Origin of the sequence: Pedosphaera parvula Ellin514 (genome assembly GCF_000172555.1) — a bacterium.
GTDB lineage: Bacteria > Verrucomicrobiota > Verrucomicrobiia > Limisphaerales > Pedosphaeraceae > Pedosphaera.
In genome coordinates this window covers 1-41,883 of the sequence record NZ_ABOX02000056.1, presented here as the reverse complement: position 1 = coordinate 41,883, position 41,883 = coordinate 1, and the positions used below count along the sequence as shown (strand labels likewise).

28 protein-coding genes are annotated in these 41,883 nt (G+C 54.2%); 8 read left to right on the top strand and 20 right to left on the bottom strand.

Going from position 1 to position 41,883, the window contains the following annotated elements; translation table 11 throughout:
• Positions 1-291 precede the first annotated feature (291 nt).
• Positions 292-552: a hypothetical protein gene (locus tag CFLAV_RS35260; RefSeq protein WP_150107630.1), complete on the bottom strand. Its 261-nt coding sequence runs from the start codon at positions 550-552 to the stop codon at positions 292-294.
• A 478-nt stretch (positions 553-1,030) separates the two neighbouring features.
• Between CFLAV_RS35260 and CFLAV_RS27365 the strand changes: the two genes are divergently transcribed.
• Positions 1,031-1,426, top strand: coding sequence for a hypothetical protein (locus tag CFLAV_RS27365; RefSeq protein ID WP_007418152.1), 396 nt, complete (start codon positions 1,031-1,033; stop codon positions 1,424-1,426).
• Positions 1,427-1,909: 483 nt separating this feature from the next.
• Here CFLAV_RS27365 and CFLAV_RS27360 read toward each other — a convergent pair whose 3' ends face one another.
• Positions 1,910-2,602 carry a hypothetical protein gene (locus CFLAV_RS27360; protein ID WP_007418150.1) on the bottom strand — a complete coding sequence of 231 codons (693 nt, stop codon included), beginning with the start codon at positions 2,600-2,602 and terminating at the stop codon, positions 1,910-1,912.
• Between the two features lie 392 nt (positions 2,603-2,994).
• Between CFLAV_RS27360 and CFLAV_RS27355 the strand changes: the two genes are divergently transcribed.
• Positions 2,995-4,287 (top strand): IS110 family RNA-guided transposase, encoded by a 1,293-nt coding sequence (locus CFLAV_RS27355; protein WP_007413831.1) that lies wholly within the window; start codon positions 2,995-2,997, stop codon positions 4,285-4,287.
• 403 nt (positions 4,288-4,690) lie between these two features.
• On the opposite strand, the gene CFLAV_RS27350 is transcribed toward CFLAV_RS27355, so the two are convergent.
• The 3 genes from CFLAV_RS27350 to CFLAV_RS27340 form a co-directional block, all read right to left on the bottom strand.
• Positions 4,691-5,158, bottom strand: a complete 468-nt coding sequence (locus CFLAV_RS27350; protein WP_040550426.1) for an SEL1-like repeat protein — start codon at positions 5,156-5,158, stop codon at positions 4,691-4,693.
• Positions 5,159-5,222: 64 nt separating this feature from the next.
• Complete coding sequence (locus CFLAV_RS27345) at positions 5,223-5,756, bottom strand: hypothetical protein (RefSeq protein WP_007418148.1); 534 nt, start codon at positions 5,754-5,756, stop codon at positions 5,223-5,225.
• Between the two features lie 176 nt (positions 5,757-5,932).
• The gene (locus CFLAV_RS27340; protein WP_007418147.1) at positions 5,933-7,123 is read right to left on the bottom strand and encodes a Fic family protein; all 1,191 of its coding nucleotides are present in this window, start codon (positions 7,121-7,123) and stop codon (positions 5,933-5,935) included.
• 1,646 nt (positions 7,124-8,769) lie between these two features.
• Here CFLAV_RS27340 and CFLAV_RS33285 point away from each other — a divergent pair.
• On the top strand, positions 8,770-10,377 hold the full coding sequence (locus CFLAV_RS33285) for a sensor histidine kinase (RefSeq protein WP_007418144.1): 1,608 nt from the start codon (positions 8,770-8,772) through the stop codon (positions 10,375-10,377).
• A 180-nt stretch (positions 10,378-10,557) separates the two neighbouring features.
• Here CFLAV_RS33285 and CFLAV_RS27330 read toward each other — a convergent pair whose 3' ends face one another.
• Together CFLAV_RS27330 and CFLAV_RS27325 are read right to left on the bottom strand one after the other, a co-directional pair.
• Positions 10,558-11,046: a response regulator gene (locus CFLAV_RS27330; protein ID WP_007418142.1), complete on the bottom strand. Its 489-nt coding sequence runs from the start codon at positions 11,044-11,046 to the stop codon at positions 10,558-10,560.
• A 969-nt stretch (positions 11,047-12,015) separates the two neighbouring features.
• On the bottom strand, positions 12,016-13,443 hold the full coding sequence (locus CFLAV_RS27325; RefSeq protein ID WP_040550424.1) for a sigma-70 family RNA polymerase sigma factor: 1,428 nt from the start codon (positions 13,441-13,443) through the stop codon (positions 12,016-12,018).
• Positions 13,444-13,505: 62 nt separating this feature from the next.
• Between CFLAV_RS27325 and CFLAV_RS27320 the strand changes: the two genes are divergently transcribed.
• Positions 13,506-13,700 (top strand): hypothetical protein, encoded by a 195-nt coding sequence (locus CFLAV_RS27320; protein WP_040550422.1) that lies wholly within the window; start codon positions 13,506-13,508, stop codon positions 13,698-13,700.
• Here the strand turns inward: CFLAV_RS27320 and CFLAV_RS33280 are convergent.
• Both CFLAV_RS33280 and CFLAV_RS27310 read right to left on the bottom strand, forming a co-directional pair.
• Positions 13,697-15,730: an FG-GAP repeat domain-containing protein gene (locus CFLAV_RS33280; RefSeq protein WP_007418139.1), complete on the bottom strand. Its 2,034-nt coding sequence runs from the start codon at positions 15,728-15,730 to the stop codon at positions 13,697-13,699. The genes CFLAV_RS27320 and CFLAV_RS33280 overlap by 4 nt on opposite strands.
• A gap of 111 nt (positions 15,731-15,841) precedes the next feature.
• On the bottom strand, positions 15,842-16,567 hold the full coding sequence (locus CFLAV_RS27310) for a GDSL-type esterase/lipase family protein (RefSeq protein ID WP_050785970.1): 726 nt from the start codon (positions 16,565-16,567) through the stop codon (positions 15,842-15,844).
• 225 nt (positions 16,568-16,792) lie between these two features.
• Here CFLAV_RS27310 and CFLAV_RS27305 point away from each other — a divergent pair, with 225 nt between their 5' ends.
• Complete coding sequence (locus CFLAV_RS27305) at positions 16,793-17,809, top strand: glycoside hydrolase family 43 protein (protein ID WP_007418137.1); 1,017 nt, start codon at positions 16,793-16,795, stop codon at positions 17,807-17,809.
• Positions 17,810-17,820: 11 nt separating this feature from the next.
• Here CFLAV_RS27305 and CFLAV_RS35255 read toward each other — a convergent pair whose 3' ends face one another.
• The 3 genes from CFLAV_RS35255 to CFLAV_RS27295 form a co-directional block, all read right to left on the bottom strand.
• Positions 17,821-18,063, bottom strand: coding sequence for a hypothetical protein (locus CFLAV_RS35255; protein WP_007418136.1), 243 nt, complete (start codon positions 18,061-18,063; stop codon positions 17,821-17,823).
• A gap of 128 nt (positions 18,064-18,191) precedes the next feature.
• Positions 18,192-23,510 (bottom strand): LamG-like jellyroll fold domain-containing protein, encoded by a 5,319-nt coding sequence (locus CFLAV_RS27300; RefSeq protein ID WP_007418134.1) that lies wholly within the window; start codon positions 23,508-23,510, stop codon positions 18,192-18,194.
• Between the two features lie 115 nt (positions 23,511-23,625).
• A complete protein-coding gene (locus tag CFLAV_RS27295) occupies positions 23,626-27,723 on the bottom strand; it encodes a LamG-like jellyroll fold domain-containing protein (protein ID WP_007418133.1) in 4,098 nt (1,365 codons plus the stop codon).
• Positions 27,724-28,512: 789 nt separating this feature from the next.
• On the opposite strand from CFLAV_RS27295, the gene CFLAV_RS27290 reads away from it, so the two are divergent.
• The 3 genes from CFLAV_RS27290 (at position 28,513) to CFLAV_RS33275 (ending at position 32,453) form a co-directional block, all read left to right on the top strand.
• Positions 28,513-29,628, top strand: coding sequence for a serine hydrolase domain-containing protein (locus tag CFLAV_RS27290; RefSeq protein WP_007418132.1), 1,116 nt, complete (start codon positions 28,513-28,515; stop codon positions 29,626-29,628).
• 176 nt (positions 29,629-29,804) lie between these two features.
• Positions 29,805-29,978 (top strand): hypothetical protein, encoded by a 174-nt coding sequence (locus CFLAV_RS35805; RefSeq protein WP_007418130.1) that lies wholly within the window; start codon positions 29,805-29,807, stop codon positions 29,976-29,978.
• Positions 29,979-30,113: 135 nt separating this feature from the next.
• Positions 30,114-32,453 (top strand): Ig-like domain-containing protein, encoded by a 2,340-nt coding sequence (locus CFLAV_RS33275; protein WP_007418129.1) that lies wholly within the window; start codon positions 30,114-30,116, stop codon positions 32,451-32,453.
• Between the two features lie 27 nt (positions 32,454-32,480).
• Here the strand turns inward: CFLAV_RS33275 and CFLAV_RS27280 are convergent, their stop codons facing one another.
• From CFLAV_RS27280 to CFLAV_RS27245, 8 genes are all read right to left on the bottom strand, one after another.
• Complete coding sequence (locus CFLAV_RS27280) at positions 32,481-33,494, bottom strand: lamin tail domain-containing protein (RefSeq protein WP_007418128.1); 1,014 nt, start codon at positions 33,492-33,494, stop codon at positions 32,481-32,483.
• Between the two features lie 433 nt (positions 33,495-33,927).
• Complete coding sequence (locus tag CFLAV_RS27275) at positions 33,928-35,337, bottom strand: multicopper oxidase family protein (RefSeq protein WP_007418126.1); 1,410 nt, start codon at positions 35,335-35,337, stop codon at positions 33,928-33,930.
• A gap of 9 nt (positions 35,338-35,346) precedes the next feature.
• Complete coding sequence (locus CFLAV_RS27270; RefSeq protein WP_007418125.1) at positions 35,347-36,774, bottom strand: TolC family protein; 1,428 nt, start codon at positions 36,772-36,774, stop codon at positions 35,347-35,349.
• On the bottom strand, positions 36,771-37,007 hold the full coding sequence (locus CFLAV_RS27265; protein WP_007418124.1) for a hypothetical protein: 237 nt from the start codon (positions 37,005-37,007) through the stop codon (positions 36,771-36,773). The genes CFLAV_RS27270 and CFLAV_RS27265 overlap by 4 nt, the downstream gene beginning before the upstream one ends.
• Before the next feature lie 146 nt (positions 37,008-37,153).
• A complete protein-coding gene (locus CFLAV_RS27260; protein ID WP_007418123.1) occupies positions 37,154-37,573 on the bottom strand; it encodes a hypothetical protein in 420 nt (139 codons plus the stop codon).
• A 56-nt stretch (positions 37,574-37,629) separates the two neighbouring features.
• Entirely contained in the window at positions 37,630-40,104 is a 2,475-nt protein-coding gene (locus CFLAV_RS27255; RefSeq protein ID WP_007418122.1) for a heavy metal translocating P-type ATPase, read from the bottom strand.
• Positions 40,101-40,292, bottom strand: coding sequence for a metal-sensitive transcriptional regulator (locus CFLAV_RS34415; RefSeq protein WP_007418121.1), 192 nt, complete (start codon positions 40,290-40,292; stop codon positions 40,101-40,103). Before CFLAV_RS34415 ends, CFLAV_RS27255 begins: the two co-directional genes overlap by 4 nt.
• 255 nt (positions 40,293-40,547) lie before the next feature.
• Positions 40,548-41,759, bottom strand: a complete 1,212-nt coding sequence (locus tag CFLAV_RS27245; RefSeq protein WP_007418119.1) for a glutathione-independent formaldehyde dehydrogenase — start codon at positions 41,757-41,759, stop codon at positions 40,548-40,550.
• Positions 41,760-41,883: the final 124 nt, after the last annotated feature.

Sequence of the window (41,883 nt, the reverse complement as noted above, 5' to 3'; positions counted from 1 at the left end):
CCCATCCACTACCCGACAAACCCCTCACCTGGCTCCAAGTCGCCCAACAACTCAAAACCCTCTACACCCAACTCCTCACACGTTCCAATCGGTAAGGATGCGTTGCCGCGCGTCCCTAATAATGCCCGCGATCCAATCCAACCCTCACCCGTTCCCGCGCACGCGACCCACGACCTCACCCCACAACCGCCAGGCACGTTCCAATCGGTAAGGATGCGCTGCCGCGCGTTCCCTAAAAATGCCAGCGATCCAATCCAACCCTCACCCGTTCCCGCGGATGCGGCCCACGATCTAACCCTCCGCGCCAGCACCGCTGGTAAGGCTGATGCCCGTCCGGAATGACCAATCCCTTGCGCGCCGCACAAACATCGCCTGCGACTTCACCGCCCCCACACGCAACACTCCACAAAATCCCCATTCGCAAAATACCAGTGCCAACGGCACGACCGTCAATAGCCAGGGCGCGTCAGCCCCTGGACCATGCCCCAAAACAAAAATCAGCCCCACCGCGGGCGACAGTCCAAAAGAATTTCCCTGCAACCACCCGCCCATACACCACACGCAACAAATCCCCCATTCGAAATTTCCGAGCCCTGGGTACCACATCCCCATTTCACCCACACTTTGCCGAATGGTGGCCGTGCGCAAGCACCCGGCGCGAGCCCCACGAGCATCTTCATCCCACTCACCCGCCCCCATTCACCGAATCATTTATTTTCCTCCCCACAACCATCCACTTTGCCGCATCCCTCCGCTTTGGCGCTAACTCTTAAGGGCTGAAAGCCCGCCTCGTTAAAGCCTGGGGTGAAGCGGGTCCAGCAGGACCGCTGAGCCCCAGGTAACCTTTCATTTTCAACTCAACTGACTGCCGCAGGCGCGAGCCACGCGAGCATCTTAACCTTCCTGCCTAACCACAATTCTGCTTACCAAATCAAACCGTCCCCCAACCATTCGCACCAACAAAACATATTGCCCCGCCAAACATTTGTTGCTTATGTGACCTGCAATCCGATTGAAAACCAACCCACGAATGAAAAACTTGGCAATTGTTGCGCTATTCGCCGCATTCGTGGCCGGATGCGCAGGTCCAAACCCCGCCGACATTAAACCCATCCAGGCTGTCTATGCCGACCGCCTGGCCGGACTAAAAATCGGCATGACCACATCCGAGTTCAGACAGAAATTCCCCGAAGCCTATCCAACCGGACAAAGCGGAGGCACCACGGCTTACGAACTCACCCTCAAACAGATTCTGCGGGATCGAAGACGTCCCGTCGATGCCCACCTCGGACTCTACCAACCAAAAGACATTATCAGCGACCAAAGCCTGTGGTTTTATTTCTATTCCGACCAACTCGTACAATGGGGAAGACCTCAAGACTGGCCGCAGAAGCCTGATGTAATTATAGAAAGCAGAACCCGCTAATATCCATTTCCCTTTCTCCGCCTCATTCCCCGAGGCTCTATAGAAAGTGCTGAAAGCACGACCTAAACCAGCCCAGGGCAAACGCGCAACGCGCGTGCCGCCCTGGGTACCACGTCCCGATTTCACCCACACTTTGCCGGAATGATGGCCGTGCGCAAGCACCCGGCGCGAGCCCCACGAGCATCTTCATTACGCTCGCCCGCCCCAATTCTCCGAACCATTTATTTTCCCTCCCCTCAACCATCCACTTTGCCGCATCCCTCCGCTTTGGCCCTTACTCTTAAGGGCTGAAAGCCTGCCATGTTAAAGCCTGGGGTGAAGCGTGGTTCCAGTCCGGAAGGACCGCTGAGCCCCAGGTAATCCATCAACTAATAATCAACTGACTGCCGCAGGCGCGAGCCCAAGCGAGCATCGCCCCCAAACTCCACAACCAAACGCCCCACCAACAACTGCCCGTGCTCACCGCCTCTTCACCAGCACAAATCAACCTTGCGTATACGGCACCCGATTCCACCCCAGACACACAATATGATTTATCAACCTCCGTGCGCTCATCAAATCTGAACCCGGCTGCTCAAACGATATCAACATCCTTTCTATATCCTCCAACGAAACAACCTCCCGCTCCATCCATCGTTTAAAGCAGATGACAAACGCCCTCATCTCACCAGTTGCCATTGCACTCTGCTCCGTCACTGACATGGCAATGCGCGAAACCGCTTCCACAAACTCCCTGTCACGAAAACTGGAAGCCGCATAAACAGCCGCATCCCGAAAATCCTCCGACAACGTATTCAGGATTTGCAACAAGAGCTGCTTGTCAGACTCACCCTTCGAACCTGCGAGCAGGATCACTCTCAAAGCATGAGGCGGTCCATTACACGTCCAATCAACCTCTTTAAAAAGAGAAAGATATCGCTCCGGAGGATTCTCCAAAGGATTTTCCGAATAAGCCGCAAGAGCATCCTCAGTATCGAAAGTTTTGTGCCCCCAGCAAAAGATAAGATCCAACGCACACTGAGCCAAACCATCGATTTTCGCCCTCGCCAGGGTGTACAACAAATTAAGCTCCGGGTTTTGTTGCTTTAACCCCCGGACTTCACCGCCACCATCCATCTCCAGCGTGATGTCACCAAGCTTCCATTTGGACGGTTTCGAAATCTCTTGATCAGCCATAACGTGCACCCCAACCTTCGTTCATCCCCATTTTCCCTTGAGCCCAGTATAGCCAACTGCGGTCCCGTATCAAGACGCCAAGCCCCCTCCTTCCCGGAGCGCTGGTTTCCAAACCGTATAGGTGCTCCGGAGTTATTCACGGGCGAAGGCCGGGCCTTCTGTGCTGCCCGGACTTTGAGCCCGTGAATAACTCCGCCCGCGGGCCCAGAGATTTGCTACCCTCTAGTCCGGCCGCCGTACGAATGATCCAAACCGTTTGCGAAACGAACTTAAGCCGACTTTTCGACGGCGACCGGACTAGAGAGCAGCAGCCATGCATCCTCAGATGCCGGCGTCACCACGCCTCGCACTATACGACCTGCAGCCTGCCGCTTCATTAACAAAGTAAAACGATGAAAAACCAATCCTCTGACGCCACCCTCACCGGGTTTGCCGCCCTGATCGGACTGGACTGGGGCCACGGCGCTCATGCCATCGCCCTGGAGATCAGCGGCGCAAACACCGAAACCTCCACGCTGGAGCATTCCGCTGAAAATCTCCATCAGTGGCTTGATCAACTGGAAAAGCGCTGCGGCGGCAGGCCGGTTGCCGTCGCGATCGAGGCCAGCAAAGGCGCCGCCGTTTACGCCTTGCTGGAACGGCCCTGGATCACGGTCTACCCGATCCACCCGGCCACCAGCACGCGCACCAGAGCCGCCTTCCGGCCCTCCGGCGCCAAGGACGACACGCCGGATGCCTTGGTGCTTTTGAGTCTCCTGCAACATCACCGCGACCGCCTGCGTCCGCTGCAACTGGATGATGAAGCCACCCGCACGCTGGCCCGCCTGGTTGAGGCCCGCCGCAAGGCGGTGGACCGGCGCACGCTCCTGTCCAACCAGCTCCAAAGCACACTGCGCGATTATTTTCCCCAAGCCCTCGAGCTGGTTGGCGACAACCTGGCTGCGCCGCTGGCTTTGGACTTTCTGGAAAGGTGGCCCCGTCTGACGGACGTGCAGGCCGCCAGGAACGCCACCCTCAAAAGCTTCTATCAGCGCCACAATGTGCGCCGGCCCGAACTGATTGAAAGCCGGGTGCAACGCATCCGTTCGGCCCGTCTGCTCACGCGCGACGCCGCCGTGACCGAAGTGGCCGTGCGCACGGTGCGGCTGCTCGTGGCCGAGTTGCGCGTGCTCCAGGAACACATTGCCGCCTTTGAAACGGCCATTGCCCAGGCCTTTGCCGCGCATCCGGAGAAAAACCTTTTTCGGGAACTGCCCGGGGCCGGCGCGGTGCTGGCCCCGCGGCTGTTGGTCGCCTTTGGCACGCTGCGCGACCGGTTTGCCGATGCGGGCGCCATGCAGCGTTACTTTGGCGTCGCGCCGGTGACCGAAAAAAGCGGCGGACGGGTCTGGGTGCATTGGCGCTGGAACGCGCCGGTCTTTGTGCGCCAAACCCTGGTCGAATGGGCCGGACAAACGGTGGTCTATTGCCCGTGGGCCAAGGCCTATTACGAGCAACAGCGCGGCAAACGGGTCGGCCACTGGGCGATCCTGCGCGCCTTGGCGTTCAAGTGGCTGCGCATCCTGTGGCGCTGCTGGCAGAAATCCGAAGCCTACGAGGAAGAAAAATATCTGCGTCAACTCGAACAACGCCGCTCACCCATTGCCGCCCTGGCCCGCCAGTTCGCCAAACAAATGGCCTCTTGAATTAAAAATTATGTTGCGCGGTTGTCCTCAGATGTTGGCTTAACCCGCACCATCCACAACAAACCGCCATTTCCCCTCGCCGTTTTTCCTTCCATTGGACGTTCAATGTTCAGTGTTGAATGTTCGATGTTTTTAATTTTCGCCATCCTCCATCATCGATCCTCCATCCTCGCAGTGGCTTTCCATCCTCCATCCTCACCCCCGAGGCTCTATAGAAAGTGCTGAAAGCACGACATAAAACAGCCCAGGGCAAACGCGCAAAGCGCGTGCCGCCCTGGGTCCCCGTCTCCCAACACACCCACACTTTGCCGAAGGCGCGAGCCAAGCGAGCATCGCAAGGATCAAAGAAGCTGCCACTCGTCGATTCGCCATTCCTTCACAACCACCACCCCACCATATTTAATCAAACCACAAACCTTGTCCCCGTATCCGTAAGAATCTTCAAATAATACGCCGCCTTCTCCTGGTCATAAACCTCGCTATTTTTATTGGAATAATACGAATACAGATCATTAGCAGCCGGTATATAACCCGCTTCAAAAGCTCGGTGAGACCAAACCATGTGCTGCGCACTATCACGGGCAACCGGAGGCGTCCCGCCCTGGTAATAAATCCCCACCAGATGCATCGCCTCCCCATTACCCAACTCTGCTTCTTTGCAGAGAGCGGGAAACGACAATTTAAAAAAATGAAGCGCCTTCTCAAAATCCGGTTTCAATGGCGCTCCGAGCTCATGTTTAAAAAACGAATTATCCAGGCCATAAGCGTTGGCCAAAAGAAACCCCGCCCGCCCATTGCCATTCGCAAGCTCCCGCTCAAGCGATTGCATTAAGAGCTCCAACTGCTCCACAGAATCCGCCTCAGTTAACATTTTAGATGTTATATCCATACGACGACGACACTGACCGAGACCCGACGAGAGAATACCACCACCTCTACAAAACTGGCAGCCGTGTCGGATCAATAAATTCTGCGCTCGAGGGCCCATCCAACTTCCAATCAAACCCTTTCGCAATCACCTGAAGCCACATATCATGTCCCTCCACGACATAATGCCTGCACCCGAACCGTGCGGCATTTTTCTCTTTCGACCAGACCGAATTGTGAACCTCATAAACGCGAGGATCGGGACACAGACCAGAAGAACACCATTTCCTTCTAAAGCGAATGAGATAGTCCTTCCCCCCATCAAATTCCACTTGAGGACACTCCTCGAAAAGTTCCGGAGGGATTGTTTCCCTGTCAGCAAACGCTGGCTCGGTGCTTACCCATTGCCCGCCTTTGAAAGTGATCAAGACCCTCTTGTTTTCGAGCCCGGCAGATTCAGGATTCTTCTCTGGCAGTACAGCCACCTCGGCAGACACAACGGCATCCCCATTTTCCACCACCTTAATTCGTAAATCAGATACGGATGGAGAAATCATCCACGGCAACTCAGCGGCAATTAATGTTCCTTTGAATGCACTCATGCGCTTGAAAATAAAGAATGCAGACAACCAGCGCCATCCTTGTTTGCTATGTGCCTTTTCGATAAATAGACACACTCTCCCCAATGAAAAATCCTCGGAGCGTCTCGGCACGGCTCTCCTATCATGAATCAGCGACGAATAGGATCGAACTGTTCAAAGCCAAAAAACACAAATAGCTATTCTAATTCCTGAGCCAATTTTGGAAAATAACTTTCAAGCACCTTGGCGGGAAAAGCCAGTCTAACCGGCCCTTTAGGCGTATCGGATTCAAGCAGATGAGCATCCAATGCTAGCTGTAAGATTTTCCGAGCAGCAGTTTCCTTTTTGCATGTTATGGTAGGCACACTTCCTCTTTGAATTTCACCTTCACGCAAAACCGCAGCAAGCAATTGGAAACCAGAAGATTCGTCCTTTTTAAAAACTCGCTCTATTCGGGAAATATAAAATAATATTCCTTTTTCAAGCTCGTTAAGGCTAAGAGCCTTCTCCATAAATTGAATCTGATCTAAAACTGTTTTTAAAAAGAATTCACAAAATTCTGCCAAGTATTTTTCAGAAAGATTTCCCCTGCCATCTAAATCGTTAACCCTTGGGAAATCGGCATTATTTAAACAAGCAAAATAATCTTTTTTATTTCGAGCTAAACCACGAGATAGTGTCCAAAGACCATAACCACCAACTTTCTCTTGAAGCATCACAGCATGTGAAAATAAACGGGCAACACGTCCGTTACCATCTCCGAATGGATGAATCCAGAGTAATCGATGATGAGCGGCAGCAGCGGCAATCAACCTATTAGTCGGGAGTATTTTTTGACTACTATACCTTTGTTCAAACATTGTCAAAAATTTAGGTAAGTCATTAAAGTCGAGAGGCACATGTCGACCAACGTCCACATTGAAATTCCTTATTTCACCAGGCACTATTTCATAAGGTTTTCCGCTTTTTGTGTAACTAATCCTTAAGGCCTTTGGCAATCGCTCGTAAAACTCTCTGTGGATCCAGCAAAGAAACTCGCGTGAATAAACATTTGGATTTTCTTCGCGAATCCTCCTTTCCATTAGCCTTTCAACTTTAACATGAGAAACGGAGAGCAGTTGGTTATTTTTTTCTTCGGCATTTAGTGAAAATTTATCATTTAATGCCTTTTCAATCTCTCGCGGAAACGTTTTATGCCCCTCGATCAGATTTGAATAATAGCTGTTCATTATCCTCACAACCTCTACCACGCTTTGACGGGTTTTCTCGGCTGGCAACTGTGCATTTAATGATCCTGCATGAATGAAAATTTCCTTACTCAAGTCCGAAAGAACATATTTCCCTTCGGAAGGTAAAAGGGGCTCCATTAACGCGGGATTTAAACTCATAGGGTAAATACGGTATAAGACGCACCGATCTTTACGAGGATTTTTTTCTTACTTAACCCATTAATGAACAATATGTTAAATAATATAATTAAAATAAAATGAGCACTATTATGAGGATGTTTTTTAGCTCATTCTTAGGGTTCCCAGTCGCGCGATTTGCTATGCAAATCGCGCGACTGGGAACCCATTACTTCTGAAGCCGTAGGACGGCTTCAGAAGTAATGGTAATTTCACTTGGTGTAAAGAAAAAAATACACGCAGACCCTTTTAATAAAGTAACATCAGTGAGGCAAAGCCGCTTGGATTTGATTACTTGCCTAGCTAAAATTATTTCTTCCAGCATATTGAGTGTCACAATTGAAATTAATAGAAACATAACATGCTTCCATAGACCACAAAGACAAAATAGATATAAAACGCACCGATCTTTACGAGGATTTTTTTATTAATTAACCCATTAATGGACAACATGTTAAATAATATAATTAAAATAAAATGAGCACTATTATGAGGATGTTTTTTAGCTCATTCTCAGAGTTCCCAGTCGCGCGATTTGCTATGCAAATCGCGCGACTGGGAACCCATTACTTCTGAAGCCGTAGAACGGCTTCAGAAGTAATGGCGATTTCATTTGGTGTAAAGAAAAAAATACAACTAACTATTTTTGAATTTAGCACTCACGAGACAAATTAGCCATTCAGTTTCTAGGAGAAAAAGGGCGGCCCTGGTTATTTTTACACAAGCACAAAGTTTAGATGGTCGCAGTAAAGTAAGTTGCTCACACAAATCCAAGTGCCAAAAAGAGTGGCTCTGCCCAATGAGGCTCAGCAATCAGAAGTTGACTTGCCTCCGAAAACTGAACAGCCCGCGGACCGGAGACTCAGGCATACGTTCACGCCAATATTTTCATTGTGGTCGTTTGAGCCAAACAGTCCATGGCAGAACAATTTCGCGCATCGATTGACCCATTCCACCTTCCTTGCTACTGACAAACCCACCCCCTCCCGCTAAACTCACCCCATGAAACGCCTTTAGTTCGCGCAACCCCAAAAGCTTTTACTCACCCTGTTCGCCACCATCAGCCTCTCCGCCCTCTGCCCCCTCCACGCCGCCGATCAAACCGCCTCACGCAACACGCCACAAATCCCCCACCCGAAATTTCCGAGCCTTGGGTACCACATCCCCATTTCACCATACTTTGCCGCCTCCCGACTCCGCAACCCGCACCATCGCTCCCAATTTTAATTTCTCGTTGGCGCACTCCCGCACTCCTTCACTCACACAACCACATTATTCGTGGTTAACGTGCACTATCCCGACCATCCACGCTGTAGAAACTGGAATTCACCGGGCAAAGCCCATTTTAATGCGTATTTAAAGGGATATTGGTTGGTATGCAGCTGGTTCATACTGGCTCATCGCACGTCAAATCCTCAGAAAAAGCACAGCTTTCACCATTCCAAACCGGCTAATTTGGACAGCAGTGCATATAGTTATCGCTGCGCATATTACAAGGATATTGACGCTCTGAAGTACAGTGCTAGCGTTGCCGTGGAGTAGAAACAGGCGCGCAAAAAGCAATTTTTTATCAGTTCTTTAACCCGATAGAACAAAACAAATCTCGATGTTATGTTGGGCAAACTGGCATGATCACTCGACACCAACCAAAAGGGACGAACCGCCGATTAAAAGGCGGCAAGCAAATGTCCGGGCAAATCGAAAAGGCGTTGCCTGCGGACAGATCCAATGCGACCCCATCTGGAGAACTTTTCCGTGCCGTGCTCGAATCGATGGATCGGGGTTTCTGTATCATTGAGCTGTTATTTGATGAGCATGGCAGGCCCAATGATTTCCGTTATCTGGAAGCCAATTCGGCTTTTGAAACACAAACCGGATTGAAAGCGGCGGTAGGAAAAAGGGTTCGTGAACTGGTGCCGCAGCTTGAGCAACATTGGTTCGATCTTTATGGCAGAGTTGCCGAGACTGGCGCACCGATCCGGTACGTAAATGAGGTGTCGCAACTCAATCATCGTTGGTTTGAGGTGAATGCGTTTCGCCTGGGTCGGCCCGAAGAACGAAAAGTTGGCGTCATTGTCACTGACATTACTGTGCGAAGAAAATCGGAGGCGGCATTACGCGAAAGTGAACACCGCCTCCACCTGGTTTTCGACAATGCGCCGCTTTTGATTGGCTATATGGATGCCAACTGGGTTTACCGGTTTGGCAACGGTGCTTACGCGGAATGGTTCGGTCGCGATCCCACCAACGTGCCAGTCAGGGAACTTTTGGGCGAAGCACTCTTTCGTCATCGCGAATCTTTCCTGCGCAGAGCATTGGAAGGCGAATGGTTGCAATTTGATGGATCGTTCTATCGAAGTGGATTCGGCCTGCGCGATGCGGAAATAACATTTATTCCCGACAAGACGAAAAATGGAGAGACGCGCGGAGTGTTCGTCTTTGCCTCAGACGTTACGGAACTCAAACGCGCGGAACAAACCATGCGCCAGATGCGCGATGAGCTTGCGAACATCAATACGGAACTGGAACAACGCGTCGAGGAACGCACCACCAAACTCCGTGACACGATTGGTGAGCTGGAACATTTCTCCTACAGCATTACCCATGACATGCGCGCGCCGCTTCGGGCGATGCGAAGTTTTGCACAATTTCTGTGGGAAGAATACAATGACCGCCTTGATGTTGTGGGCCGCGATTACCTCCATCGCATCGGGGAGTCAGCCGCCCGGATGGACAATCTAATTACTGACGCACTCAACTACAGCAAAGTGGTTCGGGGGGAATTCCCGTTGGAACCAGTTGACCCGGATGCATTACTGCGTGGCATCATTGATTCCTATCCCCAATTTCACATACCGCAGGCCGAAATATATATCAAAGGAACGCTCCCGCTGGTCATCGGAAACAAAGCAGCCCTGACTCAAGTCTTCTCCAACCTGCTCAGCAATGGCGTAAAGTTTGTTGACCCCGACAAAATACCCCGAGTGCGTGTCTGGGCGGAACCGCGCGGCGAATGGGTGCGGCTGTGGTTTAAAGACAGCGGCATTGGCATTAATCCAGACCAGCAACAACGTATCTTTGTGATGTTTGAAGGATTGAGCCAAAAGTATGAAGGCACTGGCATCGGATTGGCAATCGTGCAAAAACTGGTCGAGCGCATTAAAGGCAGAGTGGGGTTTGAATCCGAATCCGGCAAAGGTAGCCGCTTCTGGGTCGAACTTCGAAAGGCGACATAATATAGACGGCAGCAATTGCATTCAGAGGGATGAATCTTCGTTTTCAATTATGTAAAGCACCGTGCTGCTGGCAAGCCGAGGGCATTGAGAACCCTAATCTCGAAATTGGTGGGAAGAAGAGATGGTTGACTTTGACTTTCATAATACTCTCCTTTGAAGAATAAAACTTCGGTGGACATGCTATGACCGCGCAACGTCTGTAGCGGCATCTGTGTCCTTCAATAATTCACCGGCACACCCCGTCTTTTCACACCAGGACCAGTATTCGTAGGTCGCACGAACCATCTGTACCAAGTCATTGAAGGAATTGGGTTTGACCATGTAAGAATTTGCCCCCAACTGGTAGGCTTGCTTCACATCAATATCCATTTCGGAACTGGTCAGCACGACCACGGGAAAAACGAAACATACAGGATGCGCCCGCAACCACCGCAATAATTCGAAGCCATTCATCGAGGGCATCGACAGGTCGGTGAATAGGACACTTGGAAAGGGATGCTCATTGCGATCAGCAAATTTGCCGGAGCCTTGCAGATATTCAATCGCTTCTCTGCCTGATTGAACCACCTGCACCGGATTGTTTATCCCGGCCTTTAGCAGCGCCCGTTTGAACAACATAACGTCGTCTGGATTGTCTTCGGCGATTAGAATTGTGAGATTGCGATCCATAATCTTTCTGTCGGGGGAGGTAGACCCAGTCCAATGTAAGCCATTCGCCCAACCCTGCAAGAGAAGGGGTATATTATGCGCCTCTGATGGTCAATTCAGGCTCAAGCTGGCACGTTCGGCAATTCGTAATGCAAGCCCAGCATCGGCCAGACGGGACAAACTCTCAATCAGTTCAGCGTTATTAGTACTGTCCAAAATAGAATCTTGAACTCATCGGGTAAGCGCAGTTTTACTGCGTATTTAAAGGGATAATTGATTGACCTACTTCTGGTTCATGGGCCAGCCAACCTGTTTTTGAAAGCGGCTCAGCGCACTTCAAATCCTGAGCAAAAGCACAGCTTTCACCATTCCAAACAGGCTAACTTGGACGGTATGAACCGGAGTGATGGGTAACAAACAATCCGGAGTGATAGGTTACACTTTCGAGCACTATGGCTTGGAAAACTGTAACCCCGATGGAAGAGATTATTCGCTTTGTGATGTTGGCGCGGAGCGCGCGCTTTACGGTGACGGAACTGTGCGAGCAGTTCGGCATCAGCACGTGCCGCGAAATTAAACACTGGCGCAGTTTCTCGATTACAATCAGGAACCAAATCAAACCTTCGTTCCCTCCTGTTCAAACATTGTGCTCTACCCGCCCTCAGTGCTGACCAACCCACCCCCCTCCCGCTAAACTCACCCATAAAACGCCATTCGTTCGCGCCACCCTGAAAGCGTTTGTTCACCCTGCTCACCGCCCTCACCCTATCCGCCCTCTGCCCCCTCCACGCCGCCGATCAAACCACCTCACGCAACACACCACAAATCCCCCATTCGAAATTTCCGAGCCCTAGGTACCACATCCCCATTTCACCACACTTTGCCGAAGGCGCGAGCGCACGCGAGCATCTCCATCAACTCCGCCACCCGACCAACGAGGGCGTCCGATTGCAACCAAAGCGTCAGGGCCGGGGTCGCTGCACCGCATGGTTATTGATTCTTAGATGGGCCGGCCAACTTCCATTCGTTTTCAACCTTTTGGAGCGTCATCTTCTCCGCCTTCCCCATCTTATCCTTGTTATTCTGTTCGTTTGTCGTGGACATTTCCATTCTCAGCTCGACCTCTGAATCAGAACTAGCCTGCAGCTCAACAATCTTGTAGCCAACAATGTTTTTAAATCCTTTTGCCACGTCGGCTGCAAATTCACTGTCCGATGTTTGCCCGAATATCTTTTCCCACTCCTTTCGAGCCTCAGGAACCAAACTGCCTAGCATGGCCTGTTTGTCCCCCTTGCTCATCGCCCACACCCAGGATTGTAGCGCCGCTTCCGGTGTTGCGTAACCAGCGAACGCCCAGGATTCCTTGGGGAAATTTGTTTGTCCCGCAGGCTGAGCTTGAATCACCTGCTTGTTTTGCGGGTTTGATGAGACGGCGCGAAGCCGCAGGGTTTCCTCCTTGAAGTTGGCGAGTTCGGATGCTTGCTTGCGGAGCATCCCCACCTCGCTCCGTAGTCGAAGTAATTCGCCTTTTTCCTTTCGCAAGCGTCCGAGTTCGTCGTTGTTAGCCGTGGATGCGGACAAAGCTGCGTCACGCTCCTTGCTCAGTAACCGATTTGTATCTGCCAGGTTTTGGTTCTCACTTCGCAGACGATTTGCTCCCTGCTGTTCCACGAGGTGTGTGACTGTGCTCGCGGCGAGGGCGGTGGCAAGAATCATGGCGGCCGATTTAAGGTTGATCCACTGCATAGTTGTATGGGTTGCGATGGTTATTGTTGCGGCTGCGACAGAGGTGGGAATCGTGGTGGCCAAACCTGCAGGCGCGGCTTGAACGGCATTTGCCGAAATCAAAACTACCAGGCCACTCGCACCAATCGTCACATTTCGTTTCGAGAAAAGTTCGCGCAGCCTCTCTACCGCACGATTCACCCGCTTTTGCGCCGCTTCGTCGCTAACGCCGAGGGCTTGGGCCATCTCACGAGCGGATTTGCGTTCAAAGTAGCGAAGTAGCAGCGCGTCCCGATCCGGTTCGCTCAATTCGCCGAGCGCTTTATCGAGATGTGGAGCGACATTTTCCCAGACGGCATCGGGTTCGTGGGCGAGCAATTCATTCATGGCGACGGCCTCCTGTTCGCGGGCCCGACGGCGCTCAATGGTGCGGACGGTTTGAGCGGCGATGTTCTGTGCTGTGCGATGCAGCCAGCTGGAAACCACGGCGCGATTGGTGAGTTGGCGTGCGTTTTTGGCAACCGCGACAAACACACCCTGAGTCACGTCTTCGGCGAGATGCGGGTCATGCACCATTCGTCGTGCGGCGGAATAGACGAAATCCACGTGGCGGCGCACTAATTCGGTAAAGGCCGCTTCGGAACGGTTTTCCGCATAGGCATGCAGTAGTTGTGAGTCTGTCTGATCGTTCACTGTCTCTATGTTAGCCGCCACCGCTCAAATCGGACAGAAAAAGGAGAAAACCATCAGATTAGGTGTCAGTAACTGTGGCCAACCAACGACTAACGAAGTTCCTCGTCCCCAAGGCCATGGCTTTTTCAGTCCCTGGTTTCATCAGACTTATCGCCTCCTTTCATCCGGCTCTTTTCCCCATTCCGGAAATTAATTTTGGCATTCGGTATATCCCGGCCATCCTCGCTGTGAATTTTGTGGATCCCTTGCGCCTTTAGAAAGGCAGCTCCTGCACGGTGACGCGGAAATAATCAGTGCCGTCCGTCGTCGTGCCGGCGCGGGGAACCAGCTTGATGGTGTGTGCGCCCGCGAGCGCGCCGGCCCTGACCGTGATCGGTACGAAAGCGAGATGTGTCACCGCCGGGTTCGCGAAAATAAAGCACGAATCAATCGGGTTGCCGTCCAATACGATGTCCATGCCGATGAGCGCACCCGCTGACGGCGAATAGCCGGAACCGGAGACGAAAATCATCAAGGTGCCGCCGCCACTGGTGAAATTTCCAGTGAGGGGCAGCGCGCCCTGGCCACTGATGACACTCGTCAGCCGCCACATCGGAGAGTTGATGCCGCCATTGATGCTCAAAGCGGGCACCGGCGCAGGCAGGGCCAGCAGAACGGATAACGTGGTCGAGCCGGAGTAATTTGCCGTGACCAGGTCGACTTTCCCATCACCATTCAGATCAGCCGCCGAGACGGATTGAAGGTGGGCCAGCGCATTCAGCGTGGCCAGGGACCCAAATACGCCGCTGCCGTTGTTGGTCAGCACGGACACCGTGCTGGCGCCATAGTTCGCACTGACCAGATCAGTTTTGCCGTCGCCATTAATGTCCGCCGTCACAACGTAAGTGGGCCCGCTTCCTGCGGGGACCGTGGCATTAAAAACAAACTGTCCGCTCCCGTTGTTCGTCAGGATCGTCAGTGCGGCGCTGTTATACTCCGTGCAGATCAAATCCACTTTACCATCGCCATTGATATCCCCCGCCGCGACAGAATAGGTCTGATCGCCCGCACTCACTGTGGCGTTGGAGCCGAACGTGCCACTGCCGTTGTTCGTCAGGATCGTCAGGGAAGCACCGAAAAGATTTGCGGTGATCAAGTCCGGTTTGCCGTCGCCATTCACGTCCGCCGTGATGACGCTCCACGGGAGGTTGCCCACGTTGAGAGTGGCACTGAAAGTAAAGACGCCGCTCCCGTTATTGGTCAGCACGGTGAGGGTGTTGGCGCCGGAATTCGCGCTCACCAGCGCCAGGTGCCCATGGTTGTCGAAATTCGTCACGACCAGGACACATTCCGGTTGGGTTCCCACGGGGAGCGTGGCATTGAAACCGAAGACACCGCTGCTGTTGTTGGTCAGCACGGTGAGGGTGTTGGCACCGTTGTTTGCGCTGACCAGGGCCATGTGGCCGAGCCCGTCCACGTTCGTGATTGCCACGACGAAATTCGGGCTGTTGCCCGTGTTCAATGTGGCATTCGAGCCGAAGCCGCCACTCCCATTGTTCGTCAGGATCGTCAGTGTGCTGGAGTTCAAATTGGCACTGATCAAATCCAGTTTGCCATCATTGTTGACGTCGGCCACTGCAACGTGGCTGGGCGCGAATCCCACCCCATAGGAGATGGCGGGTGCGAAATACAGTGGCAACAGGCTGAAGGTGCCTGGCGGGTTCAGGGCGGCAATTTGCAGGTTGGTCAGCGCGCCGCCATTGCCGGCGAACGAGCCGTTCAAATTCACGCTGCTCGCATTGTTGGTCACCAGGGCGGCGGGCAGTTGTCCCAGGGGAACCGTGCCGCTCAACTGGCTGGCCGGGAAGGTTCCGCTCAGTTGCGCAGTGGGCAGGACGCCGCTCAAGTTGCTCGCCGTGTTCGCAAAAACCGCATAGGGCGACGGCGTCAAAACTTGACGCGGTGCGAGCGTGGAAAACGCGCCGGCTCCATTCGTGCGCACGCCGATCTCGAGCCAGTAATTGCTCCCGGTGAAAATCCCCCCGCCAAAATCCAGCAGGCTGGTGAACAGGCCGTTGTTCACGGCCACACTCGTATTGGTGAGGATGGGCGCGGCTGGGAATCCAAACTGGTTCACGTTGAACAAAATGAATTGGAAATCATAAGTGCCGCTGGCAGGTGAACCGTTGAGGTTCAGCCGCCCTTGGTAAGTGAAGGCAGTGCCTTGAGCCTGCAACCCGGTGTCCGCCCCCAAAAACAAAGCCAGCGCAGTGGCCAGAACCGTGGCCCTTCCCCATAGTATTTTCATTGGCCGGAAGAATGAGGCCGCGCCTCGCAATCGTCAATGCTTGCCCGAGAGAATGTTTCCGAACCTTTTATCAAGTAGTTTCCGCCAATCTGACCCTCAGCACCGCTACACCTACGATCTGACCGGCACCCCGGTAAGCGCAGTGAATATCTTCTCCGCCATGATGCCCGCACCAGTGGCGTCAGGATGAACGCCATCGGGAAATAACGCGGCTTTATCTGCAAATGCACTGTAGAGATCGATGACCGGCAGATGCTTCCTCCGTGCAACTTCCTTGATTTTCGGAATGACTTCTTCCGTCAAAATTTTGTCCGTGTCGTAATCCTTGCCGCGGTCGCGGAAAAGTGGGACCGGCAGGCAGAGATAAATCCGCGGTTTGGTTTTGGGCTTCTGCAACCTGTCGATGATTTCCAGGTAATCAGAAATAAATTCCTCTTTGTGCGACGGCCAGCTTTTGGCATTGGTGTCGTTGGTGCCAAGTTCGATCACAACCACATCGGGTTCAAATGCAAGCGCATCCTGAAAAGATTTCTGACCAAGATACGGACGTGTGCTGGTCTTGAGTGCGGTTGCGCTGTTGACGCCAAAATTCCTCACTTCCCATTTATTGCCAAGCTTAACTCCCAAATGCGCCGGATAGCTGTCATGCTCACGGTCTTTTATTCCATGTCCGTAGGTGATGCTGTCACCGATGCACGCGACCCGAATGCGACCGGAATAATCCGCTTCGCGAATGGGCTGGATGTTTCGCGAGGTGACGCACGAGGCAAGAATTGCCATTAAGATGGCGCACGAAGTAAGAGCTACAATTTTTCTTATCGATGTGAATTTGTTCATGCCGCAAGCGAGAGTATACAAGCCGCAGCCAAATTTAAACACTCGCCACAAAGTAAATGGCTCACCTAAATCCAGGTAACTGCCAGCCAGCTACGATAACTTCGTGGAAAATTTAAATCGGGAAGTAAATCAAACCTCCGTTCTCTCCGTTTCACTCCTGTTAATTTTGGTCCACCCTCATTCCTCAGTGCTGACAAACCCACCCCCTCCCGCTAAACTCACCCGATGAAACGCCATTCGTTCGCGCAACCCCGAAAGCTTTTGTTCACCCTGCTTGTCGCCCTCAGCCTCTCCGCCCTCTGCCCCCTCCACGCCGCCGATCAAACCGCCACGCCCGAACACTCCGGCAACCCCATTTTCCCCGGCTGGTATGCCGATCCTGAGGCCAAAATATTCGGCAAGGAATTCTGGATCTACCCCACCTACTCCGCCAAATACGACGAACAGGTATTTCTCGATGCCTTCTCCTCGCCCGACCTCGTGCATTGGACCAAACACACCCGCGTCCTCGATACCAACAGCGTCACCTGGGCGCGTCGCGCCATGTGGGCACCCGCCGTCGCTGAAAACAACGGACGCTACTTCCTCTTCTTCGGCGCGAACGACATCCAGAACGACCACCAACTCGGCGGCATCGGCATCGCCGTGGCCGATCAACCCGCCGGCCCCTTCAATGACTATCTCGGCAAACCGCTGATTGGCCAGTTCCACAACGGCGCGCAACCCATCGATCAATTCGTCTTCAAAGATCAGGACGGCCAATACTACCTCATCTACGGCGGCTGGCGTCATTGCAACATCTGCCGCCTCAAAAATGACTTTCGCGGCCTCGAACCCTTTGCCGACGGCACCACCTACAAGGAAATCACACCCGAAGGTTACGTCGAAGGCTCCGTCATGTTCCGCCGCGGCGCGAAGTATTATTTCATGTGGTCCGAAGGCGGCTGGACCGGGCCGAATTATTCCGTCGCCTACGCCATGGCCGATTCCCCGCTCGGCCCCTTCAAGCGCATCGGCAAAATCCTCCAGCAAGATCCCAAAGTCGCCACCGGCGCCGGCCATCATTCCGTCATCCAACTCCCCGGCAAGGACGAGTGGTACATCGTCTACCACCGCCGCCCCTTGGGCGAAACCGACGGCAACCACCGCGTCACCTGCATCGACCACATGGAATTCGACACCCAAGACCACATCAAACCCGTAAAAATCACCTTCGAAGCCGTCCCCCCCGCCAAGCCCTAACCACCATACGTTTAGGCCCAACGGGCCCGGTTTATTTTAGCCCAGACCGAAGCCGCAGGCGCAGGTCTGGGAACACGTTCCCCAAAAAGAATCCGCTTCGGCCCACGATGCAAACTCTTCAACCCTCGCCATCCGAAGCGGAACAGGACAGCGCCATCCCCAACCTTGCGCATGGGAGAAGCCCGGGATGAGTGAAGATACCTCCAAACACAATGCGCCATCGGGAACACCACGCCCCACAAGACCTTAATCATTGGTCATTCCTTGGAGGCCTTGAGCATTGGCCATTGATCATTCCCTTCCCCATCCGCGTTCATCTGCGTTCGTCCGCGGTTAAATTCCGTTTGTGCTTTTTGTGCCTCTTCGTGGCCATTCCCCATTTCTACGGCCCAAGCAGCACCCGATAAAACCTCCGGCCATAATTTGTATTATTCGGCTCCACAAACAAGAACGGCATGATCGGCGGATTCGTATTCACAATCGGAACCCAATCAAGCAGGTTCGTCGAACCCAGCACCGTGTAATCCGGCCCCAAATCCCCGGAAATCGAAAACCGAATCATCCCATGATCAGAACTCAACCCACCCAGGTTCGGCCTGACAGGTTGAACCACCGACACCCAAAAACTCTGCGTCGCCCCCGTACTCGGCGAACCACTATCACTCACCTTGATCGCGAATTGATTACTCGTATTCGCCTGCGCCATCGTCGGACGCCACGTCAGCACCCCATTCGTCCCATTCAAATTCGCACCCGCAGGCGAACTCAACAGGCTGAACGCAAACGTCTCCGGCGGAATAGCCGCATCCACCGCACTGTTCGTCAACCTGAGCGTCGCACCCGCCACCATGCTGAAATTCGGAATCGGTGCCAGCACCGGCGCACGCGTGGCCAGCGAGGAAATCTGACTACTGCTGAGCACATAATTGTAAATCCGGACATCATCGACCGTGCCAGCCAGGAATCCCGTGGCAGTTCCAGTTTGGATACCGCCGATGCGAAGTGCCGGAGGACCAACTCGCGGACCAACCGACCCAGTGCCGGTCGATTCCAGGCCACCATCCACGTAAACCGCCATCTGGCCGGTCGTGGAATTTCTTGTCGCCAGCAAATGATGCCACACACCGTCATTGACCGCCGTGCTCGAAAGAATCGTCACATCAGGATTCCCATTGGAACCGCCCACACCCAGCGCGAATTGATTACCCACGAGCGTGGTGCCAAAGTCTGCGGATCCACCGCTCACCTCGCCATCCACCAATCCTTTGCCCGCCCACCATTGACCTGTTCCGCCCGTATCCGTGGTCTTCAACCAAAGCGAAATGGTAAAATCATCGATGGCCGAAACCGGAATCTGCACATACCCCGTGCTCCCATCCAATTGAACCGCCTGCGCGCCAACCTTGCCGGGCACAAACGTGACCCCGCCATTCAAAACCCCATCGTTCCCCTGTCCGCTGCTGTCCTGTGCATTCCCCTCAAACTTATAGTAAGCGGCCAGCATTCCCCTCACCGTCACCGTAAAACTCCCCGTCGTCGCCACCGTTCCATCATTCACCACAATGGAGATAATTGCCGAACCCGTTTGGTTGGCTGCGGGAGTGACGGTGATGGTGCGATTATTCCCGCTCCCTTGAATGACAATGTGATTACTCGGAATCAACGATGGATTCGACGAACTCGCGCTCACCATCAACTGGTCAGGCGACATCGCCCCATCGCTCACCGTGAAACCAATCGGCCCCGTCGAACTATTCGCATCCATCAACACATCCGCAATCGCAGAAATCTGCGGCGACGGCAACGTCGTTATCCACTCCGCCAGCGCAGTAACCGCCGATGAATCAATCGTATTCCGCGCCAGCGGCGGCATCTGGTAAGTGCCCAGGCTGTTCACCCGCAAATACATCACCGACTTCGTGAGATCCTGCGGCACCACCACCTTCGCCCCGGCAATTCCTAACGTATCACCCACAACACCATTAATAATATTCTGATTCGTCAGCGGAATATCAAACCGCGCATCCCAAAACGCCGGTGCCCCACCCGGCCGATGACACTGCGAGCAGTTCGCATCCAAATACGACCGCACCCTCAATTCCAACGACGCCGACGTATCACTGACCTTCACCAGTTTCGAATACCCGCTGATATTCGCTTCAACGATATTCGTATCAAACATCTCCGCATGATTCCACGCACGCAATTGATTGTCCGTCACGCCTGAAACCGGGTAACTGAGATTGCCGTTCAATTGCCTCGTCTTCACCCCCAAAACATAACCCGCCGCCGCCGTGTGACACCGCAAACAATCCAACGGCCCCGGATAATACCACGTCTGCGTGCGCGTGCCCGAAGCCGTGTTGATAACAATATTTTCACTGATCCCATTCGTGACTATGTCCGCGTCCGAATAATCCGTCCGCCACTTATACGTCACTCCATACACCACTCCATTCGTATCCCGCACCAGCAACCGCGTCTCAAGCCGTCTCAAAACATTCGGATTCGTATCATCCACCGGCAGATCAAAATGCTTCACCAACACCGTCCCATTGGGAAACGCCCACTCACCCGTCGGCGCAAAATGAACAAAACTATTTGTCGGCAAACCAATCCAGCGCTGCTTCGCCGCCCCATCCGACCAAAGCGGCGAATTCACCGTATAAGGAACCAAACCATCACTCACCGCCAGCGTGCTCAAATCCTTGAACGCCCCGGTTGCCGAGAGCGTCGCCGGTATCGGGCGATTGACGGGAGGCGGTCCGGATCGTGCCAGCTTGAAAATATGACCTCCCACACTGCTCATCTGACAAAGATACAACTCGTTATTCTTATCCAAGCCAAACGAGGACAATCCGGTATAATCACTCCCCGAATTCGGCCCCGCCCCCGTCGGCATCGTGCAAAGCAGAATCTTGCCTGCGGGCGTTGTCGATTCATCCAACGCCCAAATCTTTTTTTGCACGTTGTCGCCAAAAATATATTTCCCGCCCAAATCCGCTGCAAACTGACTCCCGCGATAGACATAACCACCAATGATCGCCTGGCCTTCGCTGTGGCTGTAGTTGAGGATCGGACGCCTGTTCACACCGATGTACGGCGGCGTCAAATCTCCATTCAACCCTTCAATGACACTCCATTGAAAATTCAATCCCGGCGGATCATTGGGCTCAATCACATCCAACTCCTCCCACGAAGCATTGCCCACATCGCCAATAAAAATCCTTCCCGTCACCGGATCACATGTCATCCGATGCGGACTCCGCAGCCCGATGGCGTAAAATTCCTCCAGCGCATTGGGCACACCCACAAATGGATTGTCGTTGGGAATATAATAATTCGCCGTGACTCCGTTCACAGGCTGCCGCGGAATCGGATGGCTGATCGCGCCTCCGCGCATATCCACGTCCAGTCGCCACACGCCGGAGAAAAGGCCTCGATCAATAATCTGAGTGTTCGACGTATTCTCATCATCCCCGTCCGTGACATAGAGAAAACCATTCGTCGGATGAAAGAACATTCCACTCCCGTTATGCCACACGCAATCCCCAGCCTGATCTACCAACACCAGTTCCGAACCGGGAATCGCCACCCCATTCGCATCCAACGTAAATCGCGAAAGCCGGTCATGGTACGCCCCCGTCACAAATGTCGGCGGCCTCACCGTTGGACTCCCCACCACTGTTCCCGGTGTCACCCACGTGTAATAAACGAAGACAAAATGGTTCGTCACAAATCCCGGATGAAACACCAGGTTCAAAAGTCCCGAGTCATCCCACCCCTGGCATTGATTGCTCAAGTCCAACACCAGCGTCTTGGAACTCGCACCCGGATCGTTGGTGAATGAATAGACCCGCCCCTCCCGTTCCCATACCACCAATTTATCCGTACCCGGAACCGAAGCCAAACCAAGCGCATTCGTAAAAGTAAGGTTCGTAAAAGCCACGACTGCCGACCAGTTTCCGGAAATGACCGGCGCTGTTTCCGGCATTTGATTGTTTAGAAAAGGCCCGAACGCCGGACGCAGACCAAGACCGTAAGCACTCGCCGTAAAACTGATCTTCGAATTTGCCGCAATCATGTTTGGTGTCGAGGCCAGGTCGCGCACCCCATTTACCGTGACCGTATAGCCTGTGTTCGGCGCAAGCGACGAAACCAGCAGCAGCACACTCTGCGAATCGAACATCAAAACCGACGAAACCGTCGCGCTCGGACTAATCGCATAATTCAACCGATTCGTCGCCGATGTCGGCTCAACCGGTTCCGAATAGCGGATAATGATATTCGTCAACGAACCATTTTTTGCTGAAACGAGCGTCGGCGGCGTTGTATCTCCGATGATCGTCAGGACTGCCGGAGCACTGGTGATCGCGCCGGAACTGTTGGAGAGAACGCAGCTATAGCTTTGTCCGTTGAGTGTCACGCTCGCGTTACTGACGGTATAAACCGATTGACTGGCCTGAGCCGTGTTAAGGTTCACCCCATTGACCCGCCATCGATACGTCATCTCCGACTGGTTGGTCGTCAGCACCGAAAAGGCTGCGCTCCCATGTTCCGTCACGGTTAAATTCGTTGGTTGCACATAAATTCCTGGCGTATTGCTCAACCCGGTATATGGAATCAACCTCGTCCCACCGAGCGGTTCCTCGATGCTCCCATCGGGCAACTGCCATCGCACCGAGAGATTGTCCCCTCCGCCTCCCTGCACCATCAAGGCCTCGAGGTAATAACGCTTCCCGCCTTCCAGATAAATGGCTCCCGACTTCTGGTTTGCCTCTTTCGTCCACTCCCGGGCATCTGTCCACGCATTGACCCAGGCCACTCCCACGCAGTTGCCTGGACTCTCATTGCTGCTCAACGAAAGTTTCGATGCGTCATCGCTGGCAATCCAAAAGGTGTAAACCCCATTGTTTGGTGGCACAACAAACGCGCGCAACCGCTGCCCGTAATTGTTCATCCCGGTGCCCGCCTCAGTTTCAAAGTTGGTATAAATCTTTGTATAGACCGTGGCTGGATTGCTTGGCCAATTCGGGTTCACGGCCGTATTGGTCAGCATGTCCAGTGTAGCACCTCCACCTGAGTTCAAGTTCGTCCACAACTCCCGGTACACGCCGAATGTCGGCGGCGGCAGGACCACACCAGCTTCGTAAAACTGGACTTCGGCCACATTGCCAAAACCACCGTCCGGCGAAAGATAACGCACATAGCGGAAAGCGTTGGTCACGCTTATTGATTGCGTCGTCAACGTGCCGGTCACTGGCTGCGCGGTGATCGTGTACAAATCCACCGCGCCACTAAAGTCCGCCGCGTTGGCTCCCTGGAATTTGCCACCCACCATTCTCGCTTCATTGCTGCTGCGAGGGCAATACCGCACTTGCGAAATAACCTTGCTGACGTTCGTGCCCAGATCCAGTCCCACCCAATCCCCATTGCCGGTGGGCGCATCAAAGAACGTGGTCAGACTGCCGTCCATCGCCTTTTCCTTGGTGTTGCCGCTATTGTTCCAGGAACCGCTGGTGCCAATGATGGTCCCGGTCAAAAGGTTATCGGCCAGTGTGGATCGGATTTCGGCGCAGAAGATCAATGCGAGCGCGATGGTGAAAAGATTTCCCAGGCGGCAAACGGAACGGGGGCGAAGGTACCGACGATCCCGGCAACCAGCAGGCTGCGCGGGGGAACTTATTGCTGATTTACGCACGTTAACTTTCTTTTAAGTGAGCACTATGTTGAACACGCAATCTTCACCGGCCAACTCAAACAGCCGGAGGCTCCACGCCCCCGGCCGCTTGATTAAAGCCAACACTTCGGCCCAACTACTTCACGATCACCCGGTAAAACTTTTGCGCTCCGGCGGGCGAGGTCGTGTAAGGAGAGGTGGCGTTATTGGTCGTCCATGGTCCGGCCACACTGGTGGCCTGCAGGAGCGTCCCTTGTGCCCAGGTCAGGACCACGTTTGCCCCGGAGGACTGGATGTTCAAGGTCACCGAAGGCGGACCACCAGCGCTATAAAGACCTTTGATTTGTGCCGGCGTCATGGCGTAGTTGAATACCGCCACTTCATCGATCAGGCCAGTGAAATCACGGGCGCCGCTGTTGTCATTATTCAGGTCATCAGTCCCTATCCGCCAATTATTACCAAACACGTCACTGGTATGTGCCAATACATTGGTGGCAGATTGCACACCATCCGGATTGATCATGTACAACGTGGCCTGCGTCGGTTCAACAACCAGGGCCACAAAGGACCACTGGTTCAATGGCGGCACCAATCCAGATCTGAAACCCCAGGTGGCCCCGCTGTCGTTGTTCCAGGTATAACCAAGTTGACCGCCGGTATACCCAAACCCGCCGCCTATGCCGCTATTGCGGTTTACCAGGAGCCCTGCAAAGACATCGAAGGTTCCCGTCGGCTGAATCCACATGGTCATCGTTACGGTATTCGTGCTTAGACTTCCAAATGGAGCCGTCACGTGCGAACTGACGGTATTCGCAGAGACAGCTATGCCAGTGTTATTGGTCTCAAAGGTGAAGATCGGCGGCACCGGACCCAGGATGCCATTGAAACCATTCAGTGCGCCAACTCCGTATACTCCGTTGTGCCCGCCCCAATAATCGTGGCCGACCACGGTGCCTGAAGATGGATCGTTGGTTTCGTTCAACCGATAGTAAGCGAGCGGATTGGCAGCAATCACGGCTGCTTCGTAACCACCTGCTGCCGGAGTAATGACTCCCAATGTGACCACGCTGCTGGTGATGCTGCCGACACTGTTTGTGATCACCACATCGTACGAGGCAATGTTCGCAGCCGACACATTTGTTATGGTCAGGGTCCCGGTCAAAGAGCCGGAGAGATTGCCGCTGTCAGCCAACGGCACTCCGTTTTTGCGCCAATGATATTGGAGCGAAGTACCAACCGCATTCACGCTGAATGTGGCGGTCCGGCCGGCATACAAGGTTAGCGATCCAGTCTGCGAGGAGATCCCAGGCGGCAGATCACCACCAGTAAACGCAGCGCCGAACAGGTCGGAGAGTTCACCTACTGACAGGGCACGGTCAAACACCGCCACTTCGTCAATGATGCCAGTGAAGAAATTGCCGTTGACACCGGGAGTATCCAGGATGCCGCCACCACCGATACGGAATGAATCAGCCGAACTGCCATAATTCGTGGTAGTGCCACTGGTGGAGGCTTGCACCACCTGGAATCCGCCGCCACCATTCGTGGAGAGCAGAATGACGCTGACGTTCGTGCCACTCCCCACACCAGCGATCAGATACCATACACCCGGTATCACATTGGTCTGGGACAGGAAGGCCGCTCCGCCCGGTGTCCACATGCCAAGAATGCCCTGGCCTGTCGGACTGTCTGGGTCTTGACCATGAAAACCGAATTCGACCACATCATTCTGCCCAAACAGACCAACGCGCAGTCCAATGGGTCCCGCGGTGTTGAACCACCCAACGACCGAGAATTGGGAGCGGTTGTTCAGCAGGCCGACGGCACTGCTGTCGGTGGCCGCGCTTAAGCCGTCATACTGTGCTGCGGTGTTGCCAGCTTCGAAACCTTTATAATCAGGCGGCAGCGGCCCGGATACGCCGAGGGTGACATTTTCGTTGGTGGCGATGATGCCGCCCCAATAATCGTAGGAGTAAGGGCTGCCATTGGCTTCATTTAAGCGCCAATAGGAGATGGGGTTCGCGGTCCGCAGTTTGGCTTCATAAGCGGTGGGTGCGCTGTTGGAAGCCACGACCGTCAAGGTGACCACGCTGCTGTTGAGTGAACCAGCGATGTTACCCACCACAAGGTCGTAACTCGCGCTATCGTTGGCGATGGTGATATTGCTGATGGTCAGGGACGGCGTGGTCGCGCCGGAAATATTGCCACCGTTGGACAAGTTCACGCCGTTCTTCCGCCAGTGAAAAGAGAGCGGTGCATCACCCGAAGCAGTGACATTGAACTTGGCAGTTCGCCCCTCAAATAGCGCCAACGACTGCGGTTGAATTGGGATCACCGGCGCAATGGCCGCGAGGCCCAGTCCCTTTTTGTAGAGATTATAGATTTCAGTCTGCGGCAGCGTGCGGTTGAAGACCGCCATTTCATCAATCATACCGGTAAAAGAACGGCCTTGCGGCGTGGCGGCAGAACTGGGATCACATCCAATGTAGGTGAGGCCGCTGAACGCTTGATTGGTATGGTTGATGGCATTGGTTACCGAGAGTTGACCATTGGTGTTGTAAAGGTAGAGGACGGCATTCGTCGGACTGACCGTCAGCGCCACAAATGACCAGGCGTTCGTCAAGGGCACCAGGCCGGACGCAAAGTTATAGGTGGCTGCGCTGTTGCTGTTCCAGGTATATCCCAAGTTGTTGTTATTGCCATAGCCGAGACCGGCGACGTCGTTGCCGTTCCGGCAGAACAGCAGCGCCGTTGCACCTCCCTGAGCGGCTGTCGGATAAATCCATCCGCACATCGTCACTGCATTCGTATTGAGATTCAGCGCTGGAGCTGTGACCCACGTGCGCATCGCCGTGCTGGCGGACTGCAGAGCCGTGTTTCCATTTTCAAATCCGGGAAAATCCGTCGGTTGCGGACCGGTGACTCCGTTGTATCCATTCAAAGCAGCATTCCCGTAAATGCCAGTGAAACCGCCCGCAATGTCATAGGCCGGAGCGTAATTTGTGGAGGGATCATTGGCCTCATTGAACCTCCAATAGGCGTAGGGATTGTTGGTGGCAATCTTTTCGGCGTAACTGCCCGCGGTCGGATTCACAATTGTCAACGCTGACACACTGCTCGTGGCGACGCCACCGGGGTTGGTGACCACCAGCGTGTAACCGGCAACATCGGCGGCCGTAACATTGGAAATGGTCAGGGTTGCAGTGTTGGCGCCGGAAATGTTGCCGACGTTGGCGAGATTGACGCCATTCTTCTTCCATTGATAACTAAACGGCAGGCGACCGGCTACCACCCCGCGAAGCTGCACCGTTCCATGGGCGAGGGTCGGCGCGTCGGGCAGCGGAGCAATGGTCGCAGGCCCAGCCGTGGCGCGGGGAATGATTTGAATGGCATTGATGACGCTACGGGTGTTGAACTCTTCGTCCCGCAACATGAAAGTGTCATTCGTTAGACTCGTGAAAACGGCATAGTTCCCCGGGAAATTTCCAAATTGAGCGCCCCCGCCGCTCTGAACAAACAGCGGAACCTGGGCGTACGCACCAGTGGTGGTGAAGTTGGCCCGGTCGCAGATAAACACATGGCTTACCTGGTCGCCTCCGTAGGTCAAGGCCGTGGGCGAACCACTGGCATCGATGGTCCAATATTCCCCTGTGCGTGCATTCCCGGAGTCGTCACCGTCGGCATAAATAACCAGATCGTAAGCCGTCACACCCTGCGCCGCCATCCAGGCGCTCAAACCGGTAAAGTAGACCAATGGCCAGTTGCGGTTGTTGTTGGCAGCGGTGTTGAACATGTTGGCCTGCATGGTGGTGTTGGCCCCGGCGTTGGAATCCAGGTAGCCATTCATCAGGTTGGCATCGGGCCCTCCCTGGGTGCCCGGGTTTCCCCCACCGGACTGGCTCCACATATTGGCGGAGACCCAACTGACAACCACTCCACTCGGCACTCCCGAACTGTCCAGGACATTGATGTTCGTTCCCACGAAGCCGAGGTTGTTCCAATTAGCCTGAGTGAAACCAGGCGCCCCGGCCGTGTCGGTCGGAGCCAATGAGTTCGCAGTAGCGTTGGCAACGCCGGCGACATCACCACCGGGACCACGCACGAAATTCATTCCGATTGGAGATCCTAAAGCCGCACCCGCAAGCGACATGGCAGCGACGGCGCTGAGGAACATCCTGCCGCCAATGGATTTCAGACCATTGGGCGGAAGGGTAAAGTTGTTTTTAGAGTTCATACGAGATTATGCTGAGACTTGGTTTGATTTACTCGGGCTTCCAATGGCTTTCAGTAAAAGGCAACACGTCGACTCCTGGATTACCCGACGCAAAAACGGTAAGGCATCGCGCCGTGACATTTTTAAGGGAACGTAAGTTGTATAAGTCAGTTCGCGAAGATAAAGCAAGACTAAAATGTACAGTAAATTGGAAGCCTCGTGTCTGACTTATTAGAGGCAAAGGGAGCGGGACTTAAGTAGTCGGCAAAAAATTCGGTCACAAATCATGCACTTCGAGCGACGAAAACCGTGAGAATAAAGGGTTTCTTTGACTCGGCGATTCCGGAAATGTGATCGAACATCTTGCCACCTACTTAGTATTTCCCAAGTCCAGGGTTTAGATGAACGCCTTCAAACTAGTTACTCGCTAAGTCCGGACATCCAAAATGGCGAATTACCTATCCAGTGCATCAATCACAGACCAAAACCTGATCTTCAAAAGCGGAACAAACCATTCCGCGTGTCTCCTCAGTATTGTCTATACAAGTGAACGATTGCATGGACTGTGTGCCGATTCGTCTGATCCTCCCCACCAAGAGATCTCACGATAGCAATCGCGCGATCACTGCCAAATACGAACCGCCTGCGGGAACACCACGCCTCACAAGACCTTGAAAAATTGATCATTCTTTGAGCATTGAACATTTGCCATCGGTCATTTCCATTCCCCATCCGCGTTCATTCGCGTCCATCTGCGGTTTAACTAAATTTTCCATTGCCTGTCCTCCATTTTCCCTCTTCCCTATCCCCATGTTCCGCCCCACTCCGCGCCCGTTCCACCTGCAACACCTGATCTGTCTAATCCTGCTCCTCGCTTCCTCCGCGCTCGCCGCATCCCTCGACGACGCCATCAAGGACACCCGCACCCAAATCCGCGAAAGAATCGCTCCCAAAGTCCCCGGCCTCTCCATCGCGATCGGTCGCGACGGCAAAATCCTCTGGTCCGAAGGCTTTGGCTATGCCGACCTTGAAACCAAAAAGCCGGTCACACCCCAAACCCTCTTTCGCATTGGCAGCATCTCCAAACCGCTCACCGCTGCCGGACTCATGCTCCTCGTCGAACACGGCCAGCTCGACCTTGACACCGACATCCATCAATATGTCCACGACTTTCCCGACAAAGGCCAATGCATCACCACCCGTCAGCTGGCCGGACACCTCGCCGGCATCTCCCGCGGCAGTCAGGGAAAAGAGCTCTTCATCAACCAACACTTCGCCACCGTCCGCGACGGCGTCAAACTCTTCGAGGACGATCCCCTCCTCTCCAAACCCGGCGAAAAATTTTCCTACTCCAGCCACGGCTGGAGTCTAATCAGTTGGATCATGGAATCCGCCGCTAAAAAGGATTTCCTTACCTACATGGAAAAGGCCGTTTTCACTCCCCTCGAAATGACAAACACCATGCCCGACTACGCCAACCGCGACATCCCCCAACGCACTCAATTCTACGACACCAACAGCGACGGCGGCTTCAAACTCTCGCCCACTATCGACAACAGTTACAAATGGGCTGCCGGTGGATTCCTTTCCACCCCCGAAGACCTCGTCCGCTTCGGCTCCATGCACCTCCACCCCGGATTCTTCAAAGCCCAAACACTCGACACCATGTTCACCTCTCAAAAAACCACCGATGGCAAACCGACCGGCTACGGCATCGGCTGGTATCTTATGAAAGACAAACAAGGCCATCCCATCTTCATGCACACTGGCGGCTCCATTGGCGGCACCTCCGTGTTGCTACTATTTCCCGACACCCACCTCGTCCTCGCCCTCACCGCCAACTGCACCTCCACCCCCTTCGACAAAACCAACCTCGCCACTCTCGCCACCCTCACCGCAACCTTCGCCACTGTTCCCGTGCCATGATGACACCGCCTGACAAAGACATAGGCCGGATCCAACAGCACACCAACGACGTCTGGGTGGTCGTCGCCTTAGTGCATACCCACTCAACACCCTTGGAGACAGTATCAATATGGTTCTCCGTGACAGTGGCGAGGTTATTTCCTATGTTCCCCCGCATGCGCAGCATCGGCAAATAAATGGATGAAACAGACGTGGCCAACCTGTGCAGTGCAGCAACATTCCTGACAGTGCTCCTGATGCTCCTCACTGGCTGCAACAAACGCCAGATCACGCAGATCGCGGATGTCACGAAGCCGACGACCTTGCCCCCCGCACCGGGACAAGGCACGGGTGATTGGGCTGAATACTAATCATCTTGCCTTGCCGCGTGCCATCCCCGAAAGTGGGGAGGCAATTCAGTATCGACCCCGGGAGGGTTGTTCGTCAGAATAGTTATTTCCCAAATGCCTTATTGATCAAAAATCAACGGCTGGAATCTTGTGGCAATGAAATCTAATCTGGTGCTTTTAACGGGGCTGATGTTCGGAATCTGTTTTTCTGCCCCCGCTCAAACCCGGCTAAAAATCTCCGCTATCAAGCCGGGAACGGAACGTGTGCAGTTAATCTCCAACGGCGACTTTCAGTTCCAGGGCCCGCTGGTGAACACGAATTATCCCTCGCCAATCGGCTGGAGTCGGAGCGGCGATATTTTTGCCACCGCCGGATCAAACACTGTGCCCGTCAACGGCAACGTCGTGGCCAAGGCACAGGTGGATGGCGGCGCTCCTGTCAGCGGCTACAATCAGTTGGTCACCCTGGAACCCGCCACGGCCTACGTCTTCAGCGCGTATTTATGGAATCTGGGCAACGCAGCCAACCATGTAAATACCGTCATTGACTTCAACGACGCGCCCAGTGAACCGCAGGTCATTCTCTCCTACTCCGATTCCGAGGCGGACAAGGGTTACTTCGTTTACAACAGCTTCAACACGTCGACCACCGGCACAAACATTGTGGTACGCGCATTTTACGACGGCCTGGTCGGCACAGGAACCGCGCCGGGATATTTCCCCGTCGCTGCACAATGGGATAACCTCGCCATTACCAGAGCCACAGATTTCATCGCGCCCCAGGCCAGCAACTCCACCGCCACGCTCCGTCCCCTCGTTACCATTACCAGCCCCACCAATGGTGCGTTGCTTTATTTCAACAATCAAAATCCCACCCTCACCATTACTGCCAGCGCCACGGATTTGGACGGCACGATCACCAATGTTCAATTCTTCGTCGGCCCCACCAAAATCGGCGAGCGCAGCAGCAACCCTTGGAGTGTCACGTGGAGCAATCCTGTTTCCGGCACTTGTGTACTGACCGTTCTTGCCACCGACAACTCCGGCGCAACCACGCTCTCTGCTCCCGTTTCCGTTTCCTCTTCAGTTTCCACGTCTGCCTCATTCTCGTTGAGCATTAGCCCGGCAGGCACCAACGTGTTGCTCTCCTGGCCGTCCAATGCCGCGCCCATGATCGTCCAGGCCTCTTCCAACCTTTCCACGCCTATCCTTTGGCGGAACGTGACCAATGCCACCGTGGTCACCAATAATCCGAACACATGGATCCTGCCGGCAAACAACACCCGGCAATTCTTCCAACTCGTTTCTGAAGTGGACCCCACCACCATGTACCACAAACTGCTCATGGGTTATCAAGGCTGGTTCGCCTGTCCCAACGATGGCTCGGCCCCCAATCGCTGGGTCCATTGGTTTCGCAACAACAACCCCGCCGCGACCAATGCCACCTTCGACCTGTGGCCCGATACTTCCGAACTGGACCCGGACGAGCTCTTCGCCACGAGCCTGACCTATTCCAACGGTTCGCCCGCAAAACTTTATTCCGCCTTCAATCAGAAAACCGTGATGCGGCATTTCAAATGGATGCAGGACAATCATCTCGACGGTGTTTTTCTCCAACGTTTCACCGGGGAACTTTCCGATCCCGCGTTCTTTGCCTTGCGCAATCAGGTGACGGCCAATGTCCGCGCCGGCGCTGAAGCCCACGGACGCGTCTTTGCCATCATGTATGACATTTCGGGGCAGCCCACCAATACGCTCGTCAGCCAGTTGACTAATGACTGGACTTATCTGGTCAATAACCTGCATATCACCGACAGCCCGTTTTATCTCAAGCACAACGGCAAGCCCGTAATCGCCATTTGGGGATTCGGTTTTTCCGGTCGTGACGACACGCCGCAACAGGGCCAGCAAGCCATCAACTTTTTCAAATCCGCTGGCTGCACGGTCATGGGCGGATTGCCCACCTATTGGCGAACGCTCAACAATGATACTCAGACCAATGCCGCGTGGTCGCCCGTGTTTCGCTCCTTCGACATCATCAGCCCATGGTCCGTCGGACGTTATGGCGACAACTCGGGCGCGGACAATTTTCGCCTGAACCAAATTGTGCCCGATCTGGCCGCTGCCACCAGTGCTGGCCGCGAATACATGCCCGTGATTTTCCCCGGCTTCTCCTGGACCAATTTAAACAGTGGCCCTTTCAACCAGATTCCGCGCAACGGCGGCACGTTCTACTGGCGGCAGGCTTACAACGCCGTTCGCTCCGGCTGCACGATGATCTACGGTGCGATGTTTGACGAAGTGGACGAAGGCACCGCCATGTTCAAAATCGCACCAACTCCCGCCCAGTTGCCTGCTCAGGGCACCTTCGTGCCGTTGAACATTGACGGAACCAATCTCCCCAGCGATTGGTATCTCAAGCTGGCCAACGAAGCCGGCAAAATGTTGCGCGGCGAAACCCCAATCCAAAGCACCATGCCGATCAGCCCGCAGTAAGGGCATCAATCCCGCCCCCACCCTCAATCACGGCACATTGGCCGCACCGGGAGTAGGCGTGCTTGAAAACTGCCAATCCACACTATCATTATGCAGGTCGCCGCCATTGGGTAAACGAGCCAGTGAGCCGGCCACGGTATTGGAATCCGCGACCGAAGCGGATAAAGCTGTTCCATCCACAAAGTTGTAAGTTCCGGGCGCACCATCGATCAACGCCGCAGTCATCCCGCCCTCATACGCCAGCGAATCCAAAACCGTGTGCGATATCACATGAAAGAGAGCGATGCCATCCGGCGCACCATTCTGGATATTATCCTGAACGCCGGCAAACCGGATCACTGCCGCTCCCGCAGCCACGGTCACGGCATTGTCCGCCACCACCAGATACTGTCCCGGTGTTAACGCTCCGGTAAGCTTGACCCGTCGATACTCGAGATTATTCGCGCCATTAATGAAAACCAACGCCAGCCCGGTCATCGAAATCGTGTTGGTGGAACCATTGTAGATCTCCACAAACTCGCCGGTATCAGTTCCCACCGAGTCGTAATCAACTTCATTGATCAGCAAGCCATTAAACTGCGAAAGATAAACCTGCAGGTTGGTATGGCCGCTGCCGCTACAATCCGCCAGCGCATCCGTCGGATCCAGCGGATTAAGGCACGGCGCATGCATGAGCTCATACGCATCATCAATCAGATCGCCATCCATATCCATTGGATCGGTGAGCGGCACCTCCAGGACTCGATAAAATGCCATCTCATTTGACAGCATCAAATTGACATTCGTATCAACCAGTTGCCCTGTCACCCCCACGCCCAACGCCATGCTCACCGGGGTATCAATGTTAGTCAGCGTGGTCCCGCGATAGAGAATGTAATACGAATTCGTATTTGCCTCGTGTTCCATCCGGAAATGTCCTCCTCCGGCAAAATCTGTGGAGGTAATTTGAAACGCTTGTCCCGCACAGAGACCCAGCCCAAGACACACTGCAACCCCTCGCAACCACTTCTGGAATCCCGTCCCCAAAAAGTTATTTCCCATAAATGATAAAATTATGTAGTTGTTGAAGAAGCTTAAAGCGTGCCTTCGTCAGAATTGCAAGGTCACCGGTTACTTAAACCAAATCCCAGACTCTCCGGACAGAGCCATATCCTATACCGAATGCCAAAAGAAATTTCCGGATGGCAGGAGGGATTTTGGTTTGAGGCAAGGCGGAGGTCGCAGGCGCTATCCGTAGATAGCGACCAGACCGACAACGCCGCCTCAAATCAAAAGCACCCTGTACCAATGACTAACGAAGTTCCTCCTCCCCAAGGCCATGGCTTTTTCAGTCTCCACCTTCATCAGGCTTATCGCCTCCTGCCATCCAGTTCTTTTCCCCATTCCGGAAATTAATTTTGGCATTCGGTATAATATGCCCGGCGTTGGTTCCGCCTCGGATCTGGTTCGTTTTATTTCAGGTATGACCCGCCGCTCATTTGACGCGAGCTTGTGCAAATGCCTTTGTATCACACCAGGCATCGTCCTTGACTGGAAGCGCAGCCGTTTTCATTGCCACTCCCATTTCGATGCCATCCTTTTTTAAATCTTCATCCGAAGCGATCTCCGCCACCGTTCCCGGTGGATGCTGATACCAGCCCGGATCAGCATAGCTCGCAATTCCTTCACGCACTTTGAGCATGGTAAAGAGACCTCCCATCGTGATGTAATCAAATGGTCCATCCGCCCCGACCATCGGGATGCTGTTCTTCGGCGTTTTCATCCCCATCTCTCCCATGTCACCCATCCCTTCAGTTCCCATGGTCATATAACCCGGCAACAGTCGGCCAATCTTTTTGCCCAAACCCTCAGTGTTGATCCCGATCAAATTTGGGAAACGATGCCCCATTTGATTCATCGTATGATGCGTCATGTGACAATGCAGCGCCCAATCGCCCGGCGCATTCGCCACGAAGTCCAACGTCCGCGTCGTCCCCACCGGCACCAGCGTCGTGGTATCCGGCCGTTGTGCGGACTCCGGAGTCTGCCCACCGTCCGTTCCCGTCACTTTGAATTGATACCCGTGCAGATGAATCGGATGATGACTCATTGCCCCCGTGTTGCCCAACCGGATGCGAACACGATCCCCCAATTTCGCCACCAATGGTTCGGTCCCCGGAAATGCTTTGGCGTTGAAGGTGAAAATATTGAAGTCGGTCATCTCATTCGGATTGGGGCGCGACGTTCCCACATCGATGCGCCATTCACTCGTCAGCAGGGCAAAATCCCGATCTGGCCGCGGTCCCTGGGGATGACGCGGATGAATGATAAACAGCCCCATCATCCCCATCGCAATCTGCGTCATCTCGTCATGGTGCGGATGATACATATGCGTTCCATGCTGCCGCAGCGTGAACTCGTATTTGAAAGTCTCCCCCGGTTGAATCCCTTTCTGCGTCAATCCCGAAACGCCATCCATCCCATTGGGCAGCAAAATCCCATGCCAATGAATCGATGTCGGTGCCGGCAGTTTGTTCGTCACGTAAAACCGCACCCGATCCCCTTCCACTGCTTCAATCGTCGGCCCATGGATGCGCCCGTTGTAACCCCAACCCTCAATCACCAACCCCGGCGCAATCTCATGTCTCACCGGCTCTGCGATCAAGTGATATACCTTCACGCCATCCACCAACTTCCACGGCAGGCTCACATTGTTGGGCGTAATCACCGGCGTATAGTCCCTGCCCGGTTCGCCGGGCGGCAACGACTCCTGACTTACACTTTCTCCTTGCGGCGCTCTCTCAGCATGAGGTGCATTGGTCGCGGTCGCGTCTAATTTCGATATCACCGCCGAGCTGGCGGTAATCGCCGCCGCTCCAACCACAAATTTTCTTCGCGTAATCATAAAACAAATTTAATGATGATGGTTATGTTCCGTTTCCGTCGAATTGGCCTTCTCCTTCTGATTCGTAAGCGGCGCGTCGTTTTTGAAATTCAATTTTCCTCCCACCGCCCGCGCCAACTCAACTCTGGCAATCCAATAATCCCGCCACGCCTCCACGTATTCGCGTTCCGCCTGAATCTCCTGCTCCTTCGCTGTCAGCAATTCAAAAGTTCCTTCCTGCATCGCGTTGTATTGCACCAGGGTTTCACTCACGATGCGCATCCGTTGTGGCAGCAGTGTTTGGCCGTAATACCGCGCCAGATCCCGGTTCATGATCAGTAAATCCCTGGCTTCCCGCACTTCCGAGCGAATGTTTACCGCCATCGCTTCCAACTCCCTTTGCGCCTTGTGATACTCCGCCTGCAGCTTCGCCACCGCACCCTGGCCCTGATCGAAGATCGGCAACTCCAGGTCGAGCGTCGGCCCGGTAATGCGCGTGCCATCCGGATCGCGCTCGGTATCCACACCGAGATTAATGGCGGAAGGAACAAACCGCGTCTTGCTCCGCAGCGACAATGCGTAACCGGTATTATCCACCCGCCGCTTCAACGCGGCCAAATCCATTCGCTGTTGAACGGCTGCCTTTTCAAGATGTTCCAAGGCAATTTCCTGTTCGGGAATCTCCGGCAGCTGATCCGCGATCTTCCAGCCAAGATCCTTTCCCCACAAACCCATGAGCCGGTTCAGTCGTTCACGCTGCTGGCGGATGGAGCGGGTCGTCTGGGAGATTTGCACCCGTGATTGCGCATACATGGCCTGCTGCTGATCCAGATTCAGATCGGTGATATTTCCCGCCTCATGCTGGCGCTTGGAAAGCTCCGCAGCGGCTTCATTCACTTCGCTAATCGCCCTAAACCGCTTGAGCAATTGTTCGCTCGCTTCCAGTTCGTAAAACGCCGTCTCCACCTCCGCCGCCAGCTTCAGCACAGCATCCGAGACTCTCAACTCCGTTTGCTCGAGATTGCGCGCTGCCACTTTCCTGCGTAAAGGCAGTACAATTAGTTCCAATACATCCCCCGCCAGCGAGTACTCGGCATCCACTCCCGCATGCGGTCGATCTGGAAATCGCCAACTCGCCGCAAATTGCGGATTCTTCAATAGCCCGGCTTGAATTAGCTCGGCTTGTGAAATCCCAACCTCCTCAAACTCGGCCTGCAAACTGCGATTATTCAGCACCGCGATCCGCACCGCCGATTCAGCCGTCAATTCCTGCTGCAACAAGGGTGCGATTAATTTCTCAATCTCCTCGCGATCTTTTTCCTGTCGAATCCAGCGGACTTCCGCGCCCGTTCTGTCGGACAGGGAACGTTCACTTTCTTGCAGCGCCTGATTCGGATGGGTTGCGCAACCGGTGAACGCTGCCGCGCCGAGTAATGAGAGTGATAGTAATGTTCTCATTTCGCTGAGCCCTTCCCATGCACATGCTGATGTTCGTCCGGCATCGTATCCTTTCCTACCGGCATTGAATTCGTTTGTTCCTCGCCCGTCAGTATTGGCATTGCGGCAGGCATTACCGATTCCGCGGCATTCGGGTCCGCCGGATGATTTGCGGGTAGCGGCGTCGTATGAAAAGCGCAACTGGCAAGCAGTCCGGCAGCGCCCAACAAGGAGATTATTTGAACTGATTTCATTTTCTGAGTACTCCAAAAGTTACATGATATTCCGCTATGCCCTCATGAGCGCAATTACGTAAGCGCAAGCAGCATTCCATCCGATGGTGAGAGTTCGCCCTGAACAGGTACCAAAGAAAAACCTAAGCCATCAAACAGGCAGTTGATTAGCTACGGAAAGGGGGAGCAAGACTGAAAGTGGCCGCACCCAGATACACCTCAGGCGTGGCTGGCCGGTCGGTCGGCAGCCCTTGGCGAAATGGAGAAATCAGTGTCTGGGTCAGGACTGCTTCCTGAACCGGTTCGCTGGTGATTGGAACGTGGAGGGGACGCAGTTCCGGTTTAAACTGCAAGTGAGCGGTCACCGTGGTCAATGCTGACTTCTTGATCAGGCAGGAACTGTTGCCGGACTCCTGCTTGCCGCCTTCATGTTGGCAGCATGGACGTTTGCCTGGAGACTTTGTCGTGAGAAAACCGAGTGAACAATGCGCCGAGCAAACACCCATCGCCACCAACCAGCCAACCAGGCACGCCGCCGCGAGAATGCGGAGACTGGGGCGAAGCTGCTTTTGTCCGTTCAGTGTCATTGGCAATCCGTATTCAAAGAATGCTCGAACCTGCAATTCTGTCAAACAGTTCCGCTCTACGAAACTTTCAAGCTGGTTGCTCGCAGTCGCAACGCATTCGTGATAACTGATACCGAGCTAAAACTCATTGCCGCACTCGCAATGATCGGACTCAACACAATACCGAAGGCTGGATACAACACACCTGCGGCAATGGGAACTCCCAGCGCATTGTAAATAAACGCAAAGAAAAGATTCTGTCGAATGTTGCGCATCACGGCCCGGCTGAGGTGAATCGCTTTGACCACGCCACGCAAATCGCCTTTGACGAGCGTGATCCCGGCGCTCTCGATTGCGACGTCCGTGCCCGTTCCCATGGCGATGCCCACGTTGGCGGCGGCCAGGGCCGGAGCATCGTTGATGCCGTCACCCGCCATGGCCACAACATGTGATTGGCTCCGCAGTCGGCGCACCTCTTCCTGTTTCTGACGGGGCTCTACTTGGGCGCGCACTTCATCGATCTTCAATTTCGCCGCCACCGCCCCGGCCGTCTGTTCGTTGTCCCCCGTCAGCATCACCACTTTCAGTCCCATTCGGTGCAGTTCCGCAATGGCTGCTGGAGTGCTTTCCTTTATCGGATCGGCCACGGCAAGCGCTCCAATGGCTTCTCCATCTCGCGCGACGAACACGACCGTTTGTCCTTCGTTCTGCAACGTTCTCCCCTGCTCAAGCAATGATTCCAGTCCACGCACACCTTTCCCGGTGAGCAGTTCAGGTTTTCCAATCAACACGCTTCGCCCTTGAATCCGGCCCGTTACTCCGCCGCCGGTAATGGAATCGAATGTTTCGGGTTGCTCCAAGGACTGGCGATGCTCTTTTGCCGCCTGAACGATGGCTGCTGCCAACGGATGTTCACTCTGTTGTTCCAATGATGCTGCGAGTTTTAAGACTTCCTGCTCGTCAATCCCGGGCCGGGTAATGATCCGCGTCAACTTTGGCTTTCCTTCAGTGAGCGTGCCGGTTTTGTCCACTACGATGGTGTCCACCTTCTCTAAAACCTCCAAGGCTTCAGCGTTTTTTACCAGCACGCCCTCGTGAGCGCCACGGCCTACGCCGACCATGATCGACATAGGAGTCGCGAGACCAAGCGCACAAGGGCAGGCAATAATCAGCACTGCCACCGCCGCCACCAGGGCATGAGCCAGCTTCGGCTGCGGCCCCAGCCACATCCACAAGCCAAACGCAACGACTGAAATCACCACCACAATGGGAACGAAATAGCTGGAGACTGTGTCAGCCAGTCGTTGTATTGGCGCGCGGGTGCGCTGGGCATCCGCCACCATCTGCACTATTTGTGAGAGCATCGTTTCTTTGCCCACCTTCTCCGCTCGCATCAAAAACGAACCGGTCTGGTTGAGGGTTGCCCCTGTCACCTCATCTCCCGCAGCTTTCCCGACTGGCATTGACTCACCGGTGATCATTGATTCATCCACGTTGCTCTGGCCTTCGACGACGGTTCCATCCACCGGCACCTTTTCGCCCGGACGCACGCGCAGGAGATCGCCATGCTTAACCTCAGCAACCGGGATTTCGGTTTCCTCGCCATCCCGCACCACTCTGGCGGTCTTCGCTGCCTGTTTTAAAAGGGCTTTGATCGCCTGTCCGGTGCGGCTGCGCGCCTTGGCTTCCAACATCTGTCCCAGTAACACGAGTACAGTGATTATGGCTGCGGCTTCAAAATAGAGAGGAACACCACCACCATGCCGATAGGAATGTGGAAAAATACCGGGAAACAATAATCCCACCACGCTAAACAGGTAGGCCGTGCCAACTCCCATGCCAATCAGGGTAAACATGTTCAAATTCCACGTAACTACGGAGTGCCATCCTCGCTGCAGCAAGAGCCAACCGGCCCAAAGTACGACCGGGGTCGTCAGGACGAATTGAAGCCATTGGTTTACTTTTAGAGGAATCCACTGGTTGATCGGCAACCCAATCATATCTCCCATCGCCAGGATGAGGACCGGAAAACCAAGCAACAATCCAATCCAGAACCGGCGTGACATATCTCTGGCTTCGGCACTTACTTCCTCAGCCTCACTGACAATCTCCTTCGGCTCCAAAGCCATCCCGCATTTGGGGCAATTCCCGGGATGCTCCTCCTGCACTTCCGGGTGCATGGGGCAGGTGTAAATCGTTTTGGAAGCCGTGATGGCCGAAGCGACCGGTTCCATTGCCATGCCGCATTTCGGACAATTTCCCGGCTTGTCCGATTCCACGCCTGGGCACATGGGGCAATAATATTTTGCCGTGGCTGAAGGTGTCACTGCCTTTGCATCATGATCGCCATGGCAACAATCACCTGATGTTTCCTGCGAAACCTCCGCCTTGCCACCACAGCAACCGCGTGACACTGGTGGAGCTGTTCGCCCCAGAAACGCCTGTCGGCAGTGAGTGCTGCAAAAATAGAAAGTCTTGCCCTCACGCTCGACCTTGAGATTCGTCTGCGTATCCACCGCCATTCCACAAATGGGATCGATGGCTGTGCTCATTTTAAGAACCTTGAAAGGGTGGTCTGGACTTCTGCCAAAAGCTGCGCCTGGTTCATCGGCCTGGCGCATTTATGCTCACTGAGGCTGCCGTGGCCCAGCACACATGATTCGATATGGTTGGTAAGTAACTCGACGCCCAAGGCATCCAGCGCGGAGCGAATCGCCGCTATCTGCGTGAGGATATCCACACAATAGCGATCTTCTCGACCATCCGCTGGACCGCCCCGATTTGCCCCGCAACACGGTTAATCCTGGACTTAACTTTAGCGTGCGCCTTTGCATTCATAATGTAAGATACCATATACCCCCGTAGGGTATCTGTCAATCCACTGCGCCCTTGAGCAGAGTCTTCTTTTCCTTGAGCCTGCCGAACGTTAAAAAGACGGCACAGTGAGACTGTGCCGCCATCATCAATCTTGCTTCCGGACAACCGTCCCCGCGCCTCAATGCGCATGCGCGAGTCTTTGCGACCGCGGTGCTGCTTTTTTCTCCTCGTGCTTCTGAGCGGTTCGCTTGTGCATGCCGGGATGCAGAATCACCTTGGTCCACCCCTTGTCCCGGGCGTCGAAGTGTTTATAACCGTCCGCCGCTTCGTCCAAAGCCAGTTCGTGCGAAACAATCCACGACGGCTTCGCCCGCTCCTGATGAATGAGATCGCGCAGATAACGGTTGTATGCTTTCACGTTCGCCTGGCCGGTTCCCATGTGCAATCCCTTCTCGAAGAACTTTCCAAAATCAAAGGCTATCTTTCCATGCTTTGCCAGTTCATCAGCCGCGCCCGGATCTTCCGGCATAAACACCCCCACTACGCCAATTCCGCCAGTAGGCCGCACGGATTTCACCAGGTCATTCATCGTCATGTTTGGCACCTCATGCCCCGCCGGATCATGACATTGATAACCCACACACTCGCAACCCCGATCCGCACCCTCGCCATTCGTCAATTCCATGATCTTTTCAACATGCTCTTCCTTCGAATCATCAATCGGAATTGCGCAAATCTTTTCGGCCAGCCGCAACCGGTCGGGATGACGATCCACGATCATGACCTTGCTCGCGCCCTTGATCATCGCCGAATGCGCCGCCATCAAGCCAACCGGTCCGCATCCATAAATCACCACAGATTCGCCCGGCTGCAGCCCCGCAAGTTCCGTGGCATGCCAACCGGTCGGAAAAATGTCCGACAACATGACGTAATCCGCCTCCTTGTCCCGGGCATCCTCGGGCAGCTTCAGACAATTGAAATCAGCATACGGCACCCGTAAATATTCAGCCTGACCTCCGTTATAAGGCCCCATTCCCGCATAACCATAAGCCGCGCCAGCAGTGCCAGGATTCGCCGTCAGGCAGAACCCGGTGAGTCCGCGCTCACAGTTTTTGCAATGTCCGCAGCTGATGTTGAACGGCAGGCAAACCATGTCACCCATCTTGATTTTCTCCACGGCCTTCCCCACCTCAACCACCTCCCCAAGATTTTCATGGCCAAGAACCTTGCCTACCTCGACATTCGTGCGGCCTTCATACATGTGCAGGTCAGAACCGCAGATATTCGTGCTGGTGATCTTGACCAACACATCCGTGGGCTTTTCGATTTTCGCTTCTGGGACTTCCTTGATTTGGACATCTCTCGGTCCGTTATAAACAAGCGCTTTCATTTTTTCTCCTGGTTCAGTGTTCAACTTTCATTGAGGACTGCTGGCGCACCAATTCGGTGCCGGGGGATTTGAACCGATCTGGGATTTACTGCCTTGATCAGATCGCACACACCCTGCATTTGCA

Coding starts and splice junctions, on each gene's coding strand:
- CFLAV_RS27345 (WP_007418148.1), bottom strand. CDS start 5,756: ATGAGTGCATTCAAAGGAACATTAATTGCCGCTGAGTTGCCGTGGATG.
- CFLAV_RS35255 (WP_007418136.1), bottom strand. CDS start 18,063: ATGATTAAGGTCTTGTGGGGCGTGGTGTTCCCGATGGCGCATTGTGTT.
- CFLAV_RS33285 (WP_007418144.1), top strand. CDS start 8,770: ATGATCACTCGACACCAACCAAAAGGGACGAACCGCCGATTAAAAGGC.
- CFLAV_RS27275 (WP_007418126.1), bottom strand. CDS start 35,337: ATGATTACGCGAAGAAAATTTGTGGTTGGAGCGGCGGCGATTACCGCC.
- CFLAV_RS27245 (WP_007418119.1), bottom strand. CDS start 41,759: ATGAAAGCGCTTGTTTATAACGGACCGAGAGATGTCCAAATCAAGGAA.
- CFLAV_RS27350 (WP_040550426.1), bottom strand. CDS start 5,158: ATGTTAACTGAGGCGGATTCTGTGGAGCAGTTGGAGCTCTTAATGCAA.
- CFLAV_RS27330 (WP_007418142.1), bottom strand. CDS start 11,046: ATGGATCGCAATCTCACAATTCTAATCGCCGAAGACAATCCAGACGAC.
- CFLAV_RS27310 (WP_050785970.1), bottom strand. CDS start 16,567: ATGAACAAATTCACATCGATAAGAAAAATTGTAGCTCTTACTTCGTGC.
- CFLAV_RS27290 (WP_007418132.1), top strand. CDS start 28,513: ATGTTCCGCCCCACTCCGCGCCCGTTCCACCTGCAACACCTGATCTGT.
- CFLAV_RS27295 (WP_007418133.1), bottom strand. CDS start 27,723: ATGAACTCTAAAAACAACTTTACCCTTCCGCCCAATGGTCTGAAATCC.
- CFLAV_RS33280 (WP_007418139.1), bottom strand. CDS start 15,730: ATGAAAATACTATGGGGAAGGGCCACGGTTCTGGCCACTGCGCTGGCT.
- CFLAV_RS27270 (WP_007418125.1), bottom strand. CDS start 36,774: ATGAGAACATTACTATCACTCTCATTACTCGGCGCGGCAGCGTTCACC.
- CFLAV_RS27355 (WP_007413831.1), top strand. CDS start 2,995: ATGAAAAACCAATCCTCTGACGCCACCCTCACCGGGTTTGCCGCCCTG.
- CFLAV_RS27360 (WP_007418150.1), bottom strand. CDS start 2,602: ATGGCTGATCAAGAGATTTCGAAACCGTCCAAATGGAAGCTTGGTGAC.
- CFLAV_RS27340 (WP_007418147.1), bottom strand. CDS start 7,123: ATGAGTTTAAATCCCGCGTTAATGGAGCCCCTTTTACCTTCCGAAGGG.
- CFLAV_RS33275 (WP_007418129.1), top strand. CDS start 30,114: ATGAAATCTAATCTGGTGCTTTTAACGGGGCTGATGTTCGGAATCTGT.
- CFLAV_RS27265 (WP_007418124.1), bottom strand. CDS start 37,007: ATGAAATCAGTTCAAATAATCTCCTTGTTGGGCGCTGCCGGACTGCTT.
- CFLAV_RS27260 (WP_007418123.1), bottom strand. CDS start 37,573: ATGACACTGAACGGACAAAAGCAGCTTCGCCCCAGTCTCCGCATTCTC.
- CFLAV_RS27305 (WP_007418137.1), top strand. CDS start 16,793: ATGAAACGCCATTCGTTCGCGCAACCCCGAAAGCTTTTGTTCACCCTG.
- CFLAV_RS27255 (WP_007418122.1), bottom strand. CDS start 40,104: ATGAGCACAGCCATCGATCCCATTTGTGGAATGGCGGTGGATACGCAG.
- CFLAV_RS35805 (WP_007418130.1), top strand. CDS start 29,805: ATGGATGAAACAGACGTGGCCAACCTGTGCAGTGCAGCAACATTCCTG.
- CFLAV_RS35260 (WP_150107630.1), bottom strand. CDS start 552: ATGGGCGGGTGGTTGCAGGGAAATTCTTTTGGACTGTCGCCCGCGGTG.
- CFLAV_RS27365 (WP_007418152.1), top strand. CDS start 1,031: ATGAAAAACTTGGCAATTGTTGCGCTATTCGCCGCATTCGTGGCCGGA.
- CFLAV_RS27280 (WP_007418128.1), bottom strand. CDS start 33,494: ATGGGAAATAACTTTTTGGGGACGGGATTCCAGAAGTGGTTGCGAGGG.